We start from the raw sequence: 57,671 nt of genomic DNA, 5'->3' as shown, positions 1-57,671 counted from the left end.
GAAGTATTGTACGAAGCAGCCCGACAGTTTGTCGTTGGCATACAGCGTGTTATTATCGCCGTCACCCGCTGTTTTAATAATACTGTTCGAGAAAAGGCTTCCGATCACCGGCTCGGTGTAGGCATTCGGGTTGGTATTCATTTCCTCGAAACCATTGTCGCAGGCGGTCAGGCTCATAGCGCCCGCCAGCAGGGCAGTAAATGCTTTCAGGCTGATATTTTTATAGCTCATAAGTCAAGGTCAAAATTGGTCGTTCAAATACACATTCCACTATTTATCAGAACCTTACCATCAGGTTCAAACCAAAACTGCGCGTAGGCGGCACCCCGAAATTTTCCAAGCCTTGTCCATTCCCATTGCTATAATTCGATTCGGGATCGACGTTTTTGACCTGACTATAAATAAGCAGCAGGTTACGCGCCACGAACGAGAGGCTGGCCGACTGAAACGGCGTTTTTGCGACAATACGTTGCGGCAAAGAATAGCCAAATGTCAGTTGGCGGAGTTTAACAAAGCCGGCGTCGGACACAAACTGGTCGGTGATCGAGAATGCAATGCCCTGGTAGTAGTTCTGCGCGGGGATGGTTTTGGTAAATGGCGCCCCTTCCTGGTCCACGCCGGAAACTGTCACACCGGTTTCGCGGACGTTGTTCTCGACCGTGCGTTTGTGCAAGCCGTAGTTGGTCGCATATGCATTGGTAGAAGTGTACATTTTCGATCCGAACTTACCGTCGAGCAAGAAGCCCAGTGAGAAGGTTTTGTACCGGAATGTGTTGGTTAAGCCGAGGGTCAAAGGCGGCACACCGCGACCCAGTGCGGTGAATGCACCTTGCAAAGGCAGTCCGCTGTCACGATTGTAAACCACACTACCATTCGCATCGGTTTTGGCGCGGTAGCCCGAGATCATCCCGAACGGCTGGCCTTCAAAATGGTAAATAAAGCCATTCTGCGTACGTGCGATCGCGCCGGGGAGCGCAAGGCTTGTGAGACCGTCCGCGATTTTGACCACCGTATTTTTATTATAAGCCATATTAAAACTTACATCCCAGCCGAAACCATTCACGGATTTCACCGGCGAACCCGTCAGCAACAGCTCGATCCCGCGGTTTTGAACCTTACCGACATTCAGAGAGACATTGGTATAACTGGTTGAAAACGGGACCGTTGCACGCACAATATCATCGGTAGTAGTGCGGTCATAAACCGTAAGGTCCACGCCCAGCCGGTTTCCGAAAAGCTTGGTTTCTACACCTAACTCGGTAGTCGTCGAGGTGTAGGGTTTCAGTTTCTCATTGGGAATAGTACCACCATTGATATTCATCAGCGGCTGGCCCAAATGCGACTGCGGCGGTGCGGCATAGGCCAATGTCAGTCCGTAAGGATCGGGCGCGCCGCCACCCACTTTGGCCCAGGAAGTGCGCAGCTTGCCGTAATCCAGCCAGGAAGGTTTGTTTTTGAAACCATCCGAAAACACGTAACTCAAACCCACCGACGGGTAAAACAGCGTGTTATTGTCCATGGAAAGTGTCGAAAACCAGTCCTGGCGGCCGGTGAGCGTCAGGTAGAGCAGGTTACTGAACCCAATATCCGCCGAACCGAACAGCGAGTTAATACCAAATTCGCGGTCGACTTCGGTATACGACTGGCTGCTGCCATTGGTAATGAAGTAGCTAAAAGGCACATTGAAACGCCCGCTGGTCGCGTTGACGCCGTTGACATTGTTATACATTTTATTCCCGCCCACCATCGCATTCACCGAAAAACGGCCGAATTCCTTATTGAAGCCCAGAATAGCCTCCGCATTGGTTTCATAAGTCGTCAGTCGGCGGGTCGACATCTCGCCCTGCGTGTTGTAAGCGGTTCCGGTCGGCGTTATGTCCACGCCCCGGATCGAAAACTGGTCGATCCCCAGCCTCCCGCGCACGTACAGGTGCTCGGAAAAGTTGTAACGCGTACTGAACGAGCCGATTACCCGCCGCTTGTCATCCTCGTTCTGTACCTTATTTACAGCAAAATACGGGTTCATGACATACACGTAATCGTTCCAGAGCTGTTCGTAACCACGGTCGTCGTAACCCGGCGATAGCGTACGGATATCGAGGTTCGTTGCCGCCAGCTGAACCGACGCATTCGGGTTTTTGGTAAAATCCGCTACATAGGTCCTGTTTTTCACATTCTCGATATTGTACTGCACATTACCCTCGAAAACCACCTTTTTGGCCAATGTGGATGAAGCGCTGAGGTTAAATGTCTTGCGGTTGACCGACGAATTCGGCACCACGCCTTTGTTATCCATATTGGAAGCCGAAAAACGGAAATTGGTCGTTTCGTTTCCGCCGTTGACCGCCAGCGTGTTGCTGAATGTGCTTCCCGTATCGTAAAAGTTCTTGATATTCTTTTTCTGGGCTACATAGGACCTCGATTGTCCGTCCGGCTGCATCACCATCGAGCCGTCGAGTTTGGCGCCCCATGAAGTACGACCATAGGAAATGGCCTCCGCCTGCGAGGTAGGCGCCACCCCGCGCGACCCCGAGCCGAATTGGTATTGCCAGTCGGAAAATGTAAGCGGCCGTTCGAAAGTATAATTGGAGTTGAACTCGACGCCAAGCCCTTTCTGCCCCTTGCCTGATTTAGTGGTAATCAAAATAACCCCGTTAGAGGCGCGCGAGCCGTAAAGTGCCGCGGCGGTACCGCCTTTGAGCACTGAAATGCTTTCGATATCGTCCGGGTTGATACTTAATAATCCATCCCCCTTGTCGGTTCCTCCGTAAGTTCCGGGTGTGCCCTGGTTGGCATTGTTAATGGGAATACCATTCACGACATATAGCGGCTGGTTATCACCGCTGAGCGAACCGTTACCACGAATGATCACGCGGCTCGAACCGGCAGCACCGTTGGCCGTGCTCGTCGCATTCACACCCGCGATTTTTCCCGACAATGCATTACCCAGATTGGCCTCCCTCGCCTGCGTGAACTCGCTGCCTTTTACCTCGGTTACCGCGTAAGTCAATGCTTTTTTGTCTTTGGCGATCCCCAATGCCGTCACGACTACCTCATTCAACGACTTGGCCTCCGGGGCCATTTTGATGGAAATATCGCTCTGAGCACCTACCGAAAGCTCCTGCGCAATGTAACCTACGAAGCTGAAAATCAGCACTGCGTTATCATTGAGCACTTCCAAAGCAAACTTGCCGTCGGCATTCGTGGTGGTACCGGTCTGCGTGCCTTTCACGAGAATACTCACGCCGGGCAGCGGATCGCCTTTTTCGTCCGACACAGAGCCTGTCAACTTGCGGATCACCGATTTGATGTCCGGCGCCTGCACAGGCTCTACCGGCTTGCGATGGAGCAAAATGTGCGAATCCACCACCTCGTAACTTACGCTCAGCGGCGTCAGCAGCTCGTCGAGTACTTTGGAAAGCCGGCTGTTCACCGCATTCACCGACACGCGCTGGCGCGCATTGATGCTGTTTCCACTGTAAATGAATTTGATGCTCGTTTGCTTCTCGATGCGGGCAAGGACGGTTTTGACCTCCGCCGACTGCACCGAAAGTGACACTTCCTGCCGCAGAATTTCCTGCGCCCGTGTTTCGGCCGCAAATGACAACCCGCAGAAAAGCGCCGAACAAAGCAGCTGTACGACAGTTATTTGCATAGCACGAATCAATAACCGTTTGACGGATATAGTTTTTTGCATAATTTTAAAATGTTTTTGATTTGTAAGAGACTCAGAAACAAGGGCATCCGATCCGGGATTGGCGTTTCGGGCGGATGTTGTCAGGGCCAGTAATGTTCGCAGCATTATTGGCTTTTTTTGTGGGTCAGGGTTTTGGCATAGGCGCTCGGTGGGGTCAGGTGTGGTCAGGAATTGTCGGGTGTGGTTAGGTGTGGTCAGGTTTTGTCAGGTGTCGTCAGGTGTGGTCGGGTTTTGTCAGGTGTGGTCAGGTTTTGTCAAATGTGGTTGGGGATTGGTTATTTTGGGCAGCCTTCACCGTTGACGAAGAAGGTCGTTCCGCGCAGTTCATAGCTTGCATTCACTGATTTACAGATGAAACGCAACTGGGTATGTAGTGGCAATCCGGTAATGTCGCCCGTGAACGTGCAGTTGTTCAGAGTGGGGTTTTCGACTACTATTTCGACGTCGTAGGCTTTTTGCAATGCATTCAAAACCGTTTGCAAAGGCGATTCCTCAAATGCAAATTCGCGCACCTGCACCGTCGACTCCACCATCACCGGTGCGGACACCAACTCGGGAACCAGTTTTTTCGCTTCCTTATCGAATGTAATTTTCTGGTTTGGCCGTAGCACCACCCCATTCCGGTTTTGCGGCGATTTTTCCTGATTTTCGTAAACAGAAACCTTCCCGCTCAGCACCTGCACCTCGATCGTCCGCGCATTCCCGAACGACGTCACCTTGAAACTCGTCCCGAGCACCTGCGTCACCAGTTCGCCGGAATACACGAAAAATGGTCGTGAAGTATCGCGTTTGATATTGAAAACGGCCTCGCCTTCCAGTTCCACCTGGCGGTTCTTGGGGTCGAAATGGCGGGGGTAACGCAGTGTGCTTTCCCTGGCAAGTACGATTACAGAGCCATCTTCCAACGTCAGCGAGCGCTCCCGGCCACTGGTGTTTTTAACTATCAAAAAATCATCGGATTCCTGTGTTACCACCTTAACAGGCTCTGATTGTTGAACCAATTGGCTTTTGGAAGTCGTGAAAATACCCGGCCTGAGCACATATAATGCGGCTGTCAGCAACACCGCGGCCGCAATGCCCATTCCGATCCGCATCACCGGGGTATTCCAGCTTCGCGCCGGCAATGCATTCCGGCGTATTTTCTTCCAGATTTTCTGCTCCGTAGCCCTCAATTCCGCGCCTGTGAGCGGCTCCGGCGCGTGGGCATGCACGCGATCCGCCCATTCGAGCACCTGCTGTTCCTCCTCGGGACTGCACGTTCCGGCCAGGTATTTTTGTAATAATATGTCGAACTCGTGTTGATTCATGTTGATGTGGTTTCCAGGCTAATGATCCGAATTGTAAACCCTGAGCTGATCTTTCAGGACTTTGAGCGACTGCGTGATATGGTACTCGACGCCCTTCTCCGACAAGCTCAGCTGTTCGGCAATATCCTTCACCGACCGGTTCTCGAACCGGCTTAGCCTGAACACCTCGCACGTTTTTTCGGGCAGTTTTTTCATCACCTCGTCCACCGCACGCGAGAGGTCCTCAAAACGGACGATCTCCTCAGTGCCATACGACTGACGTATCTCATTCAAAATCAGATACTCCTGATATTTTCGCTGGGTGATGCAGGATTTGATATAATTGGTAATGCGGTGCTTCATAGAAACCACCAGGTAGGCCTTCAAATGGCGGATAAGCGAATCCTCGCGCTTAAACCAGAGGTTTTCGAATACATCCTGCACCAGTTCCTCGGCCTCCTCGCGCGTGCCGGTCTCCTGAAACGCAATACCGAACAGCCGGTACCAATACCGGGCATAGATCTCCTCGAAAGCGCGGGCATTGCTCTGTTGAAGCAAATCTACCAGCTGTTCGTCGGTAAAGCGTTGATACATGGGTTTAGGAATAACATTGCGCATATATAGGCAACTAACCCCGGAAAAACCCTAGACAGTTTTGTAAAAAATTTTGAGAAATTTTTTAATGGGAGAATTTTGTATTGCGGTTTGAGTATTGCGCGAGAAATTTTCGACTAGAATTGATAAGTTCTAGAATCATACAGAACCAATAGTTCCAATGATCCTGGCAAATTGGCTCATGGATAGAATGAGCGTACTATTGTACCTTTTCAGGTCTAGAAGGTCTTTGTCTCCTGTTATTAGAAAATCCGCGGAGCAGCAATCACAAATACCGAGAAGGTAATTATCGTTCAGATCTCGTGCAATAGATGGAAAACTGGGGCAATCAACCTTTCGTGCATGCGAAAGCGCGAGTCCTACCAGCCGTCGCACATGACTCATTGCATTATACTTGCTTTCGTCTTTCATTTCGATACGCATCGATTTCCTGTTGAATTTCATCTTCGGATATCGGAACGTCGGGCAGTAAGGCATCAAGTTCTTCAAAAAGCTCGTCCGCCATTTGCATCTGTATTTTTCGCGCAACCACCAGCTTTTCTTCTTTGCTAAGCGTTTCAAAGCCTTCAATTACTTCATACTGATTCATAGCTTCCTCGATTTCGTGATAGTCAAATTTAACTTTTCCAACCAATCTTTAAAAATCCGATTTTCAAACGGTTGAGTATATGGCAAACTTTTTTAAAGTTCCTAAACCTGCTGACACAAGGCTGTCACAGCCCGAGTTTAGATTTGTATTAACTCACACCAAAACCCAAAGACAAGCATGGCCAACGCAACATCACTCAGAGGATTCGCTACTTTGAATTTCTATGCAGCCGATCTGGATGCCGCAAAAAGCTGGTATTCAGAAGTATTCGAAATGCAACCTTATTTCGAAAAACAGGGCTATATCGAGTTCCGTGTCGGTGATTATGAGCATGAAATCGGTATCATAGATGCCAGATGGGCTCCGTCGGGGGCTGCCGGCGCACCCGCGGGAGCGATCGTTTACTGGCACGTGGACGATGTAGAAGGCGCGTACAACAGGCTACTCGAACTGGGTGCCACTAGTTATCAGCCGGTAACTACGCGGGGCGAAGGTTTCGTGACGGCGTCGGTGGTGGACCCGTTCGGCAACATTTTGGGTGTAATGTTTAACAAGCATTATCTGTCGATCATCCATGGAAACTAAAAACGGCATCGAAGCAATCCCAGCGCCGAGCAATAAGGAATGGCGCTCATGGCTGGCGGAAAACGGCAAGAAAAGAGACGCCGTTTTTCTGATCATTTACCACAAAGACAGCCCAACGCCCAGCATCGGCTACAAAGAATCGATCGAGCACGCATTGTGCTACGGCTGGATCGACAGCAAAGCCATGAAGCGCGACGAGGAAAGTTTTTACCTCACCTTCACCAAGCGCAACCCGAAAAGTAAATGGAGCACCGTGAACAAGGAACGCGCCGCTCGGATGATCGCAGCGGGCCTGATGCGCGCCGAAGGCCGGAAGATGATCGACCTCGCGAAGGAAACCGGCGCGTGGGACGCCCTCGAAACAGCAGGTAATGCCGTGATTCCCGACGACCTGCAAAAGGCATTCGATGCTAATGCAAAGGCTTTCGAGCATTTCGAAAAATTTCCGCCATCGTCCAAAAGGCTCATTCTGGAATGGATTTTGAATGCCAAAAGGCCGGAAACGCGCGAAAAACGCATTACCCAGTCGGTAGAAATGGCCGCGCGCAACGAGCGCGCCAACCACCCGCGGTGAGCGTACGTCATGACGGCACAGAGCAGAGCCCGGTCGTTACGTGATGAATTCCAATCTTTGAAACTTCGGCCTTTCGCGGAAACTTTTCGTGACGTTGGTACATTTGTTAGCAAGAATGCCCGCATTCTTTTGACCAAACGACCCGATAACCATGTCCGCCCCACAACTCACCGGCCTTCAAAAACGCGCTTCGAAATACATCAACAAAGCAATCTCTTACCAACTGCGGCCCGGAGAGATTATCGAGGGGTATTTTTCAGGGTTTGACCCAAACTCCATCGACCGGGCGGTAATACAGATGTCCAATGCGGCCGATAAAGCGACGTTGCCGCTGATGACGGTTTTGAATTATTTTGAAGGGGTTGAGGATGAGGAAGTGGACTAGTTTCCACAGCACACAAACCTTCCGGTCAGCTTTCTAATGATCATTAAATTTTCTGACAAAAAGTTTGGAAATAGCGTTTCGGGCTCTTATTTTTGTAACTAATATTCAGTTACACACTATTTCATATGAGCCAAATTGAGAAACTGGTTTTGCGGTTTATGAGTAAACCCAAAGACCTGACTTGGAACGAGCTGCTTCTTATCCTCAGGTTTTACGGCTACGAGGAACTTCCGCCAGGGAAAACAGGCGGGTCCCGAGTCAAATTTGCCGACTATGAGAAGCGCATCATCTCAGTGCATAAGCCTCATCCCTCTCCTATTGTGAAATCATACGTGATTGAACAAATCATTGCAACTCTAAAAGAAAATGGAAAAATCAAGAATGGTTAACTCACTATCCTACGACGGCTACACAGCCAATATTCATTATAGTCCGGCCGATGAGGTGTTTTTCGGAAAGCTCATAGGCGTCAATGATCTTGTAACTTTCGAAGGAACTTCTGTGGAAGAACTGAAAAAGGGCATGAAGGAGGCTGTCGATGATTATATCGAAACTTGTAAAACCTTGGGTAAGTCGCCTGAGAAATCTTACAAGGGTGTTTTCAACGTCCGGGTTTCATCGGATTTGCATAAAAAAATTGCATTATTGGCTTCGCAGTATGATGTCACTTTGAATGATTTTGTAAAGTCAGTTTTGCAGTATGCGTCCGCGCATCAGGAATTGGGCGACGAGATGTTTGGACTTAGATAATTCTCCTACTTCTTTCCAACCGGCACCTGCGCCGTAGTCCGCAAATAGGCAATCAACTCCGTAACCTCCTTCTCACTCAAATTATCCAGTAACCCCGTAGGCATCATTGAAGACGGCGTAACTTCCCTCGTTTGAATGTCCGATTTGTTAATAGCGACAGCGTCCTGACCGACAATGCGCAATGTAAGCTGCCGGTCGGTTTCCTTGGCGACGTTGCCTACATACGTCCGTCCGTCGCGGGTGGTGATGACGACCATTTTGTAGTCGTCCTGAATTTCACCGCTGGGGTCGAGGATATTGCCTAAGAGGTAGTCGAGATTGGCGCGGTTGGAGCCGGTGAGCTCGGGGCCGATGATGCCGCCTTCGCCGTAAAGTTTGTGGCAGGGTGCGCAGGTGCGCTGGAACACGATGCGGCCCTGGGCTTTGCTGGCGTCGGCGACGGCCTTGTCGCTGAGCAGCGTGCGATATTTCTTATAGGCTTTTTCATCGAATGCGACGTGGTCGATCGGGCCCCATACTTCCACAAAACCGCTGCCTACCACTCTACGGAGCTGGCGGGCTACGTAGGTCGGGACATCCTTTTTAGGGATTACATTCTTCGAAATGGCTTGCGTAAGGAGCCAGCCCGATTTCGGGCGCGAGGCGAGGGTTTGCACGGCTTCGGATTTTTCCTGCGCATTGAATTTCGGATAGGCGTCGATCAGCTGCTTGGCTAATGGTTCGCTGTCGTAACCGGCCACAGCGCGGATGGCGTCAAGGCGTAATACATTGTTGTTCAGTAATGCGGGAAGTTCCGCCGCAAGTTCAGGGCGCTGGCGGGCGGCGAGTGATTGCAATGCTTTTTGGCGCTCGGTTAATGCGGCGGATTTGTTTTTCAATGTCGCCAATGCGGTTTTCGCAGATTCAGTATCTCCAAAATGGCGGCCGAGGTCGGCGGCAAGTTGGGCAGTAGGTTTGTCGGCTTGTTTCAGTTTCGCGTAGACGGCATTCCAGTTTTCGGGTGTCTTAATGTCCGTACGACCTTCCAGGCCGTCGCGCATGCCGGTCAGAATATCGACTCGGTTGGCCGTTGATTTACCGAGGTTTGCGACAAGTATGTTGGTTTGATCCGCATCAACCAGCCGACGCGCGATGAACTGGGTTACCATCGGAATTTTACTTCCAGCGGCCAGTTCCAGCGCTTTTGCAGCATTGTCTTTAATCAGCGGCTCCATACCGAACCAGATCATTTTAGGCAAATTATGATCCCCCGCATCCTCCGCGTGAGAGAGCAGACCTTTCCCAATGCTCCATTTTGCATTTACATCCACGCGCTGCAATGCCGAAGCCAGGTACAGGCGCACCACGGGCGACGGATCATTCACCGCCATTTGCGCAAACTGATTAACGACTTCCGCCGCAGGCTGCGCATCTTCGCAAAGGAACTGGATCGCCCAGGCGCGTACGTGAGCATCCGCGTCGGAAAGCGCCTGTTTTAAAGTAGCATCACTCAGATTATCAGTCACTTTCAAGGCCCACATCGCGCGGAGGCGATTATCCGCATTGTCTTTGGATTGATATAATGTGTTTAATTTTCCTACCGCTTCCTGCGAAATTTTGCTGCCCGCAGCCCGACCGTCTGCGGCCCGACCGCCCGCGGCGCGACTCTGCAAAATTACCCGTGCACGCCTGGCGTGCCATTCACTTTTGCTGGTTTGTAATGCAGCCAGGTCGGCATCGCTGAGTTTGTTGAGATCGTTATACCGGCCTTTCCAGTTTTCGGCGAGCGAGTTTTTGGGCATTACCCTGAAAATCCGGCCGGTTTCGGAGTTCAGCACGTCGGAACCGCAAATGTCGGCGTCGTGCCAGTCGAGGATGTACATGCCGCCCTCCGGCCCTATTTCCATACTAAAACCGACCCATTGGGCATTATTGGCCATCAGAAAGTCGTCGCTATGCTTGCCGGAAAAACCCGAGCCTTTCGGGACCAGCTCGTCGGAGAGAATGCCATGCTCATGAATGTTGGCCATGAATATCTTGCCGCGTTCGGAGGCAGGGAATGCGTCCGAAAGATAAATGCGCGCGCCACCGTGCGCCGAGCGGTGGCTGTGGTCGGCGATGGTTTTGATATCGTTATACACATATGGATTGAAATGCTGCCCGCCCTGCCGGTGGTAAATGCCGCCCGGTACCACGTGCCACAAATGCGGGATCACGCATGCGGTAATGAACAGTTGGCCTTTGGCATCGTAATCGACGCCCCAGGGGTTACTGAAACCGTGGGCCACGACTTCAAATTTGCGTTTCGTAGGATGGTACCGCCACACGCCGCCATTGATATCGACGCCATCCTCGACTTCGACATTCTCGGGAAATGCGTCGTTATGTTTATACAATTTTCCTTTTCCAACCGGCCTGCCCACTTTGGAAGGCGTCGCAAAACCCTGTAAACCGTAAAGCCAGCCATCCGGCCCCCAATGGAAACTGTTGAGCGTTTCGTGGCGGTCGCGGATGCCCCAGCCGGTGAGGCGGACCTCGATATCATCCATATCGGCCTTGTCATCGCCGTTTTTATCGGGTACAAAAAGTAAGTTAGGCGGTGCGCCCACAAATACGCCGTCAAAACCGACCGCCAATGCAGCCGGAAATGCGATACCTTCCATGAAAACCTTTTTGCTATCCGCCACGCCGTCGTGGTCGGTGTCTTCGAGGATGAGGATGCGGCTGGTACCGGCGTTGGAAAAGCCCTTCCCGCGCGATTCGTAGTCTTTGTTCTCTGCGATCCACATCCGACCACGGTCGTCCCAGCAGAATGCCATCGGCTGGGTCATCATGGGTTCGGAAGCAAATGCATTTACCTGATAACCGTCCTTGACGGTCATGGCAGCTACGGCTTCCTGCGCGCTCAGGAACTTGGCCTCCCTACCCTCTTTTTGAGCCAATGCCCAAAGTGCCGTTGTGTTATACTGACCAGTGTTACCAATGAACTCCCCAAATGTTTTGTTTAACTCAACATCCTTAAAATCACCCGTGTAAATCACCAGCTCATGCTTAATGGTCTCTGTCTCCCCTTTCTTGATGTGCCAATCGCCCTTACGTGCGCGTGCCGGCCCCGCGCCCAGTTGCCCGTCCACGCGCCACGTTTGCGGGTAGCCTTTGTTGGACGGATGATCGAGAATGGCTATGTGCGCCAGATCGTTACGACCCGCTACCTGCATACCGATATCCACCCACATGGCTGCCTGGCCCTCTGCTTTTTCGTTCTTTTGACGTGCTGCATTTACGACCTCGCCTTTAATGCCTTCCTTCCACGGCATACGCACAAACAGGCCGCCGTAGTCATACTTGCCAATCGTCACATCCGTTTTGGCCTCGCCGTTCCATTCCAGATCGAGGAGATATTTGCCGTCTTTCACGCGCATCGACCAGTTTTGTGTTTCTGTCAGAACAGCAGCACCAGTTGAGTCGAGCAGGTCGTAGACGGTTTGCCATTTCACCTCCGTGCCTTTGGCCTCAATTACGCTTGCAGATACTTTTTTCCAGTAACCATCCGTCGGATGATGGAAGTAATCACGGCCATTTACACGGGTGTAGCCCCAGTAAATACCGGTCTGGTGCTTGTGGTGGCCGGGGCTGTATTCGGTGAGAACGCCTTTGCCGTCGGGCGCGACGATCGGGTGCAGGTACGGACGGAAATCGGGCCTGGCATTCTGTGTTAAGATCGGTTTGGCTTCGCTCCCCTTGAAAATGCTGATGGTTTCACCTTTGGCATCCTGTACGGCGCGCAAGGGCGTATCAGCGGATTGCACCGCGTATTCGGATTCAAGCCGTTTCGGATCATCTTCAAATCCAAACAATACAAATACAAACAGCAGCGGTAGCAACCTGAGCAAATTCATGGGCAGAAGTCCTGGGTTTTAGGATTAATTACGGATGCCGTATGACCATCCCGATATGCGGAGATAAGTAAAAAGTGGCCGGGAATTACTCAAAATTTCATGTTGCTGCCGGTTTACTTCATTTGGAATAAAAGAAAATATTTAACTTTAGGGTATTGCTATCCCCATCAACAGCCGCGCCATGACATCCTTGAAACTCCTCATCCTCTTCATTATGATCACCATGATGCAGCATCACGGGATCATTTACCGCACCGGATCGAAACGGCCCGGGCGCCAGCCGCGCGAGGTAATGGAAGAGCGTATCAAACCCAAACCGGCAAACATGCTCGGTACCTGGCGGATTTCCGGCGTGAGTACCACCGACGAGGGAGTCGTTCGGCCCGATGGCCAGCCCGTGAGGCAGTACGAACCGGGCGACAACCACAATATGCTCATCTCATTCTTCCCCGACAGCACTTTCACCAGAGTAGGTACAAAGGGCGAGTACACGACGGGAAGGTGGGATTTCGACACTGCAGCCAACACGATTTTTCTCACTTCGAACCGCAAAACCGAGGAAATCGGCGTGTTCATCTCCTATGCCGACAATGGATTACGACTGATCAATTTCGAGTTTTTGCCCAATCAAAGTGTTTCGCTGACCGAGTATGGCCAAAAATTATTACGTTTTCAGGACGATCCTTATTTCGGGAAAAACAATTGGTGGCGCATTAAACCGGCGAAATCTGAAAATGAGGCGCAAATACGTGCGCGATTGCTTAACTACCTGGCACACACCGCGTCAATCCTCAGCAGCGCGCAGGTGAGGGAGCAGGATTATATTTCAATGGAGTTTTCACAAGGTATTGTGAAGCTGTACAATGTAGGTGTGGGCGTTGTAAAAAAAGACAAAATCCCGGCTACCTGGGCGAGCTCCTTCTACTCGGTCGAAGAGGCGCACAAGGCTTATGCTATGTTTGAAGATTACCTGTTCACTGCGAAGCATAAGAAGTACCAGAGCGGTAACTGGGTGCGGGACGACCACCATATTCTGGTGGATATTCACAATGGTATAAAGCAAAAATAGCAGCGGTGCCAAGGCGCCGCTGACGCGAAGCTAAACGCTTCGTGCATACTATTCGCAGGCCTCCGGCCGGTCTATACCGCGAAGACGACGCTTTGCAGTACCGACCGGCCGGAGGCCTGCGAATAAGGGGCGCGAAGCCGGAGCTTCGCACCTGCCCCTTCAGCGCCTTACAGAATATAAAACTTCTCGGGCTGGAACGCCTGCGGTACAGTTTTATCGCGCATCATCTGCTTCAAATCACGCTCGATATTCCGTGAGATCGATAGTACAGGCGTATCGGTAGGCTTGTTCTCGAACGGGTCCTGCAGATGGATCGCCATTTTTTCGATCAGGAAGAAACATGCGGTAATTACCACGAGCACAGGCACCATCAGGAAGCCGAAAAGCTGCACCAACCCGAACGGCAACAGGAGGATGAAGAAGTGTAGCGCCAGATGAATGTAAAGGCTGTAAGTCGACGGGAACACCGTGTTCTTAATCCGCTCCGACTTACCCATATGGTCGCACAGGCGCGTGAGCGTCTGGTCGAGTTCCACTTGCTGGTAGGGGTTCACCCAGCCTTGTTTCAATGCATTATTCAAATCACGCGCATGCAGTTGAACGAGGCCCACGTGCTTGTTATCGAAGTCTTTGAGGTATTCCAATTCTTCCTCCGACACAAACTTGCTGATCATCGGCATCGGATCGTCCCGGCGGAGGCCCTTACCTAATCCATAGCACCAGGCGATCTGGCGTTTGATCATCCGCTTTTTAAAGCCGTCGATCCGATCCGGGTCCAATGGGTCCTCCATCAATGACAGGATTTGCCGAGCGAATGTCCGCGAGTCGTTCACGATGGCGCCCCACACGATCCGGGCTTCCCACCAGCGGTCGTAGGCCTGGTTGGAGCGGAATGCCAGCAGCAGCGAGATGATCGTCCCGAGCACGCTGTGCACCGTCATCGGGATCGATATATTGGTAATATGAAAGTTCTGGTAAATGACCTCGATAGCAATACCGTAGATCGTTACAAACAGTATTTCATATTTGATTTTGCCAAAAATATAGCGGATAGGGATATTCTTTTTGAGAAGCATAGTTCACTGATATTTACCTTTTTCACAATCTCATAGTCAAACCAAAGTACCTTACCGATAGCTGTCGGCCAGCGAGGATACGCGCACCATATCTGCGTTGATCATCGAATAGCCCGTCTTTTTCAGCACCGGTAACGCGTCCAGGCTGCTTTTCGTCAGCTTGGGAATGCCGTATTGTTCCGAATAGGCGATAAAATCGGTTTCGTAGTATTCCAGGAAATTTTTCAGAAGCGCCAGCTTGTTGCCGTAGAAGAAGTCGATTTTGATGCTGCTCAATTCCGGATAGGTATCTTTCAGCATTTTACATTCCTGCCAGAACTCCTCCGGGACGAGCTCATATTCCTTCTCGCGGTAGGTCGAAAATAGCAGATCCTGAATATCGTCGGCCACGTGGAAAAGGTGTGTGAAAATCACGCGCACCTCGTCGCGGATGTCCCTCACAATGGCTTCGGCGATCTGGATGCCCTCATTTGTAAAGTCCGTAGGTATCACCACTGTTCTCATATAAATGCCGTCTTTTAAGTTAACAATGCGTTGATAATCAATTAACAATGCAATGTTACGGCAGAGAAATTAGCCCTGTTTAAGAGCTGCATTATAATGTAGTGAGAGACTTATTAGAATGAAATAAGAATATTAAAATGAAGTAAGAGGGCTCAGAAATACTTAAAAGGTAGGTAGGTAGTGAAGCGCGTCCCCTCGCCTACGCGGCTCTGCACGTCGGCTTTGCCCTGGTGCATGCGTATGATATTGTGCGTCAACGGCAAACCAATGCCGTAACCCTTGTACGGCGCCGTATTGGAAGCCCTGAAAAAGGGTACGAAAATCTGCCCGATCTCCCGGTCGGGTATACCGATGCCCTGGTCGGTGATCTCCACGATCACGTATTTGCTGTCCGCGCTGATCTTGACGGTCACCGGCTTGTTGTCGGAATACTTGCAACTGTTGAGCACAATATTGGAAAAAGCGGCTTTGAGCAATGCGAGATTACCATTTACAGTGAGCTTACATTCATCCTCGGGCAGGTTATCAAAATCGATAGCCACCTGATTTTCAGGAATAATGCGATCTGCCGCCTCTTTCACCGAAAGGATCAGTTCATCGATCCGAACCTCCTCCCATTGCTCTTTTGTCCCGTTAAAACCCGTCTGCGCCAGGCTGAGCATACTATTAGTAAGGTGTTCCAGCTTTTCGACTTCCTTATAAATATTGAGAAACGACTCCTTCGCACCGTCCGAAAGCCCGGGCATCGACATTCCGAGTTCCGCTTCGCCGCTCACGACCGTCAGCGGCGTCCGGAACTCGTGCGAAGCATTGCTCACGAAGTTATTCTGCATTTCAAAAGTCACTTCCAGCCTGTCGAGCATATCGTTGAAAGTCCTCGAAAGCGCCTCCACGTCGTCGTCGGTAGGGTCCACCACCAGTCGCTGGTGGAGGTTATGCGCATTAATGCCCTTCACATTCCGGATAATATTACGGATCGGCTTGAAAATTTCGTTCGAAAACAGCTTCCCGAAGGTGAAAACGAAGGTCATTGCAATGAAAAACCCGATCAGCAGCAGGTTTTTCAGATTAGCCATTTCCTGCATACCGTAAGTATCGAGCGCCGACGATACCACCATGATCCGCTTTTTCTCCCGCGCAATGCGAAGCACTACATAGGAAGTGTCATGATTGAAAAACCGGGCCGGAATGTCGCTTTGCGCCTCTTCAAAAAAGGAGGAAGGCAAGGCAAGACGCTTTTTGATCGCCTCATCGGTGGGTTCGGGCAATACGCGATGCTTCTCGTAGGGCAGGCTACCCAGGTGCCGTTCCTTGATGTCGTAGTAAATGGATGTAAGCGATTTGTTCTCCTGCAATGCCGCATGTCCCACAATGTCCGACCGCACTTCAAGGCGATGGAAAAAGCTCGTTGCAATGCTCTCAGAGGCAAAAAAATAGACAAACACGCTCAATGCCAGGATAATACCAGCAGACAATGCCGTAAAAATCAGCGCGATCTTATTTTGTATCTTCATACGACTGACGGACCACATACCCCATACCGAACACCGTGTGTATCAGCTTGATGTCATGATTTTTATCGATTTTTTTCCTTAGGTAGTTGATATACACATCCACCACGTTCGTACCCAGATTAAAATTGATATCCCACACATTTTCAAGGATTTCCATTCTATTTAAAACACGGTTGGTGTTCGAAAGCAAGTATTCCAAAAGCCGGAATTCGGTAGCCGTGAGCTCGATCGGCTGGCCGCCTCGTTTAACCGTCTTCGTTACCTTGTCCAGAATGAGGTCGCCCAGTGCCAGTATTTTATCGTTTTTCTCCTTTTCCGGCTCCTTTCCGCGGCGGATCAGCGTCCGGAGCCGCGCTTCGAGCTCCGCCAGTTTGAAAGGCTTGGTCATATAATCGTCGGCACCGGCGTCGAGCCCCGACACGATGTTTTCCGTCGTACCGAGTGCGGTCAGCATCAGGATCGGCGTCGTTACCTGTGCCTGGCGAGCGCGTCGGCATACCTCCATGCCATTGATAACCGGGATCATCAGGTCCAGAATAACAACGTCAAACTGGTGTTGCAGAATCATTTGCAAGCCCGACTGACCATCCATCGCAATTGTGATCTCGTGGCCGTTGGCCGTAAGGCTGCGCTGGATCAGGGATATCACGTTGGGCTCGTCCTCGACGAGCAAAAGCTTCATGGGTAGCTTGGAAAACGGCATTGCAATAGAGGTTTTAAAGTGTAAGGTATTAAAAAAACGGCATGGCAATACATTTTTCCAGCATTTACGTGTATCATGACATTTCAATCTGCGGGGATTACTGTTAAATTGTCAATCTTTTAACACGCAACGTTCCCATACCTTGAATACACCTCTACCACGCACCGCTAACGAACTCATAATCTGCGCACAACGCCTCGCTTTGTCCGCACTGTTAATCCTTTTGGCAGCTTGCAGCCTTTACGCCGCGGAGTTCAAAGTCTTACTCGCCGGCAACACCGCCGACTTCGAAAATCCTGCCGACATTTTCCCTGTAATCGAGAACTACCTCGCTACCAAACCCGGCCCATTACTCTGGGTACTTAACGGCGACGCATTTCCCGAGCAAATGACCATCGAACAGGTCACCGACTGGAAAAGAAAGGCCAATGCATTGCTCGACCGCAACCCCGGGCTGCACATGCTTCTCAACCAGGGCGATCGCGAATGGCTCAATTCCGGCAAAGAAGGCTGGCAAAGAGTAATGGCATTGGAAAAAGCGCTGGACGGTGAAAAACACCAGCGATTTCAGGTATTCCTCGGACATGGCTGCCCCGGCCCGTGGACGGTTTCTTTCCCGATGCTCGAAGTGGTCGTGATCAATTCTCAATGGTGGAATCATCCGTTTGATAAACCTAAACCTTCCTCCGACGCCTGTACCATCGCCGATACGGACAATTTCGTGGAAGAACTGGAAGGTATTTTGGACGAAACCACCGACAAAAACGTGCTGTTACTCTCCCATTTTCCTATTGAATCATTCGGGAATTATGGCGGGCGGTTTTCAGTAGGTTCCTATTTCTCGCCTCCGCTGGTAGGCAACGCATTGGTCGGTTTCCGGCAGAATATCGGCACCAGCCGCGACATTTCGAATGCAAACCTGGGCCCGTACCGCTACAAATTGAATGGCGTTTTGCAGGATTACGGCTCGGTGATCCTTGCCTCCGGGCACGAGCGGAACCAGTCGGTAATGCGGCAAGGCAATAACTTTTTCATCAATAGTGGCGGAATTGCGGGCGGCGCTTACATTGCGCATGGCAAAAAAGCCGCATTAAACTCATCGTCAGCGGGTTTCATTGAAATAACCTATTCCGACAATGGTAAGGTCGACTATCAGCATTGGACGGTCAATGGTAGTCAGGTTTCGAAATCAGAAACCGGCCAACTTTTCGCGTCCGCCTGTGAGAATAGTGGAAACGCTCTCAAAAACTCGCTTTTTCAGCCCTGTAATCCGGTAATCAAGCCTTCCGACAGAATGGATACGCCGCACCGCGAGCCGGCGACTATCGCAGCCGGAAGCGAGTATGCCAGCAAGCGTTTTAAAGAAAAATGGTTCGGAAAACATTACCGCGATTCCTGGACAGTGCCCGTGAAAGCGCCCTATCTCGATATGGACACTACTTTTGGCGGGTTGGTCATCGCCGGAAAAGGGGGCGGGAGGCAAACTACGTCCCTCAAACTCGTGGCCGGCAACGGAAAAGAATACGTTTTCCGTTCGGTAGACAAAGATCCTTTCCGCGCGCTCGCATATGAGCTGCGCGGGACCGTCGTTTCGCAGGTCCTGAAAGACCAGACCTCCACCCAGCAGCCCTACGGCGCCATGACCGTAGCGCCATTACTCGACAAAATCGGTATCCTGCACGCCAGCCCGGAATTGTTTGTTTTACCCAAAGACAACAAACTCGGCGCATTCAAAGCGCAATACGGCAATTTGTTCGGCATGCTCGAAGAACGCCCGACCGACAAGATCGAAAAATCCAGGATTTTTGCCGGCGCCAAAGACATCGAGAAGAGTTTTAAACTATTCAATAAACTCTACCACGATCACGATAACCGCGTCGACAAACACGAATTCGCCCGGGCACGCATGTTCGACCTCTGGGTAGGCGATTGGAGCAAGCACGAAGACAACTGGAAATGGGCAGGTTACAAAACGAAAGACGGCGAGCTGTACCGCCCCGTTCCCCGCGACCGCGATCACGCATTTTCGCGTTGGGACGGCATTATCCCCTGGCTTGCCGACCGCGAATGGGGTATGCCCAACGGCGAAAACTTCGCGGAACGCATCAAAGGCCTCCGCAGCCTCATGTGGCAAGCCCGCCACCTCGACCGCTTCGTGGGCAGCGAGCTCAGCAAAGCGGATTGGGTTAATGCCGCCAAAGAAATCCAGGGCGCCATTAACGACCAGGATATTACCGCTGCCGTGCACAACATGCCTGCTGAAATCTATGAAAAGGATGGCCGAGAAATCGAGCGAAAATTGAAAGCGCGTATCGGCGACCTTCAAAAGTATGCGGCCGGATATTACGCATTGCTTGCAAGGGAAGTGGATGTGGTAGGCTCCAATAAGGCCGAGTATTTCAAAGTAGTGCGCGAAAATAATGGGCGGGTAACAGTAACTGTCTGCGATGTTTCAAAACAAAACCGGCAGGCTGACACTTCTAAAATCTATTACCACCGCGTTTTCGATCCGACTGAAACCCGGGAAATCAGGCTGAACGGCCTTGGTGGCGACGATGTTTTCGATATCCAGGGAAAAGCAGAAAGATCGATTCTCGTCCGCATCATCAGTGGTGGTGGCGAGGATTATATTTCCGACCAATCCGACGTCCGGAAAGGCGGCAAGCAGACACTCATTTACGAAAAGGATAAAAACCCTCACCATCAGCTCGGTACAGAAGCACGCGAAGTCAAACCCGCCGATGAGCGTTTCTACGAATACGATCGCAATGCATTCAAATACAATACCTACCTGCCCGTTGCATTGCTGACCTACAACCCGTTCGTAGGCTTTGCAATTCACGGAGGCGTTACTTTCACGCGCCAGCGCTTCGGCAAGCCCGATTTTGCCTCGAAGCATTCGCTCAGCGCGTCTGTAAGTGTCAAAGGAAATTACGAGTTCAGTTACAGCAACCAGTTCAGGCAGCTTTTGGGCAAATGGGATGGTATATCGCAGGTTTCGCTTTCGCGACCGCTCAACTATAACTTCTTCTTCGGAGTCGGTAACGACACGCCCAAAAACAACGACCTGCCATCCAACTACTACCGCACCCAGTACAATTCGTTTGCGGTATCCGCCGGCCTGCTCCGCCAGTTCTGGAAACAGAGCAAAATCGAAGTGACGGCCAGCTACGAGCTCGACGAAGGCATTCAAAGAAACAGCAGCTACCTCGCCGACCACCCCGAAATTTTCGGTAATGAACAGCTGCATTTAATCTTCGCGAAAGGCATCCTCAACCTTGACTTCCGCGACCGCATTGCATTACCCGAGCGCGGCTTCCGTGTGCAACTTACCCAGCAGGCAGGGCACGTTTCACAGTCACGCAACGACCTGGCCTCCATTTCCGAACTCGAAGTCGAGCAATACCTTTCCACACGTGCTAAAAACCCGCTTACGCTCGGCCTTCGTCTCGGCGGCGGCATCGCGAAAGGCCAGTTACCGTTTTACAAACTATTCTCGCTCGGCCAGCTCAACGACCTCCGCGGCTTCAAACGCAACCGCTTCACCGGCGAATCGAAAGGCTTCCTCAACACCGAGCTCCGGTGGCAACTCACCGAAACCCGAAATACGTTTGTCCCCCTCAAAATGGGCGTACGGGCATTTTATGATGTGGGAAGAGTGTGGGCCAAAAACGACCCGGACAATGCCAACTACTGGCACCAGGGCTACGGCGGCGGGTTTTACATTACCCCGTTCCGCGAGCAATTTGCATTCAACATCAGCGCGGGAACCTCGAAGGAAGAATCGCTTCTGCTCATGATCTCGATTGGAAGCTTTTTCAGATAGCTTTCAGGCGAAACCCGGGTTTCGCCTGCTATCGTTTCCGCTTACGGTTGGCTACATAATCCTGCACCGCCTCCTTCGTCGTGTACCAAACATTCCCCTCTTTATAAGCATCGATCTTCCCCTGCCGCGCCAGCAGGCTCACGTACTCCTGCCCGTACGGCACTTCCGGCTCTTCTACAATGCGGACAATCGGCTCATATTCATACTCAAACCCCGGCAGAGCATTCAAATAGATATTCAGGCTCCGTTCCAAAGCCTGCGTCATCAACAGCCCCAGCTTCTGATACGACCCATTATTTGCCTGGTTTAAAGCCTCATAATACTTCTTCCGGTCGTTTTTGAGGATAATCGCCGGCGGAAACCCAGCCCGCATCAGCAGCAGATTCATCGCTAACCGCACCGTACGGCCGTTTCCGTCAAAAAACGGATGTATCCAAACCAGCCGGTGATGAAAAACGGTAGCCAGTACCACGTCATTCAACCCCATAGGATTCGAATTCGTAAACTCAATCAGTTGATCCAGCATATCGGGCACTTTCCGTGCATTCGGCGGCACAAAGTTCGCGCCCACGATACGCACGCCCCCATCACGCAAGCGCCCCGCAAAGTCGTCTTCGATCGACCGCAGTACCAGGCCATGCAGCGACAGGATATCGATACTCCTCATAGCATATTCCGGGTTTACCAACCCATACAGGTACTGAATGGCTTTCTCGTGGTTATACGCCTCGAAATGTTCCCGCAACGACTTCCCCTGAATGGTAATCCCTTCCTGCAATACCAGCTGCGTTTCCCGCAAACTAAGCGTGTTGCCTTCAATGCTATTGCTATTGTAGGTCCATTCCAAAGCCAGCCCTTCACGGATTTTCGAAAGCGCAGACGCCGGAATAGGCCGGCTGCTTTTTATCCGGTCGCGTTTTTCGTACAGCCTGTCGATAAAAGGCTGCAATTCGTACATGTCGTTCAGGTCGATCTCAAACATTCCACTAATATCGGCATTGCCCTCCGGTTTTCCTATCCGATATTAAGAAATCAATCACAAAAAAAGAGGGAGAAAATTTTCTCCCTCTTTAAACCATCAATCAATCTTAACCGAACCCATGAGGTTCAATCACTTACTTCGTAGTTACACTTTTCAATTGGAGGCCTACGATAGCGGCTTTCTGAGCTGCGCTATGGTTATTGGTGTCAGGCGTATTCTTCACTTTTTGTGGTGCCGGGCTATCCAGAACTGGTGCGGAAGCAGGCAATGTATTGTTAACAACAGCCACTTTGGCTTTCTCTTCAACTGTATATGTAGAATTGTTGTTGGCGTAAGCTGCGCTAGTGATTGCTACCAAAGCAACGGCTAGCAGTTTTTTTGCATTTTTCATTGTTAATAGTGTTTTGTGTTTTGCTTGTGTTCTCTATCGTATTTCGAGTACAAATATAATACAATATTCTGAAAACAAACGTTCAGCGCATTCGATAACAGAATAGTACAAAGTCTTTAAAGGCTGTAAATCGGCTTTTTCCTCACGACAAACATATAACTATTTAAAGATTTAAAATTTAAAAGTCACCAAATTTTCGTTTTTGCGACCTGAGAAGATTTCGTACCGGCAGGCACTAATGTTACCTTATTGCTACGCGCTATTAAACACCTCCATTTTATTCTAAACCAACCTCTCAATACCAAATTATATTTGGAGTGGATTCTACCAATACCCAAAATCACCGAAGAATTGACCCACAGAAACCAAAAACCACGAAATTTTTTTGAAAAATTTTTTATTTTTTTTTCGATGGATTGATTATCCGGTCAAAATCGCTGGCCTGAGGGGTGGCGCGATGGTTTTGAAGGTCACAAATCGCGGACTGCCGGGCGGGAAGTCTGGACAAAATTGACCATATTTGCACCCCTCAAAAGGAACGACAACAGACACACCGGTCGGAAAGAAAGCGACCGCGGGAAAGGAACCTATGAAAGTTTGCATTGCGGAAAAACCCAGCGTAGCCAAAGATATTGCAGCGGTGATCGGTGCCGGCCAGCGCCGCGACGGTTATTACGAGGGCAATGGCTATCAGGTAACTTGGACTTTCGGCCATTTCTGCACATTGAAAGAACCGCACGACTACACCGAACGCTGGAAATCGTGGCGATTGGAAGAACTGCCCATGATCCCGTCCAGTTTCGGGATCAAGCTGATAGACAATGCAGGCGCCATGCGGCAGTTTGGTGTGATCGAGATGCTGGTGCGCAATTGCGAAGAGGTGATCAACTGCGGTGACGCAGGCCAGGAAGGCGAACTGATCCAGCGTTGGGTGCTTCTCAAAGCCAAATGCACCGTGCCCGTCAAACGGCTGTGGATTTCTTCCCTTACCGAACAAGCCATCCGCGAGGGCTTCGACAAGCTCCGTGAAGGCAGCCAGTATGATAACCTGTACGCAGCCGGGAGTGCCCGCGCGATCGGCGACTGGTTGCTGGGCATGAATGCGACACGCCTTTTCACCAAGAAATTCGGGGGCGGCAAAGCGGTACTCTCCATCGGTCGCGTGCAAACGCCCACCCTCGCATTGATCGTCCAGCGACAAAAGGAAATCGATGCATTTGTCTCGGAGGAATACTGGGAACTGAAAACCATCTACCGGGATACCGAGTTTACGGCGACGATCGACCGCATCAAGAATGTCGAGAAAGCCAACAAAGGCCTCGCTTACCTGCAACAGCATGATTTTGAAATAACCGCATTTGAAAAAAAGGAGGGAAAGGAGGGAAATCCGAGGCTTTTCGATCTCACTTCATTACAGGTAGAGGCCAATAAAAAATACGGTTATTCGGCTGAGGACACTTTGAAACACATTCAAAACCTCTACGAAAAGAAGTTCGTCACCTACCCGCGTGTAGACACCACTTATCTTTCGGAAGACTTACACCCGAAAGTGGAAGGCATTCTCCGCGAGCTCACCTATTATAGTCAGTATACCGCTCCCCTGCTGGCGAACCTGCCGATACCGAAATCGAAAAACGTTTTCGACGACAAGAAGGTGACCGATCACCACGCCATTATCCCGACGGGCGTGCTGCCCGGGCATATCAGCCAGGATGAAAAGCGCATTTACGATCTGATAGCCCGGCGCTTTATCGCCGTTTTTTACCCGGAATGTAAAGTCTCCAATACAACCGTACTCGGGATGGTCGGCCAGGTGGAATTTAAGGCTACGGGCAAGCAAATCCTCGAACTGGGCTGGCGGGAATTGTACGTGAACGACAATGCCGCGAAAAAAGAGGCCGAAGAGGAAAAAGTAATGCCGATTTTCGAAGTCGGCGAACGCGGCCCGCACGAGCCGCGCGTGCACCAGGGCAAGACTTCCCCGCCGAAAGCCTACACCGAAGCGACCCTGCTCCGCGCGATGGAAACCGCCGGCAAGCAGGTCGAGGACGAAGAAATGCGCGAATTGATGAAAGATAACGGTATCGGCCGCCCCTCGACGCGCGCCAACATCATCGAGACGCTCTTCAAACGCAAATACATAGAGAAAAAGAAAAAGAACGTTTTCGCCACGCAAACGGGCATCGACCTCATCGACACCATTCAAAACGAACTCCTCAAAAGTGCCGAGCTCACCGGGCATTGGGAACGCAAGCTCCGCCTCATCGAAAAGGGCGAATATGCGATGGATACTTTCAAACAGGAGCTGATCGAAATGGTGGTGAAGCTTACGCACGAGGTCAAAAATGAACGCGCGCGGTCCATTACCATTATCGAGGAAGCGCCGGTTGTCGAGCAGGAAGATAAGCCGAAGAAGGAACGCAGGCCGCGCGAACCGAAAGAAGAAGTTTCCATTGAAGCCCTGCATTGCCCCAAATGCAAGGATCAGTTGTTGAAAAAAGGCAAAACAGCCTACGGATGCAGCAATTTCCAGGTGTGCGGCTTCAAAATACCTTTCGAATTCCTGGGCAAAACACTGACCGACAAGCACATTTTCGACCTGCTCAGCAAAGGCAAGACGGCCAAAATCAAAGGCCTTCAAATCCCCGGCAGCCCCGACCCGATCGACGCCCGGCTGGTCATGAACGGCGACTTCAACTTTGAAGTCGGGTAGCCGTTACATCGGGCTGTTGGTCGTCTCTACATAAGGCAGATGAAAAGTAATGCCCGAAATCTGGCATAGCGCCAAAAATTCGGACAAGTTGGGCATTACACCCTGGTTGAGGATCTTCTCGGACGATTTCCGGGAGATACCCGCTTCTTCCAGCGCCTCGGTCAGGTTGATCCCCTTCACTTTTACAATCTCTTTGATATCGGCGACCAATTCCCTTGCCCGCGCTTCAAATACTGTCGTTTCCATTTGTTGATGATATTTGGTTTTGAGCTGAAAAGAACAAAACCGTGCCAGGTATTTCCGGCTCGCTACCTGCCTTCAAGGCATGGCCTGACATTTGCTTTGTGAAAAATGAGTATGATATACAAGTACTCATCCTTGAATGAAAACCACCATTCGGTGTTTTTACGAAGTGACCTTTAATTACAAATCCATATGAGTAACTACCATCAATATGCCGGTACTTTCAGGATCGGCGGCGAAATTGAAATTAACAGGCTGGGTTACGGCGGCATGCAGCTTACCGGCCAGGGCGTATGGGGCGATGCACCCGATCGCGGGAATGCGAAGAAAGTGCTTCAAGCTGCGGTAGATGCGGGTGTGAACTTCATCGATACGGCCGATTCCTACGGCCCTCATACCAACGAAACGCTGATCGCCGACGCGCTTTCTCCCTACCCAAAAGACCTTTTAATTGCCACCAAAGGCGGTTTCGAACGCACCGGCCCGAACCAGTGGCGCGTCAACGGTGATCCGGAGCATATCCGGCAGGCAATCGAAGGAAGCCTCAAAAGGTTGAAAAAGGATGTGATCGACCTCTGGCAGCTGCACCGTATTGATTCCCGCTTCCCGGTAGAGGAAACGCTCGGCCCGGTGGTGGATGCCGTGAAAGCAGGGAAGATTCGCAATGTAGGATTATCGGAAGTGGGTGTGGATCAGGTCAAACAGGCGGAGAAGACGGTACCGATCGTGTCGGTTCAAAACCTGTATAACCTGGGCAACCGGCAGTGGGAAGATGTACTGGATTACACGGTGGAACGTGGAATGGCATTCATACCGTGGTACCCGCTCGCTTCGGGCCCGGAAAAATTGAAGAGCAAAATCTCCGGTATTGCGGAAAGGCACCATGCCACAACCGCCCAGATTGCATTGGCATGGTTGCTCAAACGCGCCCCGAACATCCTGCTCATCCCCGGCACGAGCTCGCTGAAACATTTGGAAGAAAATTTGCAGGGAGGAAGTATTCAGCTGTCGGAGGAAGATTTCAAAGCATTATCCTGATCATGAGCGACTATCAAAACAAAGTGGTGATCGTCACCGGTGCCGGAAACGGCATCGGTAGCGTCGTGGCCACGCACTATGCCCGGCAGGGTGCCAGCGTAGCATTGTGGGACCGCGATCCGAAAGGATTGCACGCCATTCAGGAAGCTTTGGAAAAAGAAGGGTTCGAAGCCAGCTCGCTGGTCATAGACCTCACCAATCCGGACGAAATCGTCGCCGGCATGGAACAGGTAAAGGAATCGCTCGGAAGGATTGATGTGTTGATCAACAATGCAGGTTTGGGCCGAACCAAATCGCCTTACGACCTCCCTGTCGATGATTGGGACTATGTGCTAAACACCAACCTGCGGGGCAGCTTCCTGTGTGCACGCGAGGCGGCACGCGTTATGCGTACGCAAGGCAAGGGCGCAGTCGTGAACATTGCGTCCACGCGGGCGCTCATGTCCGAGCCCAACACGGAGGCGTACGCGGCTTCGAAAGGCGGGATTCTGGCATTGACGCACGCATTGGCGATCTCCCTCGGCCCCGATCGCATTACCGTGAATGCGATCAGCCCCGGATGGATTGAGACGGGAGATTACAGTCAACTGAAAGTCTCCGACCACGCCCAGCACCCGGCCGGCCGCGTCGGGAAACCCGACGATATCGCCAGGGCATGCCTCTACCTGACCAACCTGGAAAATGATTTCATCACCGGCGCCAACCTGATCATCGATGGCGGTATGACGCGCAAAATGATTTATGAAGAATAGCGGCTACTTCTCGATCTTTTTCAACTCGCTGTCGAGGAAGCTTTTGGACAGCCATTTGGTACCGATCATCACGCCTTCGATGGTTTTGGTATTACCGATATTGTCAAGCGGATTGGCCGCAAGCAATACCAGGTCGGACACATTACCGACCTTGATCGACCCTGAATTGGGTTTATTTAAATAACTCGCGACATTCACCGTCCCTGTTTTCAATGCCTCGTAGGGCGTCAAACCGGCATCTACGAGGTATTTTAGTTCGTGGTGAGTGGCAAAACCAGGCACATTCAGCACCTGCGGAGCGTCGCAGCCGAGCATAAGCTGCACGCCGCCCCTCTGGCAAGCAAGGATCAGTTTTCTGCGGATATTCACAAATGCCTCTGCCCGCTCCTTATTGAATTTCGGATTGTTGACATAACTGCTCTTTGCATTCAACCAGTTCTTCTTTTCGTCGGCGGTCATGTACTTCCATTCCGGGTCGTTTTCGTAGGCCGAGGCCGGTAGCGGGGAAAGCCAGCGCTCGGCAATGGCTTGGGTAGGAACCACGCGAATGTTTTTGTCCTTCAAACCCTTAATCAGCTTTGGAATGCGGGTAGTATCGGCCGCATAGGCGATCCAGGTGCCGAAAAGACCCGTTTCCTGCTCGGCAAGCGTGTCGGTACTGGGTACGATGGCCTCCACAAAGCCGTCGAGGTGATCGATGGACGAATACCCCGCGTCAATGGCGGCCCAGACCCCGACTGCGAACGAGACGTGGCCTACCATTCCGATACCGAGCTCTTTGGATGTCTTGGCAATGCCGGGGAAAGTTTCTTTCGTCAGTCCGGGGAGTAATTTCAGGTAATCATAGCCTGCCGCTTTTTCCTCCTTGACCAACTCAATACCCCGGGCCGCAGTTTTCACGGTCTGCCCGCTGAATGCCGGGCCGGTAGTGTAGAAATTCGGTCCCAGCACTTCCCCGCTCCGCACTTTTTCGCGCAATTCGAGGTGTTTGGCATTACCCAGCATTCCGCGGATCGTGGTAATGCCGTTCGCCAGGTAAAGCGTCAATACGTCCTTCATCGGCCCGAAATCGTCGATCGCGGGCACGTGGGCATGCATTTCCGACCAGCCGGGCGCGAGATATTTGCCTTTTGCATCGACCACGAGCGCATTGGCGGCCGGTTTCACATCCTTACCTACCGAAACAATTTTTCCGTTCCTGACCACCACCGTCTGATCCATCAAAACCGTCTCGCGGTCCATCGGGATCACATTCACCGATCGGAAGACAATATCACGGTCTACATTGCTGACGGGTCCCTGCGCAAATGCGGCGGGAGCGCCCATTAACCCGAAAATGAAAATCAGTCTGCGTATCATAGTCTGTGAAGTGTTTAGAAATGGTCAGGAACGGCATTCTTGCATTAGCTTATCGCCGAAACATTCTGCGCATTCTTCTGCGCTTTCAGGCACAACTCCGTCGCCAGGAAACAATGCTCCTGCGGCATAGCCGTTTCGGTGCGGTTCAGTACATCGTCCACCAGCTGCCGGCCATATGACAACTCCACCTTGCTGCAATCGATGTAGGTCGTTTCTTTATTATTTACGACAAAAAGGTGGTTACCGCCTTCGCGGCCTCCGATATCGATGTTCTTGCGGATCTCGATAAAGCCTTCTGTGCCGAGCACGGTAAGGCGTCCGTCACCCCAGGTTTTCAGGCCGTCGGGCGTGAACCAGTCGACCCGGATATATCCCGCGCCACCGTTGCCACGCAGCATCGCGTCTCCGAAATCTTCAAATTTCGGGTATTGAGGGTGGTTTACATTACCCACCTGCGAAGCTACCACCTGGGCTTTGGTAGAATTGGTAAAAAACAGATATTGGTCAAACTGGTGCGAAGCAATGTCGCAAATGATACCACCGAAGCGCTTTTTGTCAAAAAACCACTCGGGGCGCGTGTTGGCATTCATCCGGTGCGGGCCCAGGCCGATCGTCTGCACCACTTTCCCGATAATACCCTCCTTAATGAGCTCTCCGGCTTTCACCGTAGCGCGGTTTTCGAGGCGTTCGCTGTACATGATCGAATAAATGCGCTTGGTTTCCTTCTGCACTTTGCGCACCTCCGCAAGCTGTTCGAGCGTGGTAAGGCCCGGTTTATCCACCATATAATCCTTACCGGCCTTCATGACGCGTACGCCCAGAGGCCCGCGCTCGTCGGGTATGCCCGAGCTGAGTACAAGCTGTATCGATTTGTCTTCCAGAATTTCGGCCTCCGATTTGGCCTGCTTCGCATTCGGATAGCGTTTGGCAAATGCCGCTGTGAGGTCCGCTTCTTTTGCAAAAAACGAAACCAGCTCTCCGCCGCCGCGCGTTACCGCCTCCACTTGCCCGTAAATATGGCTGTGGTTCATACCGATCACCGCAAATTTGATGCGTGACTCCGCCGCGGGGGCGAATACAGGGCCTTCGGCCACGATGGTTTTGATGGAACCGTATGCATTGGGGGTAAGTTGCGGAAACATCGCCAGGCCGGCGGCTGAATAAAGCGAATTGCGCAGGAAGTCACGGCGATTGTCCTGTTGGTCTCTCATTGCTCGATTGGAATGTAGTGAATACTTAGTAAAGCACATTTTTGGCAGATATAATGTGCTGGTGTTATGGACAGTATTCTACACCTCTTTCCCTGACAACCCCGATGCCGGAATCGTCTATTTATTTCCTACCGAAATCCCAAAAGTAATGCGCGAATCGTTGCGTTTGCGGCCAGTCTCCACCACGCTTTCATAAGAGTTTTCAAAACTCGTCCGGAGTGTCACCCATTTATTGAGCGGCAGCTCCATCGAAAGGATCGTGTTCCAGCGCACGTTCGAAAAATCGTTCAATGCGGGTTGGATAAATGTGAGGTGGTTGAACCGGAATTTGTCCGATAAAAAGGAATGCTTTCCCTTCATGCGGAATGAGTTGCGGACCGTACTGACAGTGGCTTTTTCAAAAAAGTTGGTCGATTCGTAAAGTAGCGCGTCGGTGAGGCTAAGGTCGTGCGCTTTGGATTTGATCACACGGTAACCTATTCCCGCCCCGGCCATTTGCCGGAGATCTATACGGCGGAGATTACTGGTTTCCAATGCCGCGAGGCCAAAAACATAGGTCCGTCGTTTTTTAAAAACATCCACAAACAAATCCACATAGGTATCCCGCTCGGCAAGGATGCCGTTTTGCCTTCCGTAAGTAAAGCGCGGATTGGTAGCAATGTTGATCACCGGTCCGCTGAAAATCAGTTCGGCGCGGAGGACCATCAGACTTCGGTTGACATTACCCCTCGTGAAATTACCGTCGCCAATGAACCGGTAGCGAACAGTGTCGATCAAAACGCGTGGCGGTATGACGACCGTATCAGGTTTTGGAGCAGCGACCGAATCGGCCGGGAGCACTTTTAAAGTATCGGTATTGACATCCTGCGCCCATGCAGGGACCGATATCAGCAGAATTAAAACAGCGGCAAGTGTGAAGAAACGGAAGCAGGTCAGATTTTTCATTAACGCAAATTTTGCAAAATAATGGTGCCAAACGTACCCGCAGTTGTTAATTTGCTCTATGAACAAGATTGATCCCGCGGGAGTGCCGGTACCCGGACAGCATAACTTCATTTTTCTGGATTTCAATATTTCCGAACTGTCCGTTTCGCACATCCTGAACAACAGCTCGGAAATGCCGCAGACCGAAAGAAGGGGCTATTTCGACATTCAACCGCATGAAATCGATGTCGACTACGCCGCATTCCGCGTGGCTGCCAACCTCACGGAGACATTCAAGGTGGTGGTCAAGCAGGACCGGAAAGCCGTGAACCTTTACTGCGAATGCACCCGCCCGAAGCGTAAACTGTGTGAGCACCAGAGCCAGGTACTGTACAATCTGCTGAACAGAAGGGACCTCCGCGCATTCTTCGACAAAAAGCTCCGGCAGGAGAAAATCAAAGAGGTCGCAGTGATTTACGGCATGCAGGACGAGCCCGATCTCGACGAGTATTTCCAATTGGAGTACGGCGGCCGCGAATTGCAGGTCAAACCGAAATTGAAGGAGCTGATTCCTGTCGATACGCTGTCGGTGGAGGCATTGCAGGAACAACTTGTAGCCAAACCAACCCGCGATTTCCCCGGTCCCAAGCCGCAGGCCGTAGATACCAAAACGATCGTCGCCATTGGTCTGAACAAATACTACGACCATTTTTACATGGAAATGTACGAAGCGCCGGTCACCCGGCAGGGTAAGCTCAAAAACCCGTTCGTACAGCTCAATCCGCTCGAAATGATCTGGAAAACACAGGAAACCGAGTCGATCAAATTTTATACCGCCGTTGCGGCATTCCAGAATAATTTCAGGAAAAAGAACCCGGAAACCGATCTGCCGGGATTGTATTCAGTGGTAAAAAACCCGCTGAAATACGATTTTTACTACCATAACCCTTCGGTTTCCGAGAACTTCAATGCGGCTTCCCTTCTGCCCGTGAAGCTCGCCGCTACGCCGGCCGACCTCCAACTGACGATCGATAAAAAGGACCCGTTTTTCCAGATACGCGGCGAACTGATCCTCAACAATGTGCATCTGGACATCGAAGACGTGCAGTTTCGCTACGACTACTTCGTGCTCTATAAGGATTCGCTGCATCTGATCGAGAGCCAGGACATTCTTCGTGTCCTGCAATTTTTCAGGCAGCATAACCAGCGCATTTACATTCACGAATCCAAATTCGAGGCATTCAGGGTCAATCTGCTCTCGAAGCTGGGCAATGCGATCCGGATCAACTACACCTACGTGAAGGTGGCCACGCCCGCGCAGCGCGAGGAGCAGGGGTTCGACCAGGGTATGGAAAAGCTGCTGTACCTGGAAGATGTGGGCAACTACGTGTTCATCACACCGGTGCTGAAATATGGCAAAATAGAGGTACCGCTATTCTCTAAAAACGACATTTACGCGGTCGATAACCATGGTAATCCTTTCATGGTGAGGCGCGACGAAGAGGCCGAACTGCGTTTCGGCAGCGCGGTCATGCGCCAGCACCCCGATTTCGAGGAGCAGCTGGGCCGGGAGTTCTTTTACCTTCACCGCGCGCGGTTTTTGAGCGAGGACTGGTTTCCCAATGCTTTTGAGGAATGGCAAAATCAGGGCGTAACTATTCTCGGCTTTAACAAATTGACTAAAAACCGCTTAAACCAACACAAAGCCAAAATTTCAGTACATGTCGTGAGCGGCATCAACTGGTTCAATACCACGGCCAATGTGGCATTCGGCAAGCAAAAGGTTACGCTGAAACATTTACACAAGGCCGTCAAGAACCGCAGCAAATACGTGGAGCTCGGGGACGGCACATTGGGCATCCTCCCGGATCAGTGGGTCGAGAAATTCGCGAAGTATTTCGAGGCGGGCGACATTGCGGGCGAGGTGATCCAGACGCCGAAAATCCGCTTCGCGTCCGTGGAAGAAATGTACGAGGGCGAAATGCTCGACCGCGAGGTGAAGGAGCAGATCGCATTCTACCAGTCACGCGTCGAAGATTTCCGATCTATTCAGCCGGTGCCGGTGCCCAGGACATTGAAGGCGAGCTTGCGCAACTACCAGAAGCAAGGTTTGAACTGGCTCAACTTTCTCGACGAATACAATTTCGGGGGCTGCCTGGCCGATGATATGGGTTTGGGGAAAACCTTGCAGATCATTGCATTCATATTATTACAAAGAAAAAAACAGGTCAAAAACACGAACCTGATCATCGTCCCTACCTCACTGATTTTCAACTGGCAGGCGGAGGTCGAGAAGTTTGCCCCCAGCATTAAAATGCTCACCATTTACGGCTCCGACCGGGTGAAGGAAGTGACGGATTTCGACCGTTACGAGATCGTCCTTACCTCTTACGGCACATTGCTTTCGGATGTGAATTTTTTAAAAAAATACCATTTCAACTACATTATCCTCGACGAATCGCAGGCCATTAAAAACCCGGAATCGCAGCGATACAAGGCGGCGCGGCTGCTGCAATCGCGCAACCAACTGGTGATGACGGGAACGCCGGTCGAGAACAATACTTTCGACTTGTACGGGCAACTCTCATTTGCCTGTCCTGGTCTGTTGGGCAACAAAACGCAGTTCCGCAACCATTTTTCCATCCCGATCGACCGGTTCAAGGACAGTGAGCGAGCAGAAGAACTGCAAAAGCGCATTAACCCGTTTGTTTTGCGGCGTACCAAGCAGCAAGTCGCCTCGGAGTTGCCGGAAAAGACCGAAATGGTGATATACTGCGAAATGGGCGAGGAGCAACGGAAGGTTTACAACGCTTACGAATTGGAATTTTACAATTTTCTCAACACCAAAAACGACGGCGATATCGAACGCAGCAGGCTGCACGTTTTGCAGGGCCTCACCAAGCTACGCCAGATCTGCAACTCCCCCGCACTGCTCCGCGACGACCTGTATTATGGCAATTCCTCAGCTAAAATCGATGTATTGATGGAGCAAATAGAAGATACCGCACCCTGGCACAAGATCCTCATATTCTCGCAATTCACCTCCATGCTCGACCTCATCAGACCCGAGCTGGAACAACGCGGTATCGGCTACGAATACCTGACGGGCAAAACGCGCGACCGCGCCGCACGGGTGGAGAATTTTCAGACGAACGAGCAAGTGCGCGTGTTCCTGATCAGCCTGAAAGCCGGCGGAACCGGGCTGAACCTTACGGAAGCGGATTACGTCTACCTCATCGACCCGTGGTGGAACCCGGCCGTCGAAAACCAGGCTATCGACCGGAGCCATCGCATCGGACAGCAGAAGAACGTGATCGCCGTGCGGCTGATATGCCCCGGAACGATCGAGGAAAAGGTGATGGAATTGCAGGAGACCAAAAAAGACCTGGCCAACGATCTCGTGAAAACCGATACGGATATTCTGAAATCGTTGACCAGGGCTGACCTGATGGCGCTGGTATCGCGCTAGTCGAGGTTTTTGTGGATTTCGTTGATCAGGTATTCTTTCGGGTCATTGAAATACTCCCAAAAGAAAATACCAGCCAACTTATTCTTTTTCACATACTTGCATTTCCCTTTGATGGACTTTTCGTCTTCATAGGTAATGAGCACTTTCGTGGAGTCGTTGAACAGGTAGGGCGCTTTGGCCTTTTTGTCGTAGTACTTTTTATAGCCATTCTGGTCTATGAGCGTGTCTTTCAGCTTGGTATAACCGCCTCCCTGCACCGATTTCACACGTTTTGCACCCAGGCCGTGATTATCGGCCGTCTCGGCCTGCCAACCCTTGCCGTAGAAAGCCCCTCCCAGCCCAATTTTGCTCGCAGGCACGCCCGCGCCGATGAAATTCTTCACCGAACGATCGGCCGAGGAGCCTTCACCTGACGTGTCGTAATCGTATAGGTTGGTATGGTGCCCTACCGTGCCATTCCGGCCACCGTAATCGTATGTCATGATGAGCACGTAATCCAGGTATGCCTGCGCGAGGCCCATTTCGGTGTGCTCGATGAATGATTTCGAGCCGCCCACAGCGGTGGTGAGGAGGTATTTCTTCCCTTTTTCTTTTTCGAGCAAATTTAATTCCTCGCGTATCGCTTTGAACATCAGCGTAAAGTTCTGCTTGTCTTCGGGGCGGAATATATTGCCCTCCTCGCCCCGCATTCCGGGATATTCCCAGTCGATATCGACGCCGTCGAGGTCGTACCGGCGCACAATTTCGACGCTGGATTTCGCGAATTTTGAACGGGAAGATTCCGTCAGCACAGCATCCGAAAAGTTCTCGCTCCAAGCCCAGCCACCGATCGATATCACGATTTTCAGGTCGGGATTAATCTTTTTCAGGCCATTCAGCTTGCGGAAATTGGTCGAATCCGTAGCCAGGTTGGTGAGCACGGCCATGCTGTCCTGCACATTCACGAATGCGTAATTGATATGCGTCAGCTTCTCTGCATCGATCTCTTCCACATTTGCGAGTCCGCGGAACCCGCCAACGTAGGCATTCACAATGTATTTTTTCTTCTTTTGGGCCAAAACGGCACCGGAAATAAGCAGGCACAGGGCAAGTGCCCAAAGCGGGAAGCCGGGAGATGGCTTCGCAACAAAGCTTTTCATAGAGGTCAGTAAATTTAGGTTCAGGATATATTAATAAAGGAATATTCGCTTCGATATTACTTCTTTCCCCGTATCGGTTACAACCACATAAATCCCGGCCGCGAGCTGGCTGAGGTCTATACGCCCTTCCTGCCTGATTTTCTTTACATTACGAACCCTACCATTCAGGTCATAAACCGACAAATTTGCCTCCGCCGCGCGGTTAAGATTTACGACGAGCGTCCGCCCCGCCATGTAGATCGAATGCTGGTCTTTTGTTGTCTCAACTCCTGTAATGACAGAAGCCGCGCGCACGATGGCCAGCAAACTGTAAGGCGACTCGCCACCGGCATTCACGGCCTTGATGCGGTAATAATAGTCGGCTGGTTCAAGAGCTGCCCTGTCCTCGTATTGCAGGACGGTCGCCGCTACTTTTGCGATCTGGGCAAAGCTACCGTCTCCTTTCGCGCGTTCGATCACAATTTGGGTGGCATTTTCCGTCGGTTTCGCCCAACGGAGCTGGATCAGGTCGAGGGCAGTAGGAACGGCCGTCAGATTGGTGGGTGTGCCCGGCACCGGAACATTTTGCGTTTTGGCCGTGCCGGTATTGCTATACGCCGACGCTCCGACCGCATTCACAGCCCGTACGCGATAATAGTAATCCGTCGCGGGAGCGAGGCCCGTGCTTTGGTAGGTGGTAACGTTGGCGGCCAGGTCGGTGATTTTGGTAAAACTCGTCCCGTTTTGCGAGCGCTCCACCTGGTAGCCGGTTTCATTATTCGCATTATCGGTCCATCTCAGGTCGATTTGCGAGGTAGAAACCGCTGTGGCCGTCAGGCTGGTAGGCGCATGAGGTATTACCTGCTGGGTGGTCGCATTGGCGATGTTGGAATAGGCGGATTTACCAGCGGAATTCTTCGCGAGCACGCGGTACCAGTAGCGCGTCGCGGGGGCGAGGCCGGTGTTCTGGTAGGTAGTCACGTTCGCGCCCAGGTCAGCGACCTTGCTGAATGTCACGGCGTCCGTCGAGCGTTCGAGCTCGAACCCGGTTTCGTCGGTCGCATTGTCGGTCCAGCTCAGATTGATCTGTGTAGCGGAAGCCGCAGTAGCGGTGAGTGCCGAAGGCACTTTTGGAATCGTAATGATTACCAGCGTGGTAGCATTGGCGATGTTGGAATAACCAGAAGCCCCCGAAGCATTTTTGGCGCGTACCCGGTACCAGTATTTGGTGGCCGGTTTGAGGGATTTGTCCTGATAAATAATGGTATTGGCGGGAACGTCGGCAATTTTGGCAAACTTCGTCCCGTCGGTGGATTGTTCTACTTCAAAACCCGTTTCGTCGGTCGCCAGGTCCACCCAGGCAAGGTTAATCTGACTTGCGGATGCGGCCACGGCCACCAACGTCGAAGGCGCTTTGGGAATAGCGGCCCAAACGCCGGATGAAAACACCAGGGCAATGCAAAACGGTATGAATAGCGAAAATGCGCGTCGGGTAAAGGTCGGGTTCATAGAAGTGGGATAATAGGGAGGCAAAAATAGAGTTTAAAAGCATTCGTGCCACCGGTCACAGCCATCCGCGCCGTTTAAACCAGACATAAATCCCGAAAGTGATCGCGCCCATGAGGATCATCACACCCGGATAACCCCATTTCAGGCGTAGTTCGGGCATAAAATCGAAGTTCATTCCGTAAATCCCGACAATGAATGTAAGCGGCATGAAAAAAACCGAGAACACCGTGAGAACACGTACAATTTCATTGGTACGCTGGGAGGAAATCGAGAAATAGACCATCACCAAATGGTTCATATTTTCGAAAAGCGTGTCGTAAATGTTGTGCAGTTTCACGTAAAGGTCGCGCGTGTCACGCGTGTAAGTGTTGGAATGCCCCCGCACGTCCATTTTGTCGACAATTTCATGTGAAAGCATCAATATCCGCCGCGTAACCTCCACCCTTCTTCTCAAATAATACAGGCCCTTCAAAAGCGACGCCTTGCGGTTTTTCAGGAACATATTTTCCTCGTAATACTCGATATCCTTCGTGAGCTTCAACGACGGTTCCTCGTAGGTAGCAATACAAGCCTTGATAATCTCATTCACCAGATGATGTGTATCCTCGCAGGAATGCTGATCAACCTGCTGCTCGCGAATGATTTCCGGCGCCCCCCACTCTTTTTTATGCATGGTGATCACAGCCTCCTTCGTCATGAAAATGGCCAGCTTGTCGGTCAGTTCGGCGACGGTATCGGCCTCGGTACCCACTTTCTCGCTGTGCATCCTGAAAATAATGAATACATAAGAGCCCACATCTTCGTATTTGGGCAAATGGTCGGGTTGCAGCCAGTCTTTGATCGACGATTCGTGCAACGCGTATTTTTTTCGGATCTGTTTTAATTCCTCATCATCGGGATCCGTCACGTCAATCCATTCGAACGGGTATTGGGACGGATCTGCAATTGTCTGGATCATAAGGAAATGCGGCTATAATTTAAGTATTGTATCAAATGGTCAATGCGCCGGTTTTTCCGGCTTCGAATCGAGGATGAAACGCAGGGACTGGTCCCTTGTAAAGAATGCGACCATCCAGTTGTACAGGGTTTTCACCTGGTTGCGGTAGCGCATAAGCGAAAACAAATGCACTACCAGCCACAGAAAATAAGCGATAAAGCCCTTGAAATGCAAACCCGGCAAGTCGGCCACGGCTTTGTTGACGCCTATGATCGCCATCGTGCCTTTGTCATTGTATTCAAATGCCGTCGGGGATTTTCCTTCCAGCCAGAGCGACAGATTATCCGCGAGGTTCCTCCCCTGCTGAATGGCCACCTGCGCCAATTGCGGATGCCCGTTCGGAAATTCCTTGTCGGCAGTCATCAGGCAAATGTCTCCGATCGCAAAAATGTCGTCAAACCCCTTCACACGGTTGTATGCGTCTACCAGCACCCGCTTGCCTTTACCGAGCGCTTCGTCGGGCAATCCGGGCAATGGGGTGGCGGTTACTCCCGAAGTCCAGATCAGCGTTTCGGTCGCGATCGTATTCCCATTGGCGAATGTGACGATTCCGTTCTGGTAGTCTTTCACGGCGTGGTCGAGCAGCACCTCTATCCCCAGCCCGCGCAGCTCTGCCAGCGTTTCTTCCTGTGATTTTTTGCTCATCGGGTTCAACACCACGGGCAATGCGTCGACGAGGTAGATTTGCACTTCTTCCCTTTTCAGTTCGGGGTAATCCTTATTAAAAATGTTCTTGTGCATTTCAGCCAGCATCCCCGACACCTCCACGCCCGTCGGCCCAGCGCCTGCTACCACAATGGAGAGCAACTTTTTCCGAACGGCGACATCGGTTTCCCTGGTGGCTTCTTCTTTCAGCCTCAGAATATGGTTACGTAACGCGAGCGCGTCCTGCACTGTTTTCATCGGTACCGCGTTCTTCCGCACATTCTCCATCCCGAAATAATTGGTTTCGGTGCCGGTCGCGAATACGAGGTAGTCGTAGCAGATGTCGCCGCTCTCGGTCACCACCTTTTTTTCATTGGGAAAAACCTTTTCAAAACCGCCCAGACTGAACCGGAGATTGGATTTGTCCTGAAAAAACTTGCGGAACGGGTAACTGATATTCGAAGCTTCTAGAAAACCCGTCGCTACCTGGTACAGCAATGGCGGAAAGAAGTTGTAATTGTTCTTATCCACCAGCACAATCTGAAACGATTTGTTCCGGGCAAGTTTCTGGGCGAGGTTAATCCCCCCGAAACCACCGCCTATGATCACCACCTTTTTTAAATTCATAGTGCTATACGTTTGCCGGTCGAGGTTTGCGGCCGCATCGCGTGCTTGCATTAATAACCATGCCGAATGCTTTCAGAAGCATTCAAACAGGCCTCTGGGGCTCAAATGCATACAGTATACTGTGAAAATCTTTACTCATTTCCGGCAGATGGCCTGCATTGCGGGAGCGCTGCACGGTGATCGGCCACTGGCATATGCTTTTTGGCAATGCGCCGCATCTACAAAACTTCAAGCATTATGAATTTCGACATCGATACCCACGGCCAAACACAAGGCGTACAACCCGGCATAGAAGAAATTATGGACCCGGCGCCGGTCGTGATCCGCGAAAACTACCGCGGCAGCGGTAAATTGGAGGGTAAAACGGCTCTCATCACCGGCGGCGACAGTGGCATAGGCCGCTCGGTAGCGGTGCATTTCGCCCGCGAAGGCGCCGATGTAGCCATCGTGTACCTCGACGAGAGCCAGGACGCTGCCGATACCAAAGCCATGGTGGAAGCCGAAGGGAAAAGCTGCCTGCTCATCCAGGGCGATATCCGCAGCGAGGCGTTCTGTATGGAAGCCGTGCGCCGTGCCGTGAACGAGTTCGGGAAACTGAATATCCTCGTCAATAATGCGGCCGAGCAGCATCCGAAGGACAATGTCGGCGAAATATCAGCCGAGCAGCTAAGCGATACATTTGCGACGAACATTTTCTCCTTCTTTTACTTTACAAAAGCTGCATTGCCGCATTTGAACAATGGCGATTCGATTATCAATACTACCTCGATCACAGCCTATCACGGCAGTCCGTCGTTGCTCGATTATTCGTCTACCAAAGGCGCGATTGTCGCCTATACGCGGTCGCTGTCGGACAATCTGGCCGAAAAAGGCATCCGGGTGAATGCGGTAGCGCCGGGGCCGATCTGGACACCGCTTATTCCCTCCACCTTTGATTCGGAGCGGGTGGCAAAATTCGGGAAAGACACGCCGTTCAAGCGTCCGGGACAGCCTTGCGAAGTGGCTACCTGCTATGTATTCCTGGCCAGCGAAGATGCCTCGTACATGAGCGGACAGGTGCTGCACCCGAACGGCGGGCAGGTGGTGAATGGCTAGTCGCCCACGGCTAGTCGCCGACAGCTAGTTCATTTTGGGAAGCCATTTACGGACGGCCGCTTCGAGCGTTTCTTTCAAAACCGGCTTGGTGAGGTAATCGTCCATACCGGCGTCGATGCATTTTTCGCGCTCGCCCACGACCGTACCGGCCGTCAGGGCGATGATCGGGACGTGTGAGCTACCCGCCAGCCTGATCTCGCGCGTGGCTTCATATCCGTTCATTTCGGGCATTTGGATATCCATAAAAACCATATCGGGGCTGGTCCTGCGGAACGCTTCTATGGCCTCTTTTCCGTTCGCCGCTTCTATTAACTCGCTGCCGGGCAGTATTTTGCCCAGCATCGACTTCACCAGCAGCATATTGATCTTATGATCTTCCGCTATGAGTATTTTCACTTCACCTGTTTCGTAAGTTTCTACGGATAGTTTTTCCTGCGCTACTATTTTCGCCCGCTTTTCCGGGGTTGTCGTTTTGAGCCCGAGATGGGAAAGTGCGTGAAAGAGTTGTTGTATTTTAACTGGTTTTACCAAAAAATGCCTGATATCCAACTCATGACCAAAAGTACTGAGCGCCTCGTCGTCGAAGGAATCGTTCAGCAATATCACCGGTTGACGGGCCTGAGCGCCTTCCAGTTTTCTCAGTTTCCGGATCGTTTCGATCCCGTCCCAGCCGGGCATCTGGCAATCCATCAATACCACATCGTATTTTGTACCCGAAGAAAGCAGGTCATAAGCTTCCTCGCCGCTACGAACGTAGTCCGCTTCGATCCGTTTGTTTGCCAGCATGTCTTTCAGTATCTGCCCGTTATGCGCATTATCGTCCACCACCAACACGTGTTCGATTTGCTCCACATTCTCCCATTCAAACCGGTCTTCGCCCTCGATGGCCCGGAATGTCACATCGAAAAAGAAGGTACTGCCTTGTTCGAGTCTGCTCACGAGTTGCAGGCGGCTGTCCATTAAACCCAGCAGGCTGTTGGAAATGGTTAGCCCGAGGCCGGTGCCGCCGAACCGTTTCGTGGTGGAAGAGTCTTCCTGAGAAAATGCCTCGAAAATGCGGCGCTGGTTTTGAGGGTCTATACCAATGCCCGTGTCGCGGACCGAGAACCGGAATGTATAGTCCAGGCCGCTTACATTTTGTAACAACTCTATTTTAAGCTCGATTTCGCCCTCGCTCGTGAATTTAACGGCATTGCTGAGCAGGTTCACCAGGATTTGCCGCAACCGCACCGAATCGCACCAGACGAACTGGGGAATGTCGGCGGGGATGTTCAGGAGCATCTCCAGGTGCTTTTGCTGCGCCTGATACGTGACCATGTCGGCCACCTGCCCGCTGATTTCGAGCAGGTCCGTCTTTTCGGGGGTCAGTTCCAGCTTGCCCGCTTCTATTTTGGAAAAATCGAGGATGTCGTTGATAATGTCCATCAGCGAGTTGGCCGATTGGAATACCATCGACATATATTGCTGCTGGGTTTCGTCGAGATTGGTTTTCATCAGCAAATCGGTAAAACCGACCACCCCATTCAGCGGCGTCCGGATCTCATGGCTCATATTGGCCAGAAACTCCGATTTTAACTTGCTGGCAGACTCTGCCTGTTCCCGCGCTTCGAGCAATTCGAGTTCCGCACGCTTCCGCAGCGTAATGTCGCGGATTACGGCCTGAATAATCTCCGAGTCGTTGACTTTCATCAGGTTGAGCAAGACCTCGGCAATAAACGACTCCTTCGACTCACCGAAGCGCCTGTATTTCCATTCAAAACTGTGCGAACCCTTTTCGTAAACTGCGCGGACGTGCTGGTTACCTTCCCGCTTGTGGGCTTCCATACCCATCTCATTCAGGCCCGACAAATCGCCCATCGGCATGCTCAGGAAAGCCTCCACCGAATCGATCCCGAACATTTTCAATGCGGCATCATTGCAATCCAGGTAGCCGGAATGGTCGAAAAGGATCACGGCGTCACTGGTGGAATCGTACAGGCTTCGGAATTTGGCTTCGGAATTTTTGATATCCATTTCCGCCTGTTTCCTGTGCGTAATGTCCTGGAACGCCCCGTAAATGCGTACGCATACGCCGTCGACCATTTCGGCGTCTCCTATCGCCCTGACCCACAATTCATTGCCTTTCGCGGTCACAACCTGCAATTCGCTGTCCCACGGAGTACCGTTGGCCAAGCCATCCGCCACGACCCGCGTAATGGTCTCGCGGCTGTACCCTTCTTTATAAAAGTTAAGAGCCGCGTCGATATGCGGAACATAGTCCTGCGGTACCTCATGGATTTCCTTCGTAGTCGACGACCAGTAAAGCTCTCCCGTACGCGTATATAGCTCCCATCCGCCCACGCGTGCGACGCTGTTGGTCTGCTCCTGGATATCCTTGATGCGTTTGAGTTCCTGGTCTGCCTTTTTGCGGGCCGTAATATCCCTTTCCACGGCAATGAAATGGGTGCATTTGCCGTAGTCGTCGAACACCGGGGTCACTTTAAGGTCTACCCAGTAACTCACTCCCGCTTTGGTATAGCACAGCACTTCTTCCCGCACGACCTGTTTTTCTTTACAATACAACCAGATCCGGTCGAGGGTATCGGGGTCGGTCTCGGGCCCGCGTAGCAACAGCAGCGGGTTTTTACCCTTTACCTCCCTTCTGTCGTAGCCGGTATGCGTTTCGTAGGCCTTATTGACCCAGGTAATGTATCCCTGGCTGTCTGTTATTACAATATAATCTGTTGTATTGGAAGCAACTATGGCCAATTCTTTGAGCCGCTCGCGGGAGTTCCGCAGCTCGGTAATATCGTGGCTTGTAAGGATGATGTCCTTGCTTACCGGGTCGATATTGGCACTGGTATTGCTCCACGACCACGAACCGTCACGATGCCTGATCCGGTGCTCCACGCCGCCCGGCACTGGTACGCCGGTTTCGGCGGTAATGCGCAATGCCTCGAAGCAGATATGGAAATCGTCGGGGTGAATGAATTCGGTGAATGGTCTTCCTACCGTTTCCTCTACGGTATGACCGTACATCGACGTCCAGCTGGGAGATACGTAACTAAAAACACCTGCCGGGGTAATTGTAAACAGCACATCCTGCATATTGGATACCAGCACCGAGAGGTCTTCCTGCACTTTCAGATGCTGGGTAATATCGTAACCGATGCAGAATATCTCGGTAATCACACCGTTTTCGTCCGCTATGCCCGTAAACTCCCATTGCGTGGTCTTCACGCCATGCCGAGAGTGCTTCCGGAGAACGACAGGATGCGGTGTACCCGGGCTGACAAAGCAATGTTCGCCTACTTGCAGGCATTTTTCGATGTCCTCGGGAACCACGCCGCTAAGCGACGATTTACCGATAATTTCAAGCCTTTCCAGCCCGTAAAACTCACAGAAATGGTCGTTGACATACTTGTAATTGCCTTTCAGGTCGATGCTCGTGACGTAAATGGCATGGCTGTTCAGGAAAGAATGATGGAGCTCCGTGCCGGTAACCGGTAACGGCAGCCCGGGCATGAGGTCGTCTTGACGAAAACCCGACAAAACAAGCCATCCGTGTATTTCGGAGCATACACAAATGGAATGGACGGCCAGCCGCAGGGCCCGCACATTATCCTGTGCAATCCTGACGGTGCCGTAGCGCGGTTCCGGATTTTCCGGGAAACTGGCCAGGGCATTCGTGGTATGGATCTTAAATGAGCGATTCTCAAAAAGTGAAGAAAGCGGGTCCGTACCTTGTGGAAGACCTGGCGCGAGTGTCTGCTGCAACTTCGCGTCGGGCCAGCAATCGTCCGGATTAGAATGCTTCCAAATCAGTAAACCGTCTGTGGCCGAGTCCTGGATAAAGTCAAAAACACGTTCATCCTTTTGCAGCAGCTTGAAAAGCTCCTTCCTCAGGTCATTCATTTTAAAAAACTTGCGATTAGAAACGTCGGTAGTGTCGTACAATATAGCAGTTATTCGACTATGTTAGGGACAAGGAAGCCCTTGGGAGCTAATTTTATTATATTTTAAAACAAATTCTACATATATAAATTCCGTACTTTAAATCATTTACCAAAAAGCCCTCTTTCCGAACCACGAAAAAAGGGCTTTTTTAGCTCACGTGCTGTTAATCTTTCTTTTTCGGCACCTTGGCACCTTCCTTGCGGGCCTCGGACAGGCCAATAGCAATTGCTTGCTTTTTGGAAGTTACCTTTTTCCCCGAACCCGATTTTAGTTTACCTTCTTTTTGCTCATGCAAGGCTTCCTCCACCTTTTCACCAGCTTTTTTCGAATATTTGGCCATGATATTATTTTTTAGGTGTTGATGTTTTTATTTTTCGCACCTGACTGGCGCGGCTTTTATTGAATCAAAATGCATACCAACGCGCCGCCGCATTCCCTTTTATTCCAAACCCGTAACGCATGAAAAAATCATTATTGCTATTTCAATTGACCAGCGTGTTTTTCAGCGCCGGCGCTATTGCGCAAAATGCCGGTTCTGTCTTGCTCAAAAACGCCACGGTGATCGACGGTACCGGTTCTCCTGCACGTTCGAATACCGATATTCTGATTACAGGCAATCAAATTACCGCCATTCAAAAAGGTATTAAAGCCAACGGCGCCCGCGAGATCGATCTGAGCGGCAAGACCGTCATGCCCTCGCTCGTATGCGCACATGCACACGTCGGCACACTCAAAGGAACAACGTCCTCCGCGGACAATTACACCCGCGAAAACCTGCTCCGGCATCTCAAAAAATACGAGGATTACGGCGTCGGCGCCGTGCTCGCCATGGGTACCGACCGGCCATTGATATTCAACGGGTTCATCGATTCCACCCAGGCCGGACAGCTCCCAGGGGCCAGGCTGTATTCGGCCGGATACGGTTTCAACACGCCCGATCCGAACCCCGGCTCGTGGATGAACCTCTTGCTCCGCCCCAACACAGCCGACGATGTACCGGCCATGATGGAAAAACTGGCGGCTGTGAAACCGACGGTCGTCAAAATATGGGTCGACGACCATGGCGGCAATGCGCAAAAGATGAAACCCGAGATTTACCAGGCCATCATCCGCGAGGCGCACAAGCGTAATATCCGCGTGGCTGCGCACCTGTTCTACGTCGAAGACGCCCGCAAGCTCACCGAAGCCGGGATCGACATTATCGCCCACAGCATCCGCGACAAGGAAGTGGACCAGGATTTGCTTACCAAAATGAAGCAGAAAAACGTCACGTACATTCCCACGCTTTCTTTGGACGAATACCAGTTTGTATATGCCGGCAACCCCGACTGGGTCAACGACGCATTTTTCAAAGCCTCGCTCGAACCGGGCGTATTCGAGATGATTACGGATAAGGCTTACGGGGAGAAAATCAAAAACGCACCGGATTACCAGCGCAATATGTCGGCATTCAAAACGGCGATGATCAACCTGAAAAAAATTTACGACGCAGGTATCCAGGTTGCCCTCGGCACCGACTCCGGCGCATTCCCCATCCGCACCCAGGGCTTTACGGAGCATCTGGAAATGGAACTGATGGTAAAAGCCGGCCTCACACCCGCGCAAGCCATCACCGTCAGCACCCGCAACGCCGCCACCGCCTTGCGCATCGACAACGAAAAGGGTACTCTCGAAAAGGGCAAAAAAGCGGACTTCCTCATCCTCTCCGCCAATCCCGTCGACGATATCCGGAACACACGAAAGATCGAATCTGTTTGGAAGGAAGGGAAAGAGGTAAGTAAGGGGCCGCTTCATTAAACAACAAAAACCATGAACATCACACAACCCCACACTTACCAATTCAACGACGACGGCAGCATTCCGAACAACAAATTTCCGCTGCTCGTTTACCGTGGCACCTTTAAAGCAACCGGCCAGGAAGGCGCCGAGTGGCTCGAAAAGCGGTTCGCGGAGCATAACTGGACGAATTCGTGGCGCGATGGCGTATTTTCGTACCATCATTACCACAGCATCACGCATAAGGTGCTGGGTGTATATGCTGGCAATGCGCTCCTGCATATGGGTGGCGAGCGGGGCGAAAAACTGCACGTTACCGCGGGTGATGTGCTGGTGATACCAGCCGGAGTGGGCCACAAGAAGCTCCAAGCGTCGTCGGATTTTGCAGTGGTGGGCGCTTACCCCGACGGCCGCGATTACGATATTTTACGCGGGGAGCCGGGCGACAGGCCGCGTGCATTGGAAAACATCCGTAATGTACCTCTCCCGCTTTTTGACCCGATTTGGGGCACCGAGAAAGGTTTATCCAAAATATGGCAGTAGTTTTAATGCCCGAAATCACTCCTGATCATGAAAATTAAATTCAAAAGACTCGACCACATTATGCTCTGCATCCCGCCGGGAACCGAGCAGCAGGCGCGCGAATTCTATGGCGGCGTACTGGGCCTCGAAGAACTGACCGACCTGGGCTACCCGCTGCCTAACGGGGCTATCTGGTTCCAAATCGGCGATATTCAGTTGCATATCCGCGCGGAAGACGTGCACGATATTTCACAACGGCATCCGGCGTTCGAAGTAGCCGACCTGGAAGAGGCCCGCGCATTGCTTGAAAAACACGGTATCGAATTCAAAAATGAAAGCAAAATCCCCGATCGCAACCGCTTCTCCTTCCGCGACCCGTTCGGGAACCGTATCGAACTGATTGAAATGATTGCATAAGAAGAGGGCTGCACGAATGGTGCAGCCCCTGCGGTTTTGTATCAATATATTTCAAATCTAAGTCGCAATATCGGTGTACGGATTACTGATCGTCACCACTTCCTGGTTGATAAACTGAATCAGATTCTCGTTCAGGCGCTCCTTATGGGTGACGAACAGGCCGTGCGGCGCACTTTCGTAAACAATATACTCGGCGCCGGGAAGCATTTCGGAAGTTCGCTCGCTACTGACGTTAATCGGAACGGTCTTGTCGTCCTCTCCGTGGATGATCAGCACGGGCACATCCAGCAGCGATATTTCATTGCGGAAATCGGTAGCGCTGAAACTGCGGACGCATTGTGTAGTGGCACGCCCGGAGGCTTGCAATGCCAGCATGCTGTGCCATTGCAACAGCTCGTCGCTTACCGCATTATTTAAAAATGCGTTTCCATAAAAGCTCTTACCGAAACCTGCCAGAAACTTCGGACGGTCGTCTTCGATTTCCTGCACAAACCCATCGAACATTTCCTGTGGCAAACCTTCGGGGTTGTCCTCCGTGTGGAGCATATAAGGAAGCACCGTACTGATAAGCACCGCTTTGGAAACTTTGGCGCTGCCGTATTTGCTCAGGTAACGCACTACTTCGCCGGCGCCCATCGAGAATCCTACCAGGATCACATCGTCCAGGTCTAATGCATCGATCACCGATTTAAGATCGGCAGCCAGGGTATCGTAATCATACCCATTCCACGGTTTGTCCGATTTCCCGAAACCGCGGCGGTCGTAGCCGATGCAGCGAATGCCGTGTTTAGGCAAAACATTGAACTGATATTCCCACATTTCATGGCTCAGCGGCCACCCGGAAATGAAGACAACGGGCTTACCCTGCCCTACCTCGTGCACGAAAAGCTGCACAGGCTCCGCATTGATGCCCGATTTTGATTCTATAAATCCCATGACGTTCTGTTTTTAGTTTTTGATTAATGGTATTAAATGCAACCCGAGGTTAAAAAGAGCTGTGCCAAAAAGGTGATCGTTGGAAATAGACCCGTATCGATACTCCGGCATCGTTTGCATTGTACAGTTAGTTGTAGATAGATATAGACAGCGGGGAGATAGGTCGGCAAAAGTGATATTCTGCCGGATCAAATACCCACATATTTAGTTATCGCAAAACCGAAAAGGCAGTAATTGGAAAAAGTAATCCTAAATTTGCAGTCACTTTCGACGCAGAAGACGTTCACTTGATGTTAAAGTTTGTTTACGGTTTTTTAATTGCTATTGTCGTTCTCGCGGGGATTACCGAGGTTGTATTAAGGGTAAAATATGGCTTTTGTAACTCACCGCTCTACGTTTCCGACCCTGATTTTGAATATATCTACGCGCCCAACCAGGACGTAAAAAGGTTCGGTCAGGTGCTACGGACCAACAGCCTTTCGATGCGGAACGAGGAAGTGCTGCCTACCGATAGTCTCGTGATACTGCTGATAGGTGATTCGGTCGTCAACGGCGGAAGCCTTACCGACCAGGACAGCATTGCTTCTACCCTGCTCGAAAAACGTTTTTTAAAGGATTTCAACAAACGGGTACGCGTCCTGAACATTTCTGCCGGGTCGTGGGGACCGGATAATACCGCCGCCTACCTCAAAAAATACGGTACTTTCAAAGCCAAACTGATCTGCCTCGTAACAAGCAGCCACGACGCACACGATATTATGTCGCATCAGAGCCCGGTGGGCATCGATCCGGGGTGGCCGAACAAGCAGTATAAAGTGGCCCTTTACGAACTATGGGACCGTTATCGCTGGATGTTCTTCTATTTTCTGGATACCCTTTTCCTGACGCCCGAACCGGAGAAAAAGGAAGACAATATCGCCATTGTGAAACCCGACGTAACGGATAGCGCGCATGTAGCCGCGGACGCGAAGGCTGTGGAGGATACTGTCGAAGCGAAAAAACTGAACGAGGCAGGTATCCGCAAGCCTGGTCTGATATTCAATCCAGGGTACGAGCAACTTTATGAAATCGCGCAAAAAGACAGTATCCCGATGTTCATTTACCTGCATCCCGAAATCTCCGAAATCGATCTGGGGCATTTCAATGACCAGGGGCAGGAGATCATCGCATTCGCTAGGGAGAAGAATATCAGACTGATAGACGAGTTCAAGTTCGGTGTTTCAAAGGAGAGATACCGAAAAATGGACGTCGTGCATTTCAATAGCGGCGGGCAAGTTTTCCTGGCCGATAATCTGTACCCATTGTTTCAGGAATACCTTAAACTTCGGAAATAATGCGGGTACTGATCGTTCACAACCAATTATGGGCGCATTATAAATCGAAGCTTTTCAGCGAGATCGACCGGGCTATCAAACGGGCCAATCCGACGGACGAACTCCTCGTTGCGCAGATCGCGTTGTACGAGGCGAGCCGAAAAGGAATGCAAAACGACGATACGATCATTTATGATTATCCTTACAAAGTGCTTTTCGAACGCAGCCTTGATCAGGTAAGCTTCGGCGAACGGCGCGAGGCGCTTTTCAGGGTGTTCGACGAATACCGGCCCGACGTGCTCAATATCACGGGCTATTTCGACTGGGCGCAGGTGCTGCTCATGTTTTACGCGCGGTGGAAAGGTGTGCAAGTGGTAATTTCATCGGAATCGTCCTCCGCCGACCACAACCGCTCGGCCTGGAAAGAGTGGATCAAGAAAGTAATTGTAGGCCGCGCCAGCGCATTTTTTTGCTTTGGAAAAACATCTGCGGAATACCTGGAAAGCCTGGGTGTGCAGAAAAGTGCAATCAAAACGCGGAATGCGGCAGTGATTGACGAACAGGTGATCCGGCAGCGGTACGATGAAGCCAAAGCGGAACTTGCAACGGCGGAAAAGCGTATTTCGCGGAAATTTGTCTATGTAGGAAGGCTTGCACCGGAAAAGAATCTGAATACACTGATGCTTGCATTTGCTAAAACTGTGAAAGAAACCGGGTCGGACTGGCAACTGCTCTTTGTAGGCGACGGACCCGAACGAGCCCATCTGGAAAAGCTTGCAACCGACTCGGGCATTGCAAACCAGGTCATTTTCGCGGGTGGATTCCCGTGGTACCAGGTGCCTGGCTGGCTGGCGCAGAGTGATGTGCTGGTATTGCCCAGCAAATCGGAGCCGTGGGGACTGGTGGTGAATGAGGCAATGGTGTGCGGAATGCCCGTCATCGTGTCCGATACGTGCGGATGTGCCGCCGATCTTGTACGCCATGGTGTGAACGGGTTTGCATTTAATCACACCCAACAGGCCGAACTAGAAAAGCATTTAGCCTTTTTTATCCAAAATCCCGACCGCATGGCCGGAATGGGACAAGAATCTTTAAAACTGATCGCCCCGTTTGCGTCCGGCCCGGTGGCCGGGCAAATGGCCGCGACTTACCGCGACCTCGCCAGCCAATGACGGGACGCATTACGAACACAACTATACATTTAACCCCAAGCATGCGAATACTCAATATTTGTGCATATACATGGGCGATCGGAGGCCCGGCCCGCATTATCTACGACCACACCACAGAGGTCGTGAAGCAAGGCCACCAGGTCGACATACTGAGCCCGATGACGCCCGGCGAGAAAATGTACCCCGTGCCCGAGGGCGCACGCCTGATCGCTGTCGCGCGTACGACGCCCCTGAGCAATGTCTACCGGGAGTTTTCCGTCGAATTGTACAAATATTTGAAAAAACACATCCACGAATACGACGTGGTACACATGCACGGGATCTGGCATTTCGGTAGCCTCGCGCCATTCCTGATCCCTTCGAAAGCGGTGAAAGTCATCACCATCCACGGCCTGCTCGACAAATGGGCGGTAGCGCACAGCAAGTGGAAGAAAGATCTGGTGACTTTTTTATACCAAAAGAAACTGCTTGGCCAGGCCGATCTCATCCAGATCAACAACACGGACGAGGAAGAAGACGTGATCCGCTACCTGGGTTACCGACCGAAAAACATGGTGATTGTGCCCAACGGTATGAAACTCGACGAATATACCCGCTCGAATCTGCCTGCCAAAGGTACCTTCCGTGCCAAACACGGTATTTCACCCGACCAGCAAATGGTACTTTTCCTGGCCCGGCTGAATATCAAGAAAGGCCTCGACCTGCTTTTGCCCGCATTTCAAAAGGTTCATGAGCAATTACCGAATGCCCAGCTGATATTAGCAGGCCCCGACGACGGTTACCAGGCCGAAACCGAAGATTTTATCCGCAAACACAACCTCGGAGACCGCATTAAACTGGTAGGTATGCTCACCGACACCATCAAAAAAGAAGCGTTAGCCGATGCCGATCTCTTCGTCTCTCCCTCCTATTCGGAAGGATTTTCGATCGCGGTACTGGAAGCGATGACATCCGGCGTACCCGCGCTCGTGTCCGACCGGGTGGGCTTCGGCGACTACATTGCTCAGTACGATGCGGCTTACCTTACCCCACTGAGCAGCGAAGGCGTGGCGGATGGACTTCTTAAAATATTACAAGACAGGTCTTACGCCGAAGGCATCGCAAATCGAGCTTACAAGATGGTTACCGAAAATTTTGACATCCGCGTGGTTGCCAATCAGTTATTGGAAGAATACAAGAAAGTTCAAAAAAAGTAACTACATTTGCGGCCAAAGTAACCGATATGATTGATTTATCCGTCATCATTTTAACACACAACGAATCCAAGCACATCGGCCGGTGCATTCAAAGCCTGTTACAGGTTACTGATAAAATTTTCATCGTCGACTCCCATTCCACCGACGACACTGTTGCAATTGCCGAAGGCCTCGGCGCTACGGTGGTACAGAATCCCTGGGTTTCCTACGCGTTCCAGTTTAATTTCGGTATCCGGAATAACCCGTTCCAGACCCAATGGCTCATGCGCATGGATGCGGACGAGTACATTACGCCCGAACTCGCCGCAGAACTGAACAGCTCGCTCGCGCAGGTGCCTGAAAATGTCTCGGGACTTTACGTGAAACGCAGGGTGATTTTCATGGAAAAATGGATTCGCCGCGGTGGCTATTACCCCATCTGGCTCCTGCGCGTATGGCGGCGCGGGCTGGGCATTTGCGAGGAGTTATGGATGGATGAACATATCAAACTAAGCAGCGGCACCACCGCTCAGTTACAGCACGATATCGTCGATCATAACCTTAATAACCTCACCTGGTGGACGCAAAAGCATAACAATTACGCAATCCGGGAGGTCATCGACCTGTTGAACATTAAATATAACTTTGATAGCAAAGAGACCGTCGAACCGAGTTTCTGGGGCAACCAGGAGCAGCGCACGCGTTTCCTCAAAATCAAATATGCCGGTATGCCGCTTTTCACGAGGCCGTTTATCTATTTCACATTCAGGTACTTCGTGAAGTTGGGGTTCCTGGATGGAACAAAGGGGCTAATGTGGCACGTTTTACAGGGGTTTTGGTATCGCTTCCTGGTGGATGCCAAGATTTACGAAGTGTATCACCGGGTAGGCCGCGACAAGGAAGCTATTGTATCACATTTCAGGACGGAATATGGAAAAGACCTCAGGAACCCAAACCAATCTGTCCGTTTATAACAACGATTGGTACAATCCGGGTGGCTATCCGAAGCTGGTAACATGGTATTTGTTGAACCGGCTGTTCATTCACACACACATTCCATATCCTTCCGCATTCAAGGTTGCATTGCTCCGGCTGTTCGGCGCGAAGATCGGCAAAGGGGTGGTGATCAAGCCAAAGGTGAACGTGAAATACCCCTGGTTCCTGCAAATAGGCGACCATGTCTGGATCGGGGAAAATGTGTGGATCGACAACCTCACATTGGTGACTATCGAATCAAATGCATGCCTGTCGCAGGGCGCAATGCTTTTAACGGGCAATCATAATTACAGAAAAAGCACTTTTGACCTGATTGTGAAGCCCATAACGCTGGGGACCGGCTCCTGGATCGGCGCGCAGGCAACGGTTTGTCCGGGCGTGCAGGTAGGCTCCCACGCGCTGCTGACCGTTGGATCAGTTGCTACGAGCCATTTGGAAGCTTATGGAATTTACCAGGGAAATCCTGCAAAATATATCAAAACAAGAACTATAACCAGTTGAAAGTAAGCATACTTACTGTTGTATATAATGGTGCGGCGACGATCGGTCACTGCATAGAGTCCGTACTCGCGCAAGATTATCCGGATATCGAGTACATTATCGTGGACGGGAATTCGAAGGATGGTACCCAGGAAATCGTGCGGTCGTACGGTGACAAAATCGCCCGTTTTCTAAGCGAACCGGACGCCGGAATCTACGATGCCATGAACAAAGGCATACAATTGGCAACCGGTGATGTCATAGGGATTCTGAATGCCGACGATTTTTACGCGTATCCGTCGGTGATCAGCGAGGTGGCCGGGGTGCTGGCTTCCGGCGATTTCGACGCTTCCTATGGCGATCTTGAATATATTGATGCAAACGATGCAACGCTCGTACGCCGGAAATGGGTCTCTGGTGCTTACAAGGTAGGCGCGTTTTTGAATGGATGGATGCCGCCGCACCCTACTTTTTTCGTCAAGAAAGAGGTCTACAACACACACGGGCATTTCCGCCTCGATCTCGGTAGCGCAGCAGATTACGAACTGATGCTCCGTTTCGTACATCGTGAAAACATCAAGCTTGCTTATGTACCCAAAGTCCTCGTGAAAATGCGGGCCGGAGGTGTCAGCAACAGTACATTCAAGAACCGCATCGCTGCTAACCGGAACGACCGGCTGGCATGGAAAATCAACCATCTCGAACCCCGGTTTTATACTTTGTGGTTAAAACCTTTGAGAAAAATTATACAATTTATCTAAGACACGGAAGTCAACTGAAGTACCTTAAACCAAACAGTAAATATTTTGATATTCAGGCATTTGCATATTACAATTATTGGTTTATATTTCGATATTTGAATTTGGATTTTAGGATCCGCACCTCAACGCACTTCCCAATTTGACAGGCTCATGGAACTACAACTACCTCTGCAAATTCTGACCGAAGGAAACGTCAATACGCTTGTCCATCACGACATCTATCAATGCCTTCTTTCATTCCTGATAGGCTGCTTTCTTTCGATCATTTCAATACCCATCATCATCAACCTCTCCAACCTGCTGCATTTGACTGCCAAGCCGGGTTTCAGAAGCTCACATGAAACGGAAACGCCTACTTTGGGCGGTATTGCCATATTTGCGGCGACTTTAATTGCCTATTTCCTGTGGCCGCATTCGGAGAACATCCTCGATTCGAACCTGATCAGCCTGGCGATGACCGGCGTGATCATCTTGTTTTTCCTGGGGATTAAAGACGATATCCTGGCAGTAGACCCAACGAAGAAACTTATCATCCAGATTTTCGCCTCGCTGATCCTCGTCGCGATGGGGAATTTCAAGGTCGATAACTTCTACGGCATCTTCGGCATTCACGGTGTTTCGGACTTTATCAGCATTCCGCTCACAGTTTTCATTTTCATCGCCATCATCAATGCGATCAACCTCATCGACGGGATTGACGGCCTCGCGGGCGGTATCAGCCTCATTGCAGGCCTTGGGTTCGGGATCTGGTTCATCGCCAACGATCATTTCTCATTCGGTTGCCTTGCATTCGCGATGTCGGGCTCGTTGCTCGGTTTTCTGCGTTTTAATTTTTCCAAAACCAGCAAGATTTTCATGGGCGACACCGGTTCGCTGATCGTCGGCTACCTGCTTTCGATCTTCGCGGTAGAGTTCCTTTCACTGAACGTAGGTTACCTGCACGACCCCAATGCCTATTTCAATGCGCCGATCATCGTGATGGTACTGCTAATCGTGCCGATCTTCGATACATTACGCGTGTTCATCGTCCGCATTTTCAAAGGCGGCTCGCCCTTCGTGGCCGACCGCAACCATATGCACCACATCCTGATCGACAACGGCCTTAATCACTTCTGGGCATCGTTCACATTGTGGATGGTGACCATCATCAACACGGCTTTATTCTTCACGTTCCATGGCGACATTACCAACACCGCATCGTTGTACATTTACGTAGGAATGTTCGGTCTGTACATGGTATTTGCCTATTTTCTCAAAAAACGAATTGTTACCGTCAAAGAGCGGAAAAAATTGGTCAAAAGCCCCTCATTGGCTGACGATGACCTTTCTACCTTCCAATAATCGATGTAACCAGCCGTCTCAAAATCCGTAATGAAATTCTGGCGAATACCTTCCCGGATTTCATTGCGGTGAACCGAATGTTTGTACCTTGCACGAAACATCGTCAACTCAGGTATGAACAAAAAGATTAGAAAAGAAGACGCGCTATACTACCATTCCAAGGGTAGACCAGGAAAAATACAGGTCATCCCCACCAAAGAAACGAGTACCCAGCGCGACCTTTCGCTTGCCTATTCACCCGGCGTGGCCGAGCCTTGTCTGGAAATCGCCGAAAATGTAGAAAATGCTTATTTATATACCGCCAAGGGCAATCTGGTGGCCGTAATCAGTAATGGTACCGCCGTGCTTGGCCTGGGTGATATCGGCCCCGAAGCCTCCAAACCGGTGATGGAAGGGAAAGGCCTGCTCTTCAAAATATATGCCGACATCGACGTTTTTGACATAGAACTCAACACCAAGGACGTCGATGAATTTGTAAGAACGGTCAAGATACTCGAACCGACTTTCGGTGGCGTCAACCTGGAAGACATCAAAGCGCCCGAATGCTTTGAAATAGAAGCGCGGCTCAAAAAAGAGCTGAACATTCCCGTCATGCACGACGACCAGCACGGAACGGCGATCATCAGCGCCGCGGCCATGCTAAATGCATTGGTGCTCGTCAACAAAAAGATCGAAGACATCCGCGTGGTCGTATCCGGCGCGGGCGCATCCGCGGTATCGTGTACGAAGCTGTACCTCTCATTGGGAGCCAGTCCGAAAAACATTGCTATGTTCGATACCAAAGGGCATATTCATAATGGCCGGACGGATCTGAGCGATATGAAGAAGCAATTCGCGACCGACAAGGCTTACGAATCGCTGGAAGAAGCTATGGTAGGCGCCGACCTCTTCCTCGGCCTTTCCACCGCAGACATTGTTTCCAAGGAGATGGTAAAATCGATGGCAAAGGACCCTATTGTGCTCGCCATGGCCAACCCGAACCCCGAAATTCCCTACCCGGATGCCGTAGAAGCCCGCGAAGACGTGATCATGGCCACCGGCCGCTCCGATTACCCCAACCAGGTGAACAACGTGCTCGGCTTCCCGTACATATTCAGGGGCGCGCTCGACGTACGTGCGACGGAAATCAACGAGGAAATGAAGCTGGCAGCCGTTCACGCATTGGCCGACCTCGCTACCAAGCCCGTTCCCGATATCGTGAACCTCGCTTATAATGAGACCAATATCGTTTTTGGTAAAAATTATATCATTCCAAAACCGGTAGATCCGCGCCTGTTAACGACCGTAGCACCCGCTGTGGCGAAAGCCGCCATTGCTACCGGTGTTGCACGGAAGGTGATCACCGATTGGGATGCTTACGAACAAGAGCTTTCGAGCCGCCTGGGGCGCAATGAGCAGATCTCACGCGTGATCCTCAACAAAGCGAAATTATCCCCTAAAAAGGTCGTATTTGCGGATGCCGAGAACATTCAGGTGTTGCGGGCCGCCCAACAGGTACGCGACGAAGGCATTGCCACGCCGATTTTGCTCGGTAATAAGGACACCATCCTGCATTTAATCCGTGAAAGTAAGCTCGACCTGGCCGACGTGTCGATCATCGACCCGCGCGTACCGGAAAGCGATGCCATGATCGAAAAGTATGCCGCCAAATTGTTCGAAAAGCGCAAAAGAAAGGGGCTTACCCCTATTGAAGCACGTCGCACGATGTATTTCAAAAGCTACTTCGGCTCGATGATGGTTGAAACGGGCGAGGCAGACGCATTCATTTCCGGTCTGACAAGAACTTACCCCGACACGATCCGCCCGGCGCTGCAAGTGATCGGTAAGCAGGACGGCGTCAACAAAGTGGCCGGTATGTACATTCTGCTCACCCCGAAAGGCCCGCTGTTTTTCTCCGATACCACCGTCAACCTCGACCCGACCGTCGATGACATCGTGGAAATCACCGAACTGACTGCGAAAGCCGTGGAGCGTTTCAACATCCAGCCGCGCATTGCATTGGTAACTTATGCCAACTACGGCAGCGCCAAAGGGGCCGACGCCGAGAAAATGCGCGACGCTACCGCGATCCTGAAAAAACGCAACCCGTCGATGATCGTGGAAGGCGAGTTGCAGGCGCACCTTGCATTCAATACGACATTATTGAAGGAAAATCACCCGTTCAGCGACCTCGTCGACGGCGGCGCAAATACATTGATCTTCCCCAACCTTTCGGCCAGTAACATCGCTTATAACCTGCTGAAAGAGGCCGCGGAACTCGAAACCATCGGACCAATCCTGCTCGGCCTCAAAAAGCCAGTACACGTGCTGCAATTAGGTAGCTCGGTGCGGGAAATTGTGAACATGGTGGCGATTGCCGTTGTGGAAGCGCAAATGAAAGGCCAGTAATGCTTTTCGATCATGCATAAAACAAAAGAGCCCGTCTCAAATCATTTTTGGGACGGGCTTCTGTTTTAAATGGTTTACAAACGTGTTTTCCGATTGGTATAAGATTTTAGCGGCATGGGCAGTTCCTGAGCTAGATCAAGCCTATCTAAGCTGCCTTCTTCCTGATATTCTGTGCTATCGCAATCAATCCCCATTCGATCTCAACCTTTTGCTTGCCACGGAGCATGAACCGGCGAAAGTTGTGGTTATGCTTGATATTGCCGAAGACAGGTTCGACATCAAAGCACCGCTTTTTTCGTTTCTGGATTCCCTCTTCACTTTTCAGTAACTCGTC

47 protein-coding genes (1 of these 47 running past the window's edge) are annotated in these 57,671 nt (G+C 51.3%); 23 read left to right on the top strand and 24 right to left on the bottom strand.

The window, feature by feature from the left end:
• From BMW93_RS17590 to BMW93_RS17570, 5 genes are all read right to left on the bottom strand, one after another.
• On the bottom strand, positions 1 to 231 hold the 5' portion of the coding sequence (locus tag BMW93_RS17590; protein ID WP_090379042.1) for a SusD/RagB family nutrient-binding outer membrane lipoprotein. It extends 1,353 nt beyond the left edge of the window; only the first 231 of its 1,584 coding nucleotides appear in the window; the start codon lies at positions 229 to 231; its stop codon lies off the left edge, out of view.
• A gap of 46 nt (positions 232 to 277) precedes the next feature.
• Positions 278 to 3,697 (bottom strand): SusC/RagA family TonB-linked outer membrane protein, encoded by a 3,420-nt coding sequence (locus tag BMW93_RS17585; RefSeq protein WP_090379039.1) that lies wholly within the window; start codon positions 3,695 to 3,697, stop codon positions 278 to 280.
• Positions 3,698 to 3,972: 275 nt separating this feature from the next.
• A complete protein-coding gene (locus tag BMW93_RS17580; RefSeq protein ID WP_090379036.1) occupies positions 3,973 to 5,004 on the bottom strand; it encodes a FecR family protein in 1,032 nt (343 codons plus the stop codon).
• Between the two features lie 18 nt (positions 5,005 to 5,022).
• A complete protein-coding gene (locus tag BMW93_RS17575) occupies positions 5,023 to 5,577 on the bottom strand; it encodes a sigma-70 family RNA polymerase sigma factor (RefSeq protein ID WP_229240549.1) in 555 nt (184 codons plus the stop codon).
• A gap of 409 nt (positions 5,578 to 5,986) precedes the next feature.
• Positions 5,987 to 6,187, bottom strand: a complete 201-nt coding sequence (locus BMW93_RS17570) for a hypothetical protein (protein WP_143061671.1) — start codon at positions 6,185 to 6,187, stop codon at positions 5,987 to 5,989.
• Between the two features lie 177 nt (positions 6,188 to 6,364).
• Between BMW93_RS17570 and BMW93_RS17565 the strand changes: the two genes are divergently transcribed.
• The 5 genes from BMW93_RS17565 to BMW93_RS17545 all read left to right on the top strand — a co-directional run bounded on the left by BMW93_RS17565 (position 6,365) and on the right by BMW93_RS17545 (position 8,481).
• Entirely contained in the window at positions 6,365 to 6,772 is a 408-nt protein-coding gene (locus BMW93_RS17565) for a VOC family protein (RefSeq protein ID WP_090379026.1), read from the top strand.
• Positions 6,762 to 7,346, top strand: a complete 585-nt coding sequence (locus BMW93_RS17560; RefSeq protein WP_090379023.1) for a YdeI family protein — start codon at positions 6,762 to 6,764, stop codon at positions 7,344 to 7,346. Before BMW93_RS17565 ends, BMW93_RS17560 begins: the two co-directional genes overlap by 11 nt.
• A 151-nt stretch (positions 7,347 to 7,497) precedes the next feature.
• Positions 7,498 to 7,731 carry a hypothetical protein gene (locus BMW93_RS17555; protein ID WP_090379020.1) on the top strand — a complete coding sequence of 78 codons (234 nt, stop codon included), beginning with the start codon at positions 7,498 to 7,500 and terminating at the stop codon, positions 7,729 to 7,731.
• A gap of 125 nt (positions 7,732 to 7,856) precedes the next feature.
• The gene (locus tag BMW93_RS17550; protein ID WP_090379017.1) at positions 7,857 to 8,120 is read left to right on the top strand and encodes a type II toxin-antitoxin system HicA family toxin; all 264 of its coding nucleotides are present in this window, start codon (positions 7,857 to 7,859) and stop codon (positions 8,118 to 8,120) included.
• On the top strand, positions 8,098 to 8,481 hold the full coding sequence (locus BMW93_RS17545; RefSeq protein ID WP_090379014.1) for a type II toxin-antitoxin system HicB family antitoxin: 384 nt from the start codon (positions 8,098 to 8,100) through the stop codon (positions 8,479 to 8,481). Before BMW93_RS17550 ends, BMW93_RS17545 begins: the two co-directional genes overlap by 23 nt.
• Before the next feature lie 5 nt (positions 8,482 to 8,486).
• Here BMW93_RS17545 and BMW93_RS17540 read toward each other — a convergent pair whose 3' ends face one another.
• Entirely contained in the window at positions 8,487 to 12,359 is a 3,873-nt protein-coding gene (locus tag BMW93_RS17540; protein WP_090379011.1) for a PVC-type heme-binding CxxCH protein, read from the bottom strand.
• A 181-nt stretch (positions 12,360 to 12,540) separates the two neighbouring features.
• On the opposite strand from BMW93_RS17540, the gene BMW93_RS17535 reads away from it, so the two are divergent.
• Complete coding sequence (locus tag BMW93_RS17535) at positions 12,541 to 13,428, top strand: hypothetical protein (RefSeq protein WP_177194118.1); 888 nt, start codon at positions 12,541 to 12,543, stop codon at positions 13,426 to 13,428.
• Between the two features lie 167 nt (positions 13,429 to 13,595).
• On the opposite strand, the gene BMW93_RS17530 is transcribed toward BMW93_RS17535, so the two are convergent.
• The 4 genes from BMW93_RS17530 to BMW93_RS17515 form a co-directional block, all read right to left on the bottom strand.
• Complete coding sequence (locus BMW93_RS17530; RefSeq protein WP_090379010.1) at positions 13,596 to 14,504, bottom strand: bestrophin family protein; 909 nt, start codon at positions 14,502 to 14,504, stop codon at positions 13,596 to 13,598.
• A 51-nt stretch (positions 14,505 to 14,555) separates the two neighbouring features.
• Entirely contained in the window at positions 14,556 to 15,008 is a 453-nt protein-coding gene (locus tag BMW93_RS17525; RefSeq protein WP_090379008.1) for a hypothetical protein, read from the bottom strand.
• A 152-nt stretch (positions 15,009 to 15,160) separates the two neighbouring features.
• Positions 15,161 to 16,522 carry a HAMP domain-containing sensor histidine kinase gene (locus BMW93_RS17520; protein ID WP_090379005.1) on the bottom strand — a complete coding sequence of 454 codons (1,362 nt, stop codon included), beginning with the start codon at positions 16,520 to 16,522 and terminating at the stop codon, positions 15,161 to 15,163.
• On the bottom strand, positions 16,506 to 17,225 hold the full coding sequence (locus BMW93_RS17515; RefSeq protein ID WP_409013104.1) for a response regulator transcription factor: 720 nt from the start codon (positions 17,223 to 17,225) through the stop codon (positions 16,506 to 16,508). The genes BMW93_RS17520 and BMW93_RS17515 overlap by 17 nt, the downstream gene beginning before the upstream one ends.
• A gap of 202 nt (positions 17,226 to 17,427) precedes the next feature.
• Here BMW93_RS17515 and BMW93_RS17510 point away from each other — a divergent pair, with 202 nt between their 5' ends.
• Complete coding sequence (locus BMW93_RS17510) at positions 17,428 to 21,051, top strand: outer membrane protein assembly factor (protein WP_229240548.1); 3,624 nt, start codon at positions 17,428 to 17,430, stop codon at positions 21,049 to 21,051.
• A gap of 28 nt (positions 21,052 to 21,079) precedes the next feature.
• On the opposite strand, the gene BMW93_RS17505 is transcribed toward BMW93_RS17510, so the two are convergent.
• Positions 21,080 to 22,033: a Fic family protein gene (locus BMW93_RS17505; RefSeq protein ID WP_090379002.1), complete on the bottom strand. Its 954-nt coding sequence runs from the start codon at positions 22,031 to 22,033 to the stop codon at positions 21,080 to 21,082.
• 133 nt (positions 22,034 to 22,166) lie between these two features.
• The gene (locus tag BMW93_RS17500) at positions 22,167 to 22,424 is read right to left on the bottom strand and encodes a hypothetical protein (RefSeq protein ID WP_090378998.1); all 258 of its coding nucleotides are present in this window, start codon (positions 22,422 to 22,424) and stop codon (positions 22,167 to 22,169) included.
• 589 nt (positions 22,425 to 23,013) lie between these two features.
• On the opposite strand from BMW93_RS17500, the gene BMW93_RS17495 reads away from it, so the two are divergent.
• Positions 23,014 to 25,137 carry a type IA DNA topoisomerase gene (locus tag BMW93_RS17495; RefSeq protein WP_090379825.1) on the top strand — a complete coding sequence of 708 codons (2,124 nt, stop codon included), beginning with the start codon at positions 23,014 to 23,016 and terminating at the stop codon, positions 25,135 to 25,137.
• 3 nt (positions 25,138 to 25,140) lie between these two features.
• Here the strand turns inward: BMW93_RS17495 and BMW93_RS17490 are convergent, their stop codons facing one another.
• A complete protein-coding gene (locus BMW93_RS17490) occupies positions 25,141 to 25,383 on the bottom strand; it encodes a transcriptional regulator (RefSeq protein ID WP_090378995.1) in 243 nt (80 codons plus the stop codon).
• 189 nt (positions 25,384 to 25,572) lie between these two features.
• Between BMW93_RS17490 and BMW93_RS17485 the strand changes: the two genes are divergently transcribed.
• Both BMW93_RS17485 and BMW93_RS17480 read left to right on the top strand, forming a co-directional pair.
• On the top strand, positions 25,573 to 26,418 hold the full coding sequence (locus BMW93_RS17485) for an aldo/keto reductase (protein ID WP_090378991.1): 846 nt from the start codon (positions 25,573 to 25,575) through the stop codon (positions 26,416 to 26,418).
• A 2-nt stretch (positions 26,419 to 26,420) separates the two neighbouring features.
• Positions 26,421 to 27,170 (top strand): SDR family NAD(P)-dependent oxidoreductase, encoded by a 750-nt coding sequence (locus tag BMW93_RS17480; RefSeq protein ID WP_090378987.1) that lies wholly within the window; start codon positions 26,421 to 26,423, stop codon positions 27,168 to 27,170.
• 3 nt (positions 27,171 to 27,173) lie between these two features.
• Here BMW93_RS17480 and BMW93_RS17475 read toward each other — a convergent pair whose 3' ends face one another.
• The 3 genes from BMW93_RS17475 to BMW93_RS17465 all read right to left on the bottom strand — a co-directional run bounded on the left by BMW93_RS17475 (position 27,174) and on the right by BMW93_RS17465 (position 30,685).
• Positions 27,174 to 28,529: an amidohydrolase family protein gene (locus BMW93_RS17475; protein ID WP_090378985.1), complete on the bottom strand. Its 1,356-nt coding sequence runs from the start codon at positions 28,527 to 28,529 to the stop codon at positions 27,174 to 27,176.
• Positions 28,530 to 28,573: 44 nt separating this feature from the next.
• Positions 28,574 to 29,740: a Gfo/Idh/MocA family protein gene (locus tag BMW93_RS17470; RefSeq protein ID WP_090378984.1), complete on the bottom strand. Its 1,167-nt coding sequence runs from the start codon at positions 29,738 to 29,740 to the stop codon at positions 28,574 to 28,576.
• A gap of 117 nt (positions 29,741 to 29,857) precedes the next feature.
• Positions 29,858 to 30,685 carry a DUF481 domain-containing protein gene (locus BMW93_RS17465; protein ID WP_090378981.1) on the bottom strand — a complete coding sequence of 276 codons (828 nt, stop codon included), beginning with the start codon at positions 30,683 to 30,685 and terminating at the stop codon, positions 29,858 to 29,860.
• A 58-nt stretch (positions 30,686 to 30,743) separates the two neighbouring features.
• Here BMW93_RS17465 and BMW93_RS17460 point away from each other — a divergent pair, with 58 nt between their 5' ends.
• A complete protein-coding gene (locus BMW93_RS17460) occupies positions 30,744 to 34,133 on the top strand; it encodes a DEAD/DEAH box helicase (RefSeq protein WP_090378978.1) in 3,390 nt (1,129 codons plus the stop codon).
• On the opposite strand, the gene BMW93_RS17455 is transcribed toward BMW93_RS17460, so the two are convergent.
• Genes BMW93_RS17455 through BMW93_RS17440 form a run of 4 tightly spaced genes read right to left on the bottom strand, consistent with a single transcriptional unit; the run spans position 34,130 to position 39,029 of the window.
• The gene (locus tag BMW93_RS17455) at positions 34,130 to 35,272 is read right to left on the bottom strand and encodes a glycoside hydrolase family 18 protein (RefSeq protein ID WP_090378975.1); all 1,143 of its coding nucleotides are present in this window, start codon (positions 35,270 to 35,272) and stop codon (positions 34,130 to 34,132) included. The genes BMW93_RS17460 and BMW93_RS17455 overlap by 4 nt on opposite strands.
• Before the next feature lie 30 nt (positions 35,273 to 35,302).
• Complete coding sequence (locus tag BMW93_RS17450) at positions 35,303 to 36,760, bottom strand: fibronectin type III domain-containing protein (RefSeq protein WP_090378973.1); 1,458 nt, start codon at positions 36,758 to 36,760, stop codon at positions 35,303 to 35,305.
• Between the two features lie 55 nt (positions 36,761 to 36,815).
• On the bottom strand, positions 36,816 to 37,718 hold the full coding sequence (locus BMW93_RS17445) for a CorA family divalent cation transporter (RefSeq protein WP_090378970.1): 903 nt from the start codon (positions 37,716 to 37,718) through the stop codon (positions 36,816 to 36,818).
• A gap of 39 nt (positions 37,719 to 37,757) precedes the next feature.
• A complete protein-coding gene (locus BMW93_RS17440; RefSeq protein ID WP_090379822.1) occupies positions 37,758 to 39,029 on the bottom strand; it encodes an NAD(P)/FAD-dependent oxidoreductase in 1,272 nt (423 codons plus the stop codon).
• A 237-nt stretch (positions 39,030 to 39,266) separates the two neighbouring features.
• On the opposite strand from BMW93_RS17440, the gene BMW93_RS17435 reads away from it, so the two are divergent.
• Positions 39,267 to 40,124, top strand: a complete 858-nt coding sequence (locus tag BMW93_RS17435) for an SDR family oxidoreductase (protein ID WP_090378967.1) — start codon at positions 39,267 to 39,269, stop codon at positions 40,122 to 40,124.
• A 24-nt stretch (positions 40,125 to 40,148) separates the two neighbouring features.
• Here BMW93_RS17435 and BMW93_RS17430 read toward each other — a convergent pair whose 3' ends face one another.
• Complete coding sequence (locus BMW93_RS17430) at positions 40,149 to 44,018, bottom strand: PAS domain S-box protein (protein WP_090379820.1); 3,870 nt, start codon at positions 44,016 to 44,018, stop codon at positions 40,149 to 40,151.
• A gap of 205 nt (positions 44,019 to 44,223) precedes the next feature.
• The gene (locus tag BMW93_RS35490) at positions 44,224 to 44,400 is read right to left on the bottom strand and encodes a DUF6496 domain-containing protein (protein WP_012779878.1); all 177 of its coding nucleotides are present in this window, start codon (positions 44,398 to 44,400) and stop codon (positions 44,224 to 44,226) included.
• Positions 44,401 to 44,519: 119 nt separating this feature from the next.
• Here BMW93_RS35490 and BMW93_RS17425 point away from each other — a divergent pair, with 119 nt between their 5' ends.
• From BMW93_RS17425 to BMW93_RS17415, 3 genes are read left to right on the top strand one after another with little or no spacing between them, the layout of a single operon-like run.
• On the top strand, positions 44,520 to 45,857 hold the full coding sequence (locus BMW93_RS17425) for an amidohydrolase family protein (protein WP_090378960.1): 1,338 nt from the start codon (positions 44,520 to 44,522) through the stop codon (positions 45,855 to 45,857).
• 12 nt (positions 45,858 to 45,869) lie between these two features.
• Positions 45,870 to 46,379 (top strand): cupin, encoded by a 510-nt coding sequence (locus tag BMW93_RS17420; protein ID WP_090378955.1) that lies wholly within the window; start codon positions 45,870 to 45,872, stop codon positions 46,377 to 46,379.
• 27 nt (positions 46,380 to 46,406) lie between these two features.
• Entirely contained in the window at positions 46,407 to 46,775 is a 369-nt protein-coding gene (locus BMW93_RS17415) for a VOC family protein (RefSeq protein WP_090378953.1), read from the top strand.
• A gap of 57 nt (positions 46,776 to 46,832) precedes the next feature.
• Here the strand turns inward: BMW93_RS17415 and BMW93_RS17410 are convergent, their stop codons facing one another.
• Positions 46,833 to 47,711: an alpha/beta fold hydrolase gene (locus BMW93_RS17410; RefSeq protein ID WP_090378950.1), complete on the bottom strand. Its 879-nt coding sequence runs from the start codon at positions 47,709 to 47,711 to the stop codon at positions 46,833 to 46,835.
• A 290-nt stretch (positions 47,712 to 48,001) separates the two neighbouring features.
• On the opposite strand from BMW93_RS17410, the gene BMW93_RS17405 reads away from it, so the two are divergent.
• From BMW93_RS17405 to BMW93_RS17370, 8 genes are all read left to right on the top strand, one after another.
• Positions 48,002 to 49,045 carry a hypothetical protein gene (locus BMW93_RS17405; RefSeq protein WP_090378947.1) on the top strand — a complete coding sequence of 348 codons (1,044 nt, stop codon included), beginning with the start codon at positions 48,002 to 48,004 and terminating at the stop codon, positions 49,043 to 49,045.
• Positions 49,045 to 50,196, top strand: coding sequence for a glycosyltransferase (locus BMW93_RS17400; protein WP_090378944.1), 1,152 nt, complete (start codon positions 49,045 to 49,047; stop codon positions 50,194 to 50,196). Before BMW93_RS17405 ends, BMW93_RS17400 begins: the two co-directional genes overlap by 1 nt.
• A gap of 41 nt (positions 50,197 to 50,237) precedes the next feature.
• On the top strand, positions 50,238 to 51,392 hold the full coding sequence (locus BMW93_RS17395; RefSeq protein WP_090378941.1) for a glycosyltransferase: 1,155 nt from the start codon (positions 50,238 to 50,240) through the stop codon (positions 51,390 to 51,392).
• Positions 51,393 to 51,418: 26 nt separating this feature from the next.
• Positions 51,419 to 52,345 carry a glycosyltransferase family 2 protein gene (locus BMW93_RS17390; protein ID WP_090378938.1) on the top strand — a complete coding sequence of 309 codons (927 nt, stop codon included), beginning with the start codon at positions 51,419 to 51,421 and terminating at the stop codon, positions 52,343 to 52,345.
• The gene (locus tag BMW93_RS17385) at positions 52,302 to 52,868 is read left to right on the top strand and encodes a putative colanic acid biosynthesis acetyltransferase (RefSeq protein ID WP_090378935.1); all 567 of its coding nucleotides are present in this window, start codon (positions 52,302 to 52,304) and stop codon (positions 52,866 to 52,868) included. The genes BMW93_RS17390 and BMW93_RS17385 overlap by 44 nt, the downstream gene beginning before the upstream one ends.
• Entirely contained in the window at positions 52,865 to 53,608 is a 744-nt protein-coding gene (locus tag BMW93_RS17380) for a glycosyltransferase family 2 protein (RefSeq protein ID WP_090378932.1), read from the top strand. Before BMW93_RS17385 ends, BMW93_RS17380 begins: the two co-directional genes overlap by 4 nt.
• Positions 53,609 to 53,758: 150 nt before the next feature.
• Positions 53,759 to 54,949, top strand: coding sequence for an MraY family glycosyltransferase (locus BMW93_RS17375; RefSeq protein WP_090378928.1), 1,191 nt, complete (start codon positions 53,759 to 53,761; stop codon positions 54,947 to 54,949).
• Positions 54,950 to 55,063: 114 nt separating this feature from the next.
• Positions 55,064 to 57,337, top strand: coding sequence for an NADP-dependent malic enzyme (locus tag BMW93_RS17370; protein ID WP_090378925.1), 2,274 nt, complete (start codon positions 55,064 to 55,066; stop codon positions 57,335 to 57,337).
• Positions 57,338 to 57,482: 145 nt separating this feature from the next.
• Here the strand turns inward: BMW93_RS17370 and BMW93_RS17365 are convergent.
• The coding region (locus tag BMW93_RS17365) for a transposase (RefSeq protein ID WP_143061670.1) at positions 57,483 to 57,671 on the bottom strand (189 nt) is incomplete at its 5' end.

Source organism: Dyadobacter sp. SG02, from assembly GCF_900109045.1.
In the GTDB taxonomy this organism is placed as follows: Bacteria; Bacteroidota; Bacteroidia; order Cytophagales; family Spirosomataceae; genus Dyadobacter.
This window is presented reverse-complemented; position numbering and strand designations above follow the sequence as displayed.

Coding starts and splice junctions, on each gene's coding strand:
- BMW93_RS17495 (WP_090379825.1), top strand. CDS start 23,014: ATGAAAGTTTGCATTGCGGAAAAACCCAGCGTAGCCAAAGATATTGCA.
- BMW93_RS17575 (WP_229240549.1), bottom strand. CDS start 5,577: ATGTATCAACGCTTTACCGACGAACAGCTGGTAGATTTGCTTCAACAG.
- BMW93_RS17550 (WP_090379017.1), top strand. CDS start 7,857: ATGAGCCAAATTGAGAAACTGGTTTTGCGGTTTATGAGTAAACCCAAA.
- BMW93_RS17455 (WP_090378975.1), bottom strand. CDS start 35,272: ATGAAAAGCTTTGTTGCGAAGCCATCTCCCGGCTTCCCGCTTTGGGCA.
- BMW93_RS17375 (WP_090378928.1), top strand. CDS start 53,759: ATGGAACTACAACTACCTCTGCAAATTCTGACCGAAGGAAACGTCAAT.
- BMW93_RS17415 (WP_090378953.1), top strand. CDS start 46,407: ATGAAAATTAAATTCAAAAGACTCGACCACATTATGCTCTGCATCCCG.
- BMW93_RS17520 (WP_090379005.1), bottom strand. CDS start 16,522: ATGAAGATACAAAATAAGATCGCGCTGATTTTTACGGCATTGTCTGCT.
- BMW93_RS17490 (WP_090378995.1), bottom strand. CDS start 25,383: ATGGAAACGACAGTATTTGAAGCGCGGGCAAGGGAATTGGTCGCCGAT.
- BMW93_RS17405 (WP_090378947.1), top strand. CDS start 48,002: ATGTTAAAGTTTGTTTACGGTTTTTTAATTGCTATTGTCGTTCTCGCG.
- BMW93_RS17420 (WP_090378955.1), top strand. CDS start 45,870: ATGAACATCACACAACCCCACACTTACCAATTCAACGACGACGGCAGC.
- BMW93_RS17370 (WP_090378925.1), top strand. CDS start 55,064: ATGAACAAAAAGATTAGAAAAGAAGACGCGCTATACTACCATTCCAAG.
- BMW93_RS17515 (WP_409013104.1), bottom strand. CDS start 17,225: ATGCCGTTTTCCAAGCTACCCATGAAGCTTTTGCTCGTCGAGGACGAG.
- BMW93_RS17440 (WP_090379822.1), bottom strand. CDS start 39,029: ATGAATTTAAAAAAGGTGGTGATCATAGGCGGTGGTTTCGGGGGGATT.
- BMW93_RS17505 (WP_090379002.1), bottom strand. CDS start 22,033: ATGTTTGAGATCGACCTGAACGACATGTACGAATTGCAGCCTTTTATC.
- BMW93_RS17565 (WP_090379026.1), top strand. CDS start 6,365: ATGGCCAACGCAACATCACTCAGAGGATTCGCTACTTTGAATTTCTAT.
- BMW93_RS17430 (WP_090379820.1), bottom strand. CDS start 44,018: ATGAATGACCTGAGGAAGGAGCTTTTCAAGCTGCTGCAAAAGGATGAA.
- BMW93_RS17485 (WP_090378991.1), top strand. CDS start 25,573: ATGAGTAACTACCATCAATATGCCGGTACTTTCAGGATCGGCGGCGAA.
- BMW93_RS17445 (WP_090378970.1), bottom strand. CDS start 37,718: ATGATCCAGACAATTGCAGATCCGTCCCAATACCCGTTCGAATGGATT.
- BMW93_RS17475 (WP_090378985.1), bottom strand. CDS start 28,529: ATGATACGCAGACTGATTTTCATTTTCGGGTTAATGGGCGCTCCCGCC.
- BMW93_RS17480 (WP_090378987.1), top strand. CDS start 26,421: ATGAGCGACTATCAAAACAAAGTGGTGATCGTCACCGGTGCCGGAAAC.
- BMW93_RS17410 (WP_090378950.1), bottom strand. CDS start 47,711: ATGGGATTTATAGAATCAAAATCGGGCATCAATGCGGAGCCTGTGCAG.
- BMW93_RS17540 (WP_090379011.1), bottom strand. CDS start 12,359: ATGAATTTGCTCAGGTTGCTACCGCTGCTGTTTGTATTTGTATTGTTT.
- BMW93_RS17435 (WP_090378967.1), top strand. CDS start 39,267: ATGAATTTCGACATCGATACCCACGGCCAAACACAAGGCGTACAACCC.
- BMW93_RS17470 (WP_090378984.1), bottom strand. CDS start 29,740: ATGAGAGACCAACAGGACAATCGCCGTGACTTCCTGCGCAATTCGCTT.
- BMW93_RS17535 (WP_177194118.1), top strand. CDS start 12,541: ATGACATCCTTGAAACTCCTCATCCTCTTCATTATGATCACCATGATG.
- BMW93_RS17560 (WP_090379023.1), top strand. CDS start 6,762: ATGGAAACTAAAAACGGCATCGAAGCAATCCCAGCGCCGAGCAATAAG.
- BMW93_RS17525 (WP_090379008.1), bottom strand. CDS start 15,008: ATGAGAACAGTGGTGATACCTACGGACTTTACAAATGAGGGCATCCAG.
- BMW93_RS17450 (WP_090378973.1), bottom strand. CDS start 36,760: ATGAACCCGACCTTTACCCGACGCGCATTTTCGCTATTCATACCGTTT.
- BMW93_RS17390 (WP_090378938.1), top strand. CDS start 51,419: ATGATTGATTTATCCGTCATCATTTTAACACACAACGAATCCAAGCAC.
- BMW93_RS17385 (WP_090378935.1), top strand. CDS start 52,302: ATGGAAAAGACCTCAGGAACCCAAACCAATCTGTCCGTTTATAACAAC.
- BMW93_RS17400 (WP_090378944.1), top strand. CDS start 49,045: ATGCGGGTACTGATCGTTCACAACCAATTATGGGCGCATTATAAATCG.
- BMW93_RS17580 (WP_090379036.1), bottom strand. CDS start 5,004: ATGAATCAACACGAGTTCGACATATTATTACAAAAATACCTGGCCGGA.
- BMW93_RS17585 (WP_090379039.1), bottom strand. CDS start 3,697: ATGCAAAAAACTATATCCGTCAAACGGTTATTGATTCGTGCTATGCAA.
- BMW93_RS17395 (WP_090378941.1), top strand. CDS start 50,238: ATGCGAATACTCAATATTTGTGCATATACATGGGCGATCGGAGGCCCG.
- BMW93_RS17545 (WP_090379014.1), top strand. CDS start 8,098: ATGGAAAAATCAAGAATGGTTAACTCACTATCCTACGACGGCTACACA.
- BMW93_RS17555 (WP_090379020.1), top strand. CDS start 7,498: ATGTCCGCCCCACAACTCACCGGCCTTCAAAAACGCGCTTCGAAATAC.
- BMW93_RS17425 (WP_090378960.1), top strand. CDS start 44,520: ATGAAAAAATCATTATTGCTATTTCAATTGACCAGCGTGTTTTTCAGC.
- BMW93_RS17460 (WP_090378978.1), top strand. CDS start 30,744: ATGAACAAGATTGATCCCGCGGGAGTGCCGGTACCCGGACAGCATAAC.
- BMW93_RS17530 (WP_090379010.1), bottom strand. CDS start 14,504: ATGCTTCTCAAAAAGAATATCCCTATCCGCTATATTTTTGGCAAAATC.
- BMW93_RS17465 (WP_090378981.1), bottom strand. CDS start 30,685: ATGAAAAATCTGACCTGCTTCCGTTTCTTCACACTTGCCGCTGTTTTA.
- BMW93_RS35490 (WP_012779878.1), bottom strand. CDS start 44,400: ATGGCCAAATATTCGAAAAAAGCTGGTGAAAAGGTGGAGGAAGCCTTG.
- BMW93_RS17500 (WP_090378998.1), bottom strand. CDS start 22,424: ATGAAAAATGCAAAAAAACTGCTAGCCGTTGCTTTGGTAGCAATCACT.
- BMW93_RS17570 (WP_143061671.1), bottom strand. CDS start 6,187: ATGAATCAGTATGAAGTAATTGAAGGCTTTGAAACGCTTAGCAAAGAA.